At 65.9% G+C, this 54,231-nt stretch carries 55 protein-coding genes, 1 pseudogene and 1 riboswitch (1 of these 57 cut by a window edge); of the genes and pseudogenes, 29 read left to right on the top strand and 27 right to left on the bottom strand.

From position 1 onward, the window contains the following. The 6 genes from lipA to HNP71_RS07600 form a co-directional block, all read right to left on the bottom strand. Positions 1-658 carry the 5' portion of a lipoyl synthase gene (lipA, locus tag HNP71_RS07625; RefSeq protein WP_183266288.1) on the bottom strand. Its footprint begins 293 nt before the window's first position, so only the first 658 of its 951 coding nucleotides appear in the window; it begins with the start codon at positions 656-658; its stop codon lies off the left edge, out of view. 4 nt (positions 659-662) lie between these two features. Further along, complete coding sequence (lpdA, locus tag HNP71_RS07620) at positions 663-2,057, bottom strand: dihydrolipoyl dehydrogenase (RefSeq protein ID WP_183266287.1); 1,395 nt, start codon at positions 2,055-2,057, stop codon at positions 663-665. Between the two features lie 15 nt (positions 2,058-2,072). Continuing rightward, positions 2,073-3,350 (bottom strand): pyruvate dehydrogenase complex dihydrolipoamide acetyltransferase, encoded by a 1,278-nt coding sequence (locus HNP71_RS07615; protein ID WP_183266286.1) that lies wholly within the window; start codon positions 3,348-3,350, stop codon positions 2,073-2,075. A 15-nt stretch (positions 3,351-3,365) separates the two neighbouring features. Further along, on the bottom strand, positions 3,366-4,703 hold the full coding sequence (locus tag HNP71_RS07610; RefSeq protein WP_183266285.1) for a pyruvate dehydrogenase complex E1 component subunit beta: 1,338 nt from the start codon (positions 4,701-4,703) through the stop codon (positions 3,366-3,368). Between the two features lie 6 nt (positions 4,704-4,709). After that, entirely contained in the window at positions 4,710-5,669 is a 960-nt protein-coding gene (gene pdhA, locus HNP71_RS07605) for a pyruvate dehydrogenase (acetyl-transferring) E1 component subunit alpha (protein ID WP_183266329.1), read from the bottom strand. Between the two features lie 285 nt (positions 5,670-5,954). Next, positions 5,955-6,278: an FtsB family cell division protein gene (locus tag HNP71_RS07600; protein WP_183266284.1), complete on the bottom strand. Its 324-nt coding sequence runs from the start codon at positions 6,276-6,278 to the stop codon at positions 5,955-5,957. A 206-nt stretch (positions 6,279-6,484) separates the two neighbouring features. Here HNP71_RS07600 and HNP71_RS07595 point away from each other — a divergent pair, with 206 nt between their 5' ends. Continuing rightward, the gene (locus tag HNP71_RS07595) at positions 6,485-6,889 is read left to right on the top strand and encodes a hypothetical protein (RefSeq protein ID WP_183266283.1); all 405 of its coding nucleotides are present in this window, start codon (positions 6,485-6,487) and stop codon (positions 6,887-6,889) included. 54 nt (positions 6,890-6,943) lie between these two features. Here the strand turns inward: HNP71_RS07595 and hemF are convergent, their stop codons facing one another. Beyond that, complete coding sequence (hemF, locus tag HNP71_RS07590) at positions 6,944-7,798, bottom strand: oxygen-dependent coproporphyrinogen oxidase (protein WP_183266282.1); 855 nt, start codon at positions 7,796-7,798, stop codon at positions 6,944-6,946. A gap of 111 nt (positions 7,799-7,909) precedes the next feature. Here hemF and petA point away from each other — a divergent pair, with 111 nt between their 5' ends. The 4 genes from petA to HNP71_RS07570 are packed head-to-tail and all read left to right on the top strand — an operon-like array spanning position 7,910 to position 10,865. Next, positions 7,910-8,467, top strand: coding sequence for a ubiquinol-cytochrome c reductase iron-sulfur subunit (gene petA / locus HNP71_RS07585; protein WP_183266281.1), 558 nt, complete (start codon positions 7,910-7,912; stop codon positions 8,465-8,467). Positions 8,468-8,479: 12 nt separating this feature from the next. Then, a complete protein-coding gene (locus tag HNP71_RS07580; protein WP_183266280.1) occupies positions 8,480-9,586 on the top strand; it encodes a cytochrome b N-terminal domain-containing protein in 1,107 nt (368 codons plus the stop codon). After that, positions 9,583-10,296 carry a cytochrome c1 gene (locus tag HNP71_RS07575; protein ID WP_183266279.1) on the top strand — a complete coding sequence of 238 codons (714 nt, stop codon included), beginning with the start codon at positions 9,583-9,585 and terminating at the stop codon, positions 10,294-10,296. The genes HNP71_RS07580 and HNP71_RS07575 overlap by 4 nt, the downstream gene beginning before the upstream one ends. Further along, positions 10,293-10,865 (top strand): uracil-DNA glycosylase family protein, encoded by a 573-nt coding sequence (locus HNP71_RS07570; protein ID WP_343062354.1) that lies wholly within the window; start codon positions 10,293-10,295, stop codon positions 10,863-10,865. The genes HNP71_RS07575 and HNP71_RS07570 overlap by 4 nt, the downstream gene beginning before the upstream one ends. Here the strand turns inward: HNP71_RS07570 and HNP71_RS07565 are convergent. Both HNP71_RS07565 and rfaE1 read right to left on the bottom strand, forming a co-directional pair. Next, complete coding sequence (locus HNP71_RS07565; RefSeq protein WP_183266278.1) at positions 10,851-11,510, bottom strand: GNAT family N-acetyltransferase; 660 nt, start codon at positions 11,508-11,510, stop codon at positions 10,851-10,853. The genes HNP71_RS07570 and HNP71_RS07565 overlap by 15 nt on opposite strands. A gap of 3 nt (positions 11,511-11,513) precedes the next feature. Then, positions 11,514-12,974 carry a D-glycero-beta-D-manno-heptose-7-phosphate kinase gene (gene rfaE1, locus HNP71_RS07560; protein ID WP_183266277.1) on the bottom strand — a complete coding sequence of 487 codons (1,461 nt, stop codon included), beginning with the start codon at positions 12,972-12,974 and terminating at the stop codon, positions 11,514-11,516. A gap of 65 nt (positions 12,975-13,039) precedes the next feature. Between rfaE1 and hslO the strand changes: the two genes are divergently transcribed. The 5 genes from hslO (at position 13,040) to dnaA (ending at position 17,256) form a co-directional block, all read left to right on the top strand. After that, a complete protein-coding gene (hslO, locus tag HNP71_RS07555) occupies positions 13,040-13,981 on the top strand; it encodes an Hsp33 family molecular chaperone HslO (RefSeq protein WP_183266276.1) in 942 nt (313 codons plus the stop codon). A 7-nt stretch (positions 13,982-13,988) separates the two neighbouring features. Then, the gene (locus HNP71_RS07550; RefSeq protein ID WP_183266275.1) at positions 13,989-14,729 is read left to right on the top strand and encodes a hypothetical protein; all 741 of its coding nucleotides are present in this window, start codon (positions 13,989-13,991) and stop codon (positions 14,727-14,729) included. Then, positions 14,726-15,070 carry a cupin domain-containing protein gene (locus HNP71_RS07545; protein WP_183266274.1) on the top strand — a complete coding sequence of 115 codons (345 nt, stop codon included), beginning with the start codon at positions 14,726-14,728 and terminating at the stop codon, positions 15,068-15,070. Before HNP71_RS07550 ends, HNP71_RS07545 begins: the two co-directional genes overlap by 4 nt. Before the next feature lie 86 nt (positions 15,071-15,156). Then, positions 15,157-15,423 (top strand): 30S ribosomal protein S20, encoded by a 267-nt coding sequence (gene rpsT, locus HNP71_RS07540; RefSeq protein WP_183266273.1) that lies wholly within the window; start codon positions 15,157-15,159, stop codon positions 15,421-15,423. Positions 15,424-15,810: 387 nt separating this feature from the next. Next, entirely contained in the window at positions 15,811-17,256 is a 1,446-nt protein-coding gene (gene dnaA, locus HNP71_RS07535) for a chromosomal replication initiator protein DnaA (RefSeq protein WP_408840743.1), read from the top strand. Between the two features lie 196 nt (positions 17,257-17,452). On the opposite strand, the gene HNP71_RS07530 is transcribed toward dnaA, so the two are convergent. From HNP71_RS07530 to dnaN, 3 genes and pseudogenes are all read right to left on the bottom strand, one after another. Then, positions 17,453-18,268 (bottom strand): TIGR00282 family metallophosphoesterase, encoded by an 816-nt coding sequence (locus HNP71_RS07530; protein WP_183266272.1) that lies wholly within the window; start codon positions 18,266-18,268, stop codon positions 17,453-17,455. Then, positions 18,265-19,350, bottom strand: a pseudogene (recF, locus tag HNP71_RS07525) (DNA replication/repair protein RecF); the annotation flags it as partial. The pseudogene recF and the gene HNP71_RS07530, both read right to left, overlap by 4 nt. 21 nt (positions 19,351-19,371) lie before the next feature. After that, positions 19,372-20,496 (bottom strand): DNA polymerase III subunit beta, encoded by a 1,125-nt coding sequence (dnaN, locus tag HNP71_RS07520; RefSeq protein WP_183266271.1) that lies wholly within the window; start codon positions 20,494-20,496, stop codon positions 19,372-19,374. A 178-nt stretch (positions 20,497-20,674) separates the two neighbouring features. On the opposite strand from dnaN, the gene HNP71_RS07515 reads away from it, so the two are divergent. After that, a complete protein-coding gene (locus tag HNP71_RS07515; protein WP_183266270.1) occupies positions 20,675-21,061 on the top strand; it encodes a flagellar biosynthesis repressor FlbT in 387 nt (128 codons plus the stop codon). On the opposite strand, the gene HNP71_RS07510 is transcribed toward HNP71_RS07515, so the two are convergent. Beyond that, on the bottom strand, positions 21,058-21,612 hold the full coding sequence (locus HNP71_RS07510) for an LOG family protein (RefSeq protein WP_183266269.1): 555 nt from the start codon (positions 21,610-21,612) through the stop codon (positions 21,058-21,060). The genes HNP71_RS07515 and HNP71_RS07510 overlap by 4 nt on opposite strands. A 53-nt stretch (positions 21,613-21,665) precedes the next feature. Between HNP71_RS07510 and HNP71_RS07505 the strand changes: the two genes are divergently transcribed. The 3 genes from HNP71_RS07505 to HNP71_RS07495 are packed head-to-tail and all read left to right on the top strand — an operon-like array spanning position 21,666 to position 24,136. Next, on the top strand, positions 21,666-22,625 hold the full coding sequence (locus HNP71_RS07505) for an Ig-like domain-containing protein (RefSeq protein WP_183266268.1): 960 nt from the start codon (positions 21,666-21,668) through the stop codon (positions 22,623-22,625). Between the two features lie 3 nt (positions 22,626-22,628). Continuing rightward, entirely contained in the window at positions 22,629-23,303 is a 675-nt protein-coding gene (locus HNP71_RS07500) for a phosphatidylserine decarboxylase (RefSeq protein ID WP_183266267.1), read from the top strand. After that, positions 23,300-24,136 (top strand): CDP-alcohol phosphatidyltransferase family protein, encoded by an 837-nt coding sequence (locus HNP71_RS07495; protein WP_408840738.1) that lies wholly within the window; start codon positions 23,300-23,302, stop codon positions 24,134-24,136. Before HNP71_RS07500 ends, HNP71_RS07495 begins: the two co-directional genes overlap by 4 nt. 106 nt (positions 24,137-24,242) lie before the next feature. On the opposite strand, the gene HNP71_RS07490 is transcribed toward HNP71_RS07495, so the two are convergent. Continuing rightward, positions 24,243-24,485, bottom strand: coding sequence for a DUF2188 domain-containing protein (locus HNP71_RS07490; RefSeq protein WP_183266266.1), 243 nt, complete (start codon positions 24,483-24,485; stop codon positions 24,243-24,245). Between the two features lie 23 nt (positions 24,486-24,508). Beyond that, complete coding sequence (locus HNP71_RS07485; protein WP_183266265.1) at positions 24,509-24,832, bottom strand: hypothetical protein; 324 nt, start codon at positions 24,830-24,832, stop codon at positions 24,509-24,511. A 112-nt stretch (positions 24,833-24,944) separates the two neighbouring features. On the opposite strand from HNP71_RS07485, the gene ispD reads away from it, so the two are divergent. Then, complete coding sequence (gene ispD / locus HNP71_RS07480) at positions 24,945-25,622, top strand: 2-C-methyl-D-erythritol 4-phosphate cytidylyltransferase (RefSeq protein WP_183266264.1); 678 nt, start codon at positions 24,945-24,947, stop codon at positions 25,620-25,622. 37 nt (positions 25,623-25,659) lie between these two features. Continuing rightward, a complete protein-coding gene (locus tag HNP71_RS07475) occupies positions 25,660-26,355 on the top strand; it encodes an SIMPL domain-containing protein (RefSeq protein ID WP_183266263.1) in 696 nt (231 codons plus the stop codon). Here the strand turns inward: HNP71_RS07475 and HNP71_RS07470 are convergent. Beyond that, a complete protein-coding gene (locus HNP71_RS07470; RefSeq protein WP_183266262.1) occupies positions 26,352-27,251 on the bottom strand; it encodes a LysR substrate-binding domain-containing protein in 900 nt (299 codons plus the stop codon). The two genes, HNP71_RS07475 and HNP71_RS07470, sit on opposite strands and share 4 nt — an antisense overlap. 105 nt (positions 27,252-27,356) lie before the next feature. On the opposite strand from HNP71_RS07470, the gene HNP71_RS07465 reads away from it, so the two are divergent. Further along, positions 27,357-27,575, top strand: coding sequence for a DUF1127 domain-containing protein (locus tag HNP71_RS07465; protein WP_183266261.1), 219 nt, complete (start codon positions 27,357-27,359; stop codon positions 27,573-27,575). Here HNP71_RS07465 and HNP71_RS07460 read toward each other — a convergent pair. Together HNP71_RS07460 and ribA are read right to left on the bottom strand one after the other, a co-directional pair. Then, positions 27,572-28,081 (bottom strand): L,D-transpeptidase family protein, encoded by a 510-nt coding sequence (locus tag HNP71_RS07460; protein WP_408840735.1) that lies wholly within the window; start codon positions 28,079-28,081, stop codon positions 27,572-27,574. The genes HNP71_RS07465 and HNP71_RS07460 overlap by 4 nt on opposite strands. After that, positions 28,062-29,183 (bottom strand): GTP cyclohydrolase II, encoded by a 1,122-nt coding sequence (gene ribA, locus HNP71_RS07455; protein WP_183266259.1) that lies wholly within the window; start codon positions 29,181-29,183, stop codon positions 28,062-28,064. Before ribA ends, HNP71_RS07460 begins: the two co-directional genes overlap by 20 nt. Positions 29,184-29,284: 101 nt before the next feature. Here ribA and HNP71_RS07450 point away from each other — a divergent pair, with 101 nt between their 5' ends. Continuing rightward, entirely contained in the window at positions 29,285-29,977 is a 693-nt protein-coding gene (locus HNP71_RS07450; RefSeq protein ID WP_183266258.1) for a response regulator transcription factor, read from the top strand. Here HNP71_RS07450 and HNP71_RS07445 read toward each other — a convergent pair. From HNP71_RS07445 to HNP71_RS07435, 3 genes are all read right to left on the bottom strand, one after another. Next, on the bottom strand, positions 29,967-30,521 hold the full coding sequence (locus HNP71_RS07445) for a nucleoside 2-deoxyribosyltransferase (protein ID WP_183266257.1): 555 nt from the start codon (positions 30,519-30,521) through the stop codon (positions 29,967-29,969). The two genes, HNP71_RS07450 and HNP71_RS07445, sit on opposite strands and share 11 nt — an antisense overlap. 63 nt (positions 30,522-30,584) lie before the next feature. Beyond that, positions 30,585-31,457 (bottom strand): hypothetical protein, encoded by an 873-nt coding sequence (locus HNP71_RS07440; RefSeq protein WP_183266256.1) that lies wholly within the window; start codon positions 31,455-31,457, stop codon positions 30,585-30,587. Then, positions 31,429-32,346, bottom strand: coding sequence for a helix-turn-helix transcriptional regulator (locus tag HNP71_RS07435; protein WP_183266255.1), 918 nt, complete (start codon positions 32,344-32,346; stop codon positions 31,429-31,431). The genes HNP71_RS07440 and HNP71_RS07435 overlap by 29 nt, the downstream gene beginning before the upstream one ends. Before the next feature lie 171 nt (positions 32,347-32,517). On the opposite strand from HNP71_RS07435, the gene hslV reads away from it, so the two are divergent. The 5 genes from hslV to HNP71_RS07410 are packed head-to-tail and all read left to right on the top strand — an operon-like array spanning position 32,518 to position 36,745. Beyond that, entirely contained in the window at positions 32,518-33,069 is a 552-nt protein-coding gene (hslV, locus tag HNP71_RS07430; RefSeq protein ID WP_183266254.1) for an ATP-dependent protease subunit HslV, read from the top strand. Then, a complete protein-coding gene (gene hslU / locus HNP71_RS07425) occupies positions 33,069-34,385 on the top strand; it encodes an ATP-dependent protease ATPase subunit HslU (protein WP_183266253.1) in 1,317 nt (438 codons plus the stop codon). The genes hslV and hslU overlap by 1 nt, the downstream gene beginning before the upstream one ends. Positions 34,386-34,400: 15 nt before the next feature. Beyond that, on the top strand, positions 34,401-34,868 hold the full coding sequence (locus tag HNP71_RS07420) for a disulfide bond formation protein B (RefSeq protein WP_183266252.1): 468 nt from the start codon (positions 34,401-34,403) through the stop codon (positions 34,866-34,868). After that, positions 34,865-35,374: a demethoxyubiquinone hydroxylase family protein gene (locus HNP71_RS07415; RefSeq protein WP_183266251.1), complete on the top strand. Its 510-nt coding sequence runs from the start codon at positions 34,865-34,867 to the stop codon at positions 35,372-35,374. Before HNP71_RS07420 ends, HNP71_RS07415 begins: the two co-directional genes overlap by 4 nt. A gap of 60 nt (positions 35,375-35,434) precedes the next feature. Then, entirely contained in the window at positions 35,435-36,745 is a 1,311-nt protein-coding gene (locus HNP71_RS07410) for an MFS transporter (protein WP_183266325.1), read from the top strand. Here the strand turns inward: HNP71_RS07410 and HNP71_RS07405 are convergent. Next, complete coding sequence (locus tag HNP71_RS07405; RefSeq protein WP_183266250.1) at positions 36,711-37,670, bottom strand: cation diffusion facilitator family transporter; 960 nt, start codon at positions 37,668-37,670, stop codon at positions 36,711-36,713. The two genes, HNP71_RS07410 and HNP71_RS07405, sit on opposite strands and share 35 nt — an antisense overlap. 13 nt (positions 37,671-37,683) lie before the next feature. Then, positions 37,684-37,864: riboswitch (yybP-ykoY riboswitch) on the bottom strand. Between the two features lie 93 nt (positions 37,865-37,957). Here HNP71_RS07405 and HNP71_RS07400 point away from each other — a divergent pair. Beyond that, positions 37,958-40,327 carry a transketolase gene (locus tag HNP71_RS07400; protein WP_183266249.1) on the top strand — a complete coding sequence of 790 codons (2,370 nt, stop codon included), beginning with the start codon at positions 37,958-37,960 and terminating at the stop codon, positions 40,325-40,327. Here HNP71_RS07400 and HNP71_RS07395 read toward each other — a convergent pair. After that, complete coding sequence (locus HNP71_RS07395; protein WP_183266248.1) at positions 40,324-41,640, bottom strand: NAD(P)H-hydrate dehydratase; 1,317 nt, start codon at positions 41,638-41,640, stop codon at positions 40,324-40,326. The genes HNP71_RS07400 and HNP71_RS07395 overlap by 4 nt on opposite strands. 61 nt (positions 41,641-41,701) lie before the next feature. On the opposite strand from HNP71_RS07395, the gene parA reads away from it, so the two are divergent. Further along, positions 41,702-42,331, top strand: a complete 630-nt coding sequence (parA, locus tag HNP71_RS07390; protein WP_183266247.1) for a ParA family partition ATPase — start codon at positions 41,702-41,704, stop codon at positions 42,329-42,331. A gap of 334 nt (positions 42,332-42,665) precedes the next feature. On the opposite strand, the gene HNP71_RS07385 is transcribed toward parA, so the two are convergent. Next, on the bottom strand, positions 42,666-42,848 hold the full coding sequence (locus HNP71_RS07385) for a YciI family protein (RefSeq protein WP_183266246.1): 183 nt from the start codon (positions 42,846-42,848) through the stop codon (positions 42,666-42,668). 160 nt (positions 42,849-43,008) lie between these two features. On the opposite strand from HNP71_RS07385, the gene HNP71_RS07380 reads away from it, so the two are divergent. The 3 genes from HNP71_RS07380 to HNP71_RS07365 all read left to right on the top strand — a co-directional run bounded on the left by HNP71_RS07380 (position 43,009) and on the right by HNP71_RS07365 (position 45,926). Beyond that, a complete protein-coding gene (locus tag HNP71_RS07380) occupies positions 43,009-43,854 on the top strand; it encodes a fumarylacetoacetate hydrolase family protein (RefSeq protein WP_183266245.1) in 846 nt (281 codons plus the stop codon). Between the two features lie 185 nt (positions 43,855-44,039). Continuing rightward, a complete protein-coding gene (locus HNP71_RS07370; protein ID WP_183266244.1) occupies positions 44,040-44,330 on the top strand; it encodes an antibiotic biosynthesis monooxygenase in 291 nt (96 codons plus the stop codon). Positions 44,331-44,357: 27 nt separating this feature from the next. Then, positions 44,358-45,926, top strand: a complete 1,569-nt coding sequence (locus HNP71_RS07365; RefSeq protein WP_183266243.1) for a peptide chain release factor 3 — start codon at positions 44,358-44,360, stop codon at positions 45,924-45,926. Here HNP71_RS07365 and HNP71_RS07360 read toward each other — a convergent pair. The 3 genes from HNP71_RS07360 to HNP71_RS07350 all read right to left on the bottom strand — a co-directional run bounded on the left by HNP71_RS07360 (position 45,923) and on the right by HNP71_RS07350 (position 52,621). Further along, complete coding sequence (locus tag HNP71_RS07360; protein WP_183266242.1) at positions 45,923-47,209, bottom strand: putative bifunctional diguanylate cyclase/phosphodiesterase; 1,287 nt, start codon at positions 47,207-47,209, stop codon at positions 45,923-45,925. The genes HNP71_RS07365 and HNP71_RS07360 overlap by 4 nt on opposite strands. Before the next feature lie 133 nt (positions 47,210-47,342). Continuing rightward, on the bottom strand, positions 47,343-50,840 hold the full coding sequence (locus HNP71_RS07355) for a translocation/assembly module TamB domain-containing protein (RefSeq protein WP_183266241.1): 3,498 nt from the start codon (positions 50,838-50,840) through the stop codon (positions 47,343-47,345). Beyond that, on the bottom strand, positions 50,840-52,621 hold the full coding sequence (locus HNP71_RS07350; protein WP_246344118.1) for an autotransporter assembly complex protein TamA: 1,782 nt from the start codon (positions 52,619-52,621) through the stop codon (positions 50,840-50,842). Before HNP71_RS07350 ends, HNP71_RS07355 begins: the two co-directional genes overlap by 1 nt. Positions 52,622-52,954: 333 nt before the next feature. On the opposite strand from HNP71_RS07350, the gene HNP71_RS07345 reads away from it, so the two are divergent. Beyond that, complete coding sequence (locus tag HNP71_RS07345; protein ID WP_183266239.1) at positions 52,955-54,175, top strand: Hint domain-containing protein; 1,221 nt, start codon at positions 52,955-52,957, stop codon at positions 54,173-54,175. Positions 54,176-54,231 lie beyond the last annotated feature (56 nt).

Raw genomic sequence — 54,231 nt, 5'->3', positions numbered from 1 at the left:
ATTTGGTGAAGATCGACGGGTCGATCCGCTTCACCTCATCCAGCAGCCGCAGGCTCTGGTAGTAGCGCGCACCGGGCCGGATGGTCGGGTACAGCCGGGGCACGGTCTCCAGATTATGGTTGAATACATCCGGCTTGGCCGCCACCACCACGCCCACCGAACCCGGCTTGCGCAGGAAGTCCGGGGTGAGGATCTCCACCGTCACGCCGGGGGCGGCCTCGCGCACGGCGGCGATCACGGCGGCGAAATGCGCGGCGCCGCCATCGGGCACGTCGTCGCGGTCCACCGAGGTGATGACCACATGGCGCAGCTTCAGCTTGGCCACGGCCTCGGCCACGCGGCGTGGCTCATCGGCATCCAGCGGGGCGGGCAGGCCGGTGGACACGTTGCAGAAGGAGCAGGCGCGGGTGCAGATCTCGCCCATGATCATCATGGTGGCGTGGCGCTGGGACCAGCACTCTCCGATATTCGGGCAGGCGGCCTCCTCGCACACCGTGGCGAGTTTCTTCTCCCGCATCAGCTCGCGGGTCTCCTGATACACGGCGCTGGTGGGCGCCTTCACCCGGATCCAGGCCGGTTTCCGGCTGATCGGATTGTCCGGCCGCCCTTGTTTCTCAGGGTGCCGGACCCGGTGGTCGATTTCGATGCGTGTGGCCATGAGGCTAGAAGTGTATGGCCCGGCCGTAGGCGTCAAGCACAGATTCGTGCATGGCTTCCGAGATCGTGGGGTGGGGGAAGATGGTATGCATCAGCTCCTCCTCCGTGGTCTCCAACTGCCGGGCGATCACATAGCCTTGGATCATTTCCGTCACCTCGGCGCCCACCATATGCGCGCCGAGCAGCGCGCCGGTCTTGGCGTCGAAGATTGTCTTGATCAAACCTTCGGGTTCGCCAAGCGCAATCGCTTTACCATTGCCGATGAACGGGAACCGGCCGACGCGGATTTCATGCCCCGCCTCCTTAGCCTTGGCCTCGGTCAGCCCCACGCTGGCCACTTGCGGCCGGGCATAGGTGCAGCCGGGGATGTTCCAGGTCTCGAATGGATGCGGGTTGAGCCCTGCAATCGCCTCAACGCAGACCACACCTTCATGGCTGGCCTTATGCGCCAGCCAGGGCGGCCCGGCGAGGTCGCCAATGGCATACACGCCCGGCTCCCCGGTGCGGCCGAAGCCGTCCACCACCACATGGGTGCGCTCCACCTTCACCTTAGTGTCCTCAAGGCCGATATTCTCGACATTGCCGACGATGCCGACCGCCGAGATCACCTTCTCGACCTCGAACACCTGCTCCTTGCCGCCAACCTCGACTGTCACCTTCACCGAAGCCGGCCCCTTCTCGGCCTTCTTCACCACGGCGGAGGTAAGGATCTTCATCCCCTGCTTCTCGAAGGATTTCCGTGCGATGCCCGAGATCTCCGCATCCTCAACCGGCAGGATGCGGTCCAGCATCTCCACGATGGTCACCTCCGTGCCCAAAGCGCGGTAGAAGCTCGCGAATTCCACGCCGATCGCCCCCGAGCCCATGATGAGCAGGGATTTCGGCAGGGTCTCCGGCACCATCGCCTCGAAATACGAGATGATTTGCTTGCCATCGACTTCCAGCCCCGGAATCTGCCGGGGCCGCGCCCCGGTGGCCAGGATGATATGCGGCGCATGCAGCATGGCCACGGGCTTGCCGTCGCGGTTGACGGCGAGATTCCCACCGCCCATCAGCCTGCCGTAACCGTCATACACGGTCACCTTGTTCTTCTTCAGCAGGTGGGCGATGCCGCCCGAAAGCTGCTTGGAGACCCCGCGCGACCGCGCGACGATCTTGCCCAAATCCACCTTCACATTCTCGGCCGAGAAACCGAATTCCGGCAGATGGTCGAGCATATGCTTCACTTCGGCCGAGCGCAGCAGGGCCTTGGTGGGGATGCATCCCCAGTTGAGGCAGATGCCGCCCAGATGCTTGGCCTCGACCACGGCCACCTTCATCTTCAGCTGCGCGGCGCGGATGGCCGCGACATAGCCGCCCGGCCCGCCGCCAACGACGATCAGGTCAAAATTGTCAGCCATTTCCGGTTCCTCCGGTTAAAGAAGCAGGCTCAGGGGTTCTTCGATCAGCCCCTTCAGCGTGGCGAGGAATTGCGCGCCCAGCGCACCGTCGATGACGCGGTGATCGACCGAGAGTGTGGCGCTCATCACCGTGGCGGGCACGATGGCATCGCCCTTCACCACCGGGCGGCGCTCACCAGCACCCACGGCCAGAATGGCGGCCTGCGGCGGGTTGATGATGGCCGAGAACTCGGAGATGCCGAACATGCCCAGGTTGGAGATGGAGAACCCGCCGCCCTGGAACTCCTCGGGCTTCAGCTTGCCCGCCTTGGCCCGCGCGCCGAGATCCTTCATCGTGTTGGAAATGGCGGCGAGACCCAGCCGGTCGGCACCCTTCACGATCGGGGTGATGAGCCCATCCGGGATGGCGACGGCGATGGAAATATCCACCTCGTCGTATTGAATGATCGCCTCGTCGGTCCAGGAAGCATTCACCCCCGGGTGCCGCTTCAGCGCCACGCCGCAGGCCTTGATGATGAGGTCGTTAACCGAGAGCTTGAACGCGCCCGGGCCGTCCTTCGGCGACTTGGCGTTCAGCTCGGCGCGCAGCTCCAGCAGCTTGTCCAGCTCGATGTTCACCGTGAGGTAGAAATGCGGGACGGTCTGCTTGGATTCCGAGAGGCGCTTGGCGATGACCTTGCGCATCGTCGAGTTCGGAAGCTTGGTGTGCGGCGCGGTGATGACCGGCGCGGGGGCGGCGGGCTTGGGCGCTGCGGGAGCAGGCGCCGCCGCAACCGGGGCAGGGGCCGCTACGGCCACGGGAGCCGGAGCGTGCGCCGGTGCGCCCGCCAGATCCGCCTTCACAATCCGCCCGCCAGGGCCGGTGCCCTTCACGCTGGCCAGATCAATGCCCGCCTGCTTGGCGATGCGCTTGGCCAGCGGCGAGGCGAACACGCGCTCGCCATGCGCCACCGCCACGGGAGCGGCGGCCGGAGCCGGAGCGGCAGCCACGGGAACCGGAGCCGCCACGGGGGCCGGGGCAGGGGCGGCGGGCGCGTCCAGCGCCTCGCCCTTGGTGGCGGTGAGGATGGCGATCACCGCGTTCACGGCCACCCCCTCGGTCCCCTCGGGCACCAAGATCTTGCCGATGAACCCCTCATCAACAGCTTCCACTTCCATGGTCGCCTTGTCGGTTTCGATCTCGGCCAGCACGTCGCCGGATTTCACCTCGTCGCCCTCATGCTTCAGCCACTTGGCGAGCTTGCCCTCCGTCATGGTCGGCGACAGAGCGGGCATCAGAATGTTAATGGCCATTTGCGCCTCCCTTGCTCAGAACAGTTTCTTTACCGCTTCCACAACCCAGTTGGGCTGCGGCAGGGCGAGTTTTTCGAGGTTGGCGGCATAGGGCATCGGCACATCGACACCCGCCACGCGCACCGGCGGGGCGTCCAGCCAGTCGAAGCAGTTTTCCACCACGGTGGCGATGATCTCGGAGCCAATGCCCGCGAACGGCCAGCCCTCTTCCACGCTCACCACGCGGCTGGTCTTCTTCACGCTGGCGGCGATGGTCTCGATATCCAGCGGCCGGATGGTGCGCAGGTTGATCACCTCGGCGGAAATGCCCTGCTCGGCCAGCGCCTCGGCGGCCTTCAGCGCCGTGTCCACCATGATCGAGAAGGCGATGATCGTCACATCCGTGCCTGCGCGCTCGATTTTGGCCTTGCCGATGGGCAGGATGAAATCATCCGAGGTCGGGCACTCGAAGGTGTGGCCGTAGAGGATCTCGTTTTCCAGGAAGATCACCGGGTTCGGATCGCGGATGGCCGCGCGCATCAGCCCCTTGGCATCGGCGGCGGACCAGGGGGCCACGACCTTCAGCCCAGGGCAATGCGCGTACCAGCTGGCATAGCACTGGCTATGCTGGGCGCCCACGCGGGCCGCAGCGCCGTTCGGGCCGCGGAATACGATCTGCGCGCCCATCTGCCCGCCGGACATATACAGCGTCTTGGCGGCGGAGTTGATGATATGGTCGATCGCCTGCATGGCGAAGTTGAAGGTCATGAACTCGACGATCGGCTTCAGCCCGTTCATCGCCGCGCCCACGGCAAGGCCGGTAAAGCCATGCTCGGTGATCGGGGTGTCGATCACGCGCTTCGGCCCGAACTCGTCCAGCATGCCCTGGGAGATTTTATACGCGCCCTGATACTGCGCGACTTCCTCGCCCATCAGGAACACATCCTTGTCGGCGCGCATTTCCAGGCTCATGCCCTCGCGCAGCGCCTCACGCACAGTCATCGGCTTGGTCGGGCCCCAATCCTTCTCCACCGGCTCCTGCGGTGTGGCCGGAACATGGGCCTTGGGGGCGGCAACCGGCGCGGGGGCGGCGGCAACCGGGGCAGGGGCGGGCGCCGGGGCGGCGGCAGCGCCGTCACCGGCCAAGCGGGCGATCACGGTATTCACCGCAACCCCCTCGGTGCCTTCCGGCACCAGGATTTCGCTCAGCTTGCCTTCGTCCACGGCTTCCACTTCCATGGTCGCCTTGTCAGTCTCGATCTCGGCGATCACGTCGCCGGATTTGACTTCATCGCCCGGCTGCTTGAGCCATTTGGCCAGCTTGCCCTCGGTCATGGTGGGCGAGAGGGCGGGCATCAGGATATCGATCGGCATTTTGGCTCAGCCCTCCACCAGCACATCGGTATATAGTTCGGACGGATTCGGCTCCGGCGAGGTCTGCGAGAAATCCGCCGCCTCCTGCACCCGGACCTTCACGTCATCGTCGAGTTTCTTCAGCTCCGCCTCGGTAATGCCCAGCGTCAGCAGCTTGGCCTTGGCGGCGTCCAGGCAGTCGTGTTCGGCGCGCATGCGCTGCACTTCCTCGCGGGTGCGGTACTTCGCCGGGTCGGACATCGAGTGCCCGCGATAGCGGTAGGTCTTCATCTCCAGCAGGAACGGCCCCTTGCCCGCGCGGCAATGCGCCACGGCCTCGGCGCCGGCTTCCTTCACGGCCAGCACGTCCATGCCGTCCACCGAGAGGCTGGGCATGCCCCAGGGCACGCCGTTGAGCGAAAGATCGCGCGAGGCGGAGGCGCGCTCGACCGAGGTGCCCATGGCGTAGTGGTTGTTCTCGATAACGAACACCACCGGCAGCTTGAGCAGGTTGGCCAGGTTGAAGCTCTCGTAAACCTGGCCCTGGTTGGCCGCGCCCTCGCCGAAATAGGTGAGGGAGACGCGGTCATTCTCGCGATACCAGTTGGAGAAGCCGAGGCCGGTGCCCAGCGAGACCTGCGCGCCAACGATGCCATGTCCGCCGAAGAAGCCCTTCTCCTTGCTGAACATGTGCATGGAGCCGCCCTTGCCCTTGGAGTACCCGCCGATGCGGCCCGTGAGCTCGGCCATCACGCCTTTCGGGTCCATGCCGCAGGCCAGCATGTGGCCGTGGTCGCGGTAGGAGGTGATGACCTCATCCCCCTCGCCGATACAATGCTGCATGCCCACCACCACGGCCTCCTGGCCGATATACAGGTGGCAGAACCCGGCGATCAGGCCCATGCCGTAAAGCTGTCCGGCTTTTTCCTCAAAGCGGCGGATCAGCAGCATGTTTCCATAAGCGGCGAGCAGCTCGTCGCGGTCCATCGACTCAGCGTTCTTGCGGGGTTTGCGGCTTCTCTCGGGACTTGCGGCCATGTCCTGGGGGCTCCCTTTGGCACAGTTTATCTAAAGCCGCCTATGCCAAGATTTTTGCGCCGCGCAAAGAGCGAATTGCCAAACCCGCCTTGTTGCGCTGCAAAAAATCAAATTAACCATAATTTGGTTAATTTAGCCATTCTGCGTAGGGGGTAAAAACAGGCGCGAAACAAAATTGCGTGCAAAGCGCCAGCCTCGCACGCATCATTCCGCTCTTTTGCGAAAATAAACTGATTATTCGGCGGCGCGGCCGGTGGAGAGGTCGATCACGATATCGCCAGGATCAGCGAGGTTCAGCACCGCGCGCGCCTGCTCATCCAGCATGTCCGGGTGGATAGACTGGCCGGAGAGATCCGCGATCTTCGTCTGCCAGGCCTGACGCTCGGCATGCACGGTCTGGTATTGCGCCGTGGCCTGGGCCAGCTCGGTCTTCTGCACCTGCTGTGCCTCCAGCCCACTTTTGCCGTGAATCGCGTTCCAGCCGAAGTAATAGGTAATGCCCAGGAACACGGCTGGGGCGATGATGGCGCGGAGACGATACTTTATGAGGCGCTGCACGATAAACCCTTGACCGCGATAGGAAGTTGGACGCCGCTGATTGTTGGCCGAACGCGAACCGTTGCGCAACAGGTTTTTTACTTAGCCTTATGATTTTAATAAATATAATTAAATTTTGGCATGCCATGTTTTAGCCCTGCTTCCGCCCCGGTCTCGCCTCGGGCAATGACGATGTCTGGATTATCGAATTGGAGGGGTTTCCACCCATGAAGCTTAAATCTCTGCTCGGCGCCGCGGCGTTTGCCGCTGTGCTGGGTTTTAGCGCCGCCCCGGCTTTTGCCCAGGAATGGCATGACCACGACGGCGGTGGCTGGCATGGCGGCGATGGTGGTGGCTGGCATGGTGGAGACGGTGGTGGCTGGCACGGCGGTGACGGTGGCCATGGACATTGGGATGGCCGCGAGGGTTACCGCGACTGGCATGGCCATGGCTATTGGGATGGCAACCGTGGCTGGCATTGGTATCCCGGCTGGGGCCCCGGTTACGGCTATTACGGCCCGCAGCCGGTCTGGGTCGCGCCGCCGCCGGTGTATTACGCGCCACCGCCCGTTGTGGTCGCGCCCGTGCCGTCCATCGTCATCACCCCTGGCGGGATTGGTATTACGCCGTAAGGCTGCCGCAAAAATCCACCCTGGCGGCCGCCAGGGTGGATCAAAGAAGAGTCTCTAGGGCCATTTCACTTCCGGCGGCATGGACATGAGGATCGCCTCGGTATTACCGCCGGTTTTCAAGCCGAACATCGTGCCGCGGTCGTAGAGCAGGTTGAACTCCACATAGCGCCCGCGGCGGATAAGCTGCGCCTCGCGCTCCGCTGGCGTGTAGGGCTCGGCAAAGCGCCGCCTTGCGATAGGCGGGTAGGCGGCCAGGAACGCCTCGCCGACATCGCGGGTGAAGGCGAAATCGGCCTCCGCATCGCCGGAGTGCAGATAATCGTAGAAAATGCCACCGGCGCCGCGCGGTTCCTTGCGGTGAGGCAGGTAGAAATACTCGTCGCACCAGGCTTTGAACTTCGGGTAGTAATCCGGGTTGTGGCGCTCGCAGGCGGCGCGGTAGGCGCTGTGGAAAAGTGCCGCGTCCTCCGCCGCTTCCGCCGTGCCGGGTTGCAGCGGCGTAAGGTCGCCCCCACCGCCAAACCAGCCCTTGGCCGTCACAATCATGCGCGTGTTCATATGCACCGCCGGCACTCTGGGGCTGCGCGGGTGGGCCACAAGCGAGATCCCCGCCGCCCAGAATTTCGCCCCAGCCTCGGTGCCGGGGATGCGCTTGGCGAAATCCTCGGAGAACTCGCCCTCCACCACCGAGACATTCACCCCGGCCTTCTCGAACACCTGGCCTCGGATCACGCTCATCACGCCGCCGCCGCCGCCTGGGCGGTCCCATGCGGTGCGGACGAAGCGTCCGGGCTCCGGCCCGGCCAGATCCTCTATGGCCTCGAATTCGGCGCAGATACGGTCGCGCAGTTGCGCGAACCAGGCGGCGGCGCGGGGTTTCAGTGTCTCATGCGGTGGGGGGATGCTCATGTCCATCTCTTAAGATGTTCCCCGCCCGGCTTCCACTCTTGAATACTCTTGAAATTTTTCGGCTTTGCCCTCATGCCTTGCATACAGGAGTTTCACTCCGGGGAGAAAACAATGGCTGAAACAGCAGCTACCGAGGCTTTCGGGCAGGGGACTGAGTCCCGGCGCGGCTTTCTCACAATTCTCACGGGGGCGGCGAGCGCCGTGGCGGCGGGGGCCGTTCTCTGGCCGCTGGTGGACGCGCTGAACCCGGACGCGCAGAGCGAGTCCCGCGCCCGTATGGTCGTCAATGTCGCCGATATCGCCGAGAACACCGCCAAGACGGTGCAGTGGAACGGCCTGCCGATTTATATCCGCAAACTCACCGCCCAGCAGATCGCCGCCGCTCAGGCCGTGGTGACGGACACGCTGCCCGACCCGGCGGATTTCACCGCGCGCGTGAATGCCGCGTACCAGAATTACGTGGTGGTGGTGGGGCTGAACACCGGCATAACCTGCGCGTTGGAGGGTAATGACCCATCCGACCCGCGCGGCGATTACGATGGCTGGCTCTGCCCCTGCGACGGCAGCCAGTACGACGCGCTGGGGCGCGTGCGGTCCGGCCCGGCGACGAAGAATCTCGCCATTCCCCGCTTCACATTCATCAACGCCGCGCAAATTCGGCTGGGCTGAGGGGAGGGCATCATGACCACGGAAACCAAACAAATTCCCTGCCTCGGCGCCCTGTGCGCCTGCCTGTGCGCGCCGGTGCATAAGCCCGAGGGCAAATATCTCGACACATTGCCCGGCCTGACCGCCATTCTCCTAGCCTTCCTCACGCTCTCGGGGCTGGTGCTGGCGGTGTATTACGACCCCTGGCACGCTTTCGCTTCGGTGGGGTTCATCGGGCACGAGGTGAATAATGGCTGGCTGGTGCAGGCCTACCACGCCACCGGCGCCACCGCGCTGTTCGGGCTGGTGTATCTGTATCTGTTCCGCGCCATGCTCACGCGCGGCTATCGGGCGCCGGGCGAATTGGTGTGGGGGCTGGGGGTGAAGCTGATGGCCGTGCTGCTGCTGGTCGGCTGGCTGGGGTTTGTGCTCACCGGAGGGGCGGCGGCTTATTGGTCGCTGTTCAAGGCGTCCAACGGGGCGCTGGCGCTGTCCGGCGCGGCGGGGGCGATCGGCGGCTGGTTCTTCGGCGGTCCGGCGGGGAGCGGCACGCTGGCGCGGCTGGAGCTGTTCCATGCCGTGCTGGCGGTAGGGGCGATGGCGGTGCTGTGGCTGCTGTTCGCGGCACGCCGGGCGGTGGTGCCCAGGGCCGAACCGGGCCAGGGCGTGGCCTTCTTCCCCTATTATCTGGCGCAATATCTGGTGGCGTTGGCGGTGTTCGCGCTCATCTTCTCGGTGCTGGCGTTTTTCACACCGCATCTCGGCCAGCCGGCGGTGAACGCCTTGCCAGCCGACCCGCTCACCTTGCCGCTGGGGACGGTTCTGCCCTGGTATCTGCTGCCGTTGGCCGGAATCGCCCAGGCGCTGCCGGGCATCTGGGGTGGCATTCTCGGCGTGGTTGGCGCGCTGGCCGTGCTGGCGGCGCTGCCCTGGCTCGACCGCTCCGGCCCCGCTGGCGCCAAGGGCGGGCTGTACTGCGTCTTCACCTGGGTGCTGGCGGCGGATGTCATCGGGCTTGGCATCACCGCGGCGGCGCGGAATTACCCGCAGGCCAGCCTGCTGCTGGTGCTGTTCACCTTCTGGTATTTCTTCCATTTTCTGGTGCTCACCCCGTTCGTCACCGCCATAGAGGCCAAATGATGCGCCGGTTTTTCGCCCCGCTTTTGGCCCTTGGCCTCGCCGTTGCCGGTAACGCCAGGGCCGAGGACACGCTCTCCCCGCTGCATTTCCAGAGTGACGGGCCGCTTGGCAGTATCGACAAAGCCGCCGCCCAGCGCGGGTTTCTGGTGTACCAGACCGTCTGTGCCGCCTGCCATTCCGCCAACGCCCTGCATTACCGCGACCTTGAGGCCTTGGGCCTGACGCCGGACCAGATGGCCGGTGTGGCCGCCGGGGTGAAACTGGCCGATGGCTCAGCGGCCACGCTGGACTCGCCCTTCAAGGATCCGGCCATGCCGGCGTCGGCCTTTGGCGGGGCGCTGCCGCCGGATCTCTCCTCCATCGCGGCCCAGCGTCCGGGTGGGGCGCAATATATTTACGCATTGCTCACCGGCTATGCCACGGCGCCCGATGGCGTGACGATGTTGCCAGGGCATTTCTACAACAAGGCGTTTCCGGGCGAGCAGGTCGCCATGCCGCCCGTGCTGCGCGACAATGCCGTAACCTATGCCGACGGCACCGCCGCCACCCAGAGCCAGGAGGCGGCGGACGTGGCTGAGTTCCTCACCTGGGCGGCGGACCCGAACCTCTCCACCCGGCACCAGATCGGCCTGCGCGCGGTGATCTTCTTTGCCTTCCTCGGCATCGTCGCGGTGATTTCCAAACGCCGCATCTGGCGCGAGGGCCGGTGAGCAAGTTCGACGAGGTTACGGCGGCGGCGCGGGCCTGCACCGTCTGCGCGCCGTATCTGCCGCTGGGGCCGAGGCCGGTGTTCCAGATCTCGAAAACCACGCGGCTGATCATCATCGGCCAGGCGCCGGGCACCAAGGTGCATGAGACGGGCATCCCGTTCAACGACGCCTCGGGCGAGCGGTTACGGGACTGGATGGGGATCGGGCGGGACGTGTTCTACGATGCCAAGCGTGTGGCCATCATGCCCATGGGGTTCTGCTACCCCGGGCGGCTGCCCAAAGGGGGCGATGCCCCGCCACGCCCGGAATGCGCCCCGCTCTGGCACGATAAGTTCCTGGCGCTGATGCCGAAGTTGGAGCTCTTCCTGCTCGTCGGCAGCTACGCGCAGAAGCGGTATCTGGGCAAGGGCACCATGACCGAGCATGTGCGTGCCGGAACCAAGGGCAAGTACATGGCGCTGCCGCACCCGTCCTGGCGGACCAATTTCTGGGAGAAGAAGAACCCCTGGTTTGGCGAGGAGGTTCTGCCTAGGCTGAAGAAAGAGGTCGCCCGCCTAACCGCGGAATGAGGCGAGGGAGCGGATGGCGGTGCCGCCCGCGTCGAAATTCTCAGGCGAGAGCCAAGCGAGGATAGCGTCGCGCCTTGCGGGCCATTCATCGGCCAGGATGGAGAACATCGCGGTGTCCCGCCGCTGGCTTTTCACCACCATATGGGCGCGGAGCAGGCCTTCATAGGTGAAGCCCAGGCGCAGGGCGGCGGCCTTCGAGGCCTCGTTGCGATTATCACATTTCCATACCAGGCGGCGGTAGCCGAGATCCTCGGCGGCGTGGCGCAGGAGGAGGAACATCGCCTCGGTGGCGGCGCGGGTGCGTTGGAGGCGGGGCGAGAACCAGATGGAGCCCAGCTCGATGGCGGCGTTCTGTGGCTCGATATTCATCAGGCTCAGCCAGCCCGAGGCCATGCCGGTGGAGACGGGGCGGATGGTCCAGAACAGGGCATCGAACCGCGAGGACGAAGCGGCAACGAAGCCTTCCAGCGCCTTGCGGTCGGCAAAGGGGCCGTAGGGAATGTAGGTGAAACTGGCCTCGGCGTTGCGCGCGGCCTCGGCCAGTTCCGCCACATGGCGGCGGTGCAGCGGCTCCAGCGCCACATGCGCGCCGGAATGGCCGGTGCGCGAGGGGACCGGGCGGGGCCAGGGATCGACCTCGCTCATGGCTTACCCCCGCAGCCGGGCCAGCGTGGCGGTGGTGGAGTGGCCGGGCAGGAGCTGCGCCAGCGCGACACTGCCGCCCCAGCTTTCCACGAGATCCGCGCCCACGACCGTATCGCGGGTATAGTCGGCGCCCTTGATCAGCACGTCCGGCTTGATCAGCTTGATCAGCTCGATCGGCGTGTCCTCCTCGAACAGGCAGACGAGATCGACCGAGGCGAGCGAGGCCAGCACGGCGGCGCGGGCGGCCTCGCCCTGGGCCGGGCGGGTGGGGCCTTTCAGGCGCTGTACCGAGGCGTCGGAATTGATGCCGACGATGAGGCGGTCGCACATGGCGCGGCATTGTTCCAGCAAATGCACATGGCCGGGGTGCAGCAGGTCGAAACACCCATTGGTGAAGCCCACCTTGTAGCCGCGCAGGCGCCAGCGCTCGGCGGCCTCGGCGGCGGCGGAGGGGGTGACGACCTTGCGCAGCGCGCCCGTGGCCGGGGCGATGGCGGTGAGGATGTCCGCCGGGCGGGCCACGGCGGTGCCGACCTTGCCCACCACGATGCCACCCGCGATGTTGGCGAGGCGGGCGGCGTCCTCCAGCGGGGTTTCGGCGGCCAGGGCGGTGGCGAGGGTGGCCACCACGGTGTCGCCAGCGCCGGAGACGTCGTACACCTCGCTGGCCTCGCCGGGGTAATGGCGGACGGCGTCGGCGGTGACGAGGGTCATGCCGTCCTCGGCGCGGGTAACGAGCACGGCGCCGAAATTGAAGTCATGCAGCAGGCTCTGCGCCGCGTGGACGATCTGCGCCTCGGTCTCCACCGGCAGGCCTGTGGCTTCGTGCAGTTCCTTGCGGTTGGGGGTGACGACATCGGCGCCGCGATAGCGCGTGTAGTCCCGCCCCTTGGGGTCCACGATGATCTTGCGGCCCAGCTTCTTCGCGCCCTCGATAAGCTGCTGGGTCACGCTCTCGCTCAGCACGCCCTTGTGGTAGTCGGAGAGGACGGTGACGGAGGTGGCGGCCATGGCGTCCAGCGCGATGCGCACGAGGCGCTCGCCCAGCTTCTCGGGCAGGGCGATGGTCTCCTCGCGGTCGGCGCGGATGAGGTGCTGGCCCTGGGCGATGTAACGGGTTTTGAGCGTGGTGGTGCGCCCGCCCTGCACCAGCAGCCAGGGTTCCACGCGCTCCTGCCCGCCGACCAGCGTGGTCAGCTCGGAGCCTGCCTGGTCGTCCCCCACCACGGAGACGAAGGCGGCCGCCGCGTCCAGCGCCACGAGGTTGCGCACCACGTTGCCCGCGCCGCCGGGCATCGCCACCTCGCGCGTGACGGTGAGGATGGGAACGGGAGCCTCGGGGCTGACGCGGGTGACATTGCCGTACACATAGCGGTCGAGCATCGCATCCCCCACCACGAGCACGCTCGCGCGGTGGAACTTCCTCACATAGGCGCCAAGGTCGGACGTATGATCTGCGGTCATGCGGAACCGCTAACCCGGCATTGGCATTATGGCAACGCGGGAAAACATGATTAAGTGGCAGGGCGATGACAGATCTTCCAGCTTTCCTTGATTCCTCCCGCCCCGGCGTGCCGGATTTGGCCGTCCCCCGTGGGGTGCTTCCCTTTTATTTGCCCAACCAGCCGGTGCGCGGCCGGGTGGTGCGGCTGGGGCCGCTGGCCGCCACGCTGCTCTCCCGCCACGAGCACAAGGCGCCGATAAAGGCCCTGCTCGGGCAGGCGCTGGCCCTGGCGGCGGCCCTTTCCAGCGCGTTGAAATTCAAGGGCTCCTTCTCCGTGCAGGCGCGCGGGGACGGTCCTGTCTCCCTGCTGGTGGCCGATTGCACCGAGGCCGGGGCGCTGCGCGGCTATGTGCGCGTGGACCATGAGGCCGAGATCGCCGAGGATGCCGATGCCGGCAGGCTGCTGGGGCAGGGCTATCTGGCCTTCACCGTGGACCAGGGCATGGACCGCGACCCGCAGCAGGGCATCGTGGCGCTGGAGGGGCCGGGCCTCGCCAACATGGCCGAATACTATTTCAAGCATTCCGAGCAGCTCCCGGCGCGGGTGTTCCTGGCCGCGGGGGAGACGCCTTCCGGCTGGCGGGCTTCGGCCCTGGTGCTGGAGCGGATCGCGGGTGCCGGGGGCATAGGCGAGGACGTGACCGAGGAGGAGCAGGAGGAGGCGTGGCGCACCGCCTGCATCCTGGCCGACACCATCACCCCCGCGGAGTTGCTGGACGACACGCTGCCGCCCGAGCGGCTGCTTTACCGGCTGTTCCATGGCGAGGGCGTGGCCGTGGGCAAGCCGCGCGCGCTTAGCTTCGGCTGCCGCTGCTCGCGCCAGCGCCTGGGCGGTATTCTCGAAGGCTTTCCCCAGGATGATCTCGACCACATGGCGGTTGACGGAGAGATCGTGATGACCTGTGAATTCTGCAACTTCGACTTCCGCTTCGCGCGGGATTCGGTAACCGGACGCCCTGGAGCCTGATCAACATATGAAGAGACTTCTTGCCGCTCTGCCCCTCTGCGCCCTGGCCGCGTGCAGCTCCTCCGAGCCGCCGCCCAGCTTCGCGCCGCTGGACTACTCTTATCTGCGCCCGATCACGCTGAAGGTGGCCAACCTGAGCGTGGTGAACAACTACGTGCCGGGCCCCGACGAGGCGGCGCTGGAGGCCAAGGATCCCGCCCCGCCCGGGCCGGTGCTGCTGGGCATGCTACAGCACCGGCTGCAGGCCTCGGGCCAGCCCGGCAGCGGCACGGTGACGATCCAGAACGCCTCGATCACCCAGGCGAATGGCAATCTCAACGGCGCGATGACGGTGGACCTGAACCTGACCAGCGCCGATGGGCGCTCGACCGGCTTTGCCGAGGCCAGCGTGACCGCCAGCCAGACCGCGCCGGACTCGGGTGACCCGGCCGATATGCAGGCGGCTTTGTACCAGATGACCAAGCGGCTGATGGACCAGATGAACGTGCAGCTGCCGTATCAGATCCTGCATAATGTCCGCAGCTGGGTGGTTTACACCGGTGCTGGCACCGGCGGTGGGGCGGCGGCTTCAGGCGGGGCTGGGGGTGGGGTGATCCAGGCGTCGCCGCTGAGCGCGCCTGCCGGCACCGCGGTTCCCTCCGCGCCCGCCTTGGCTGTCCCGGCCACCGGCGCGGTGAACACCAACACAGCGGTGCCCAATTATCTGCCCGGCGCGGGGCCGGCCGCCCTGGGGATGCCGGCGCAATGAGCGGGCTGAAGCGTTTGCCCCCGGCCGGTGGGGCGCCCTGGGAAGATGTGGCGGCGGAGAAGGTGGTTTACGGCACGCCCCAAACCCGGACCTGGGTGCTGTATGAGAACGTGCCCGACCGCCTCTATGCCGGGGAGTGGGAGGCCACTCCGGGCAAATGGCGCATCTCCTATGCTGAATGGGAGTATGTAGAGGTGATTTCGGGCGCCTGCGTCGTCGAGAGTGATGACGGCGAGCGCATCGAGGCCGGGCCGGGGGATAGATTCGTCATCGAACCCGGCTTTACCGGCACCTGGGAAGTGCTCTCGCCGATGCGGAAAACCTGGGTTATCCGCGAATAATGGGGGTTTTTCCGTTCCCTGCTTGACGGGCGGCTCTGGCGGGTCTAGACCGCGCGCTCTGTTGAACACTCTTTGTTTTGGACACCATGGCCAATATCGCATCTGCTGAGAAACGCATCCGTCAGACCCTGAAGCGCACGGCGCGCAACAAGGCACGCAAGTCGCGCGTCCACACCGCCATTCGCAAGGTCGAGGAAGCTGTGGAGGCCGGGAACAAGGAACTGGCCCTCGCCGCCTTCCGCGCCGCGCAGCCCGAGCTGCAGCGCGCCGCTGGGAAGGGCGTGCTGAAGGCGAACGCGGTCTCCCGCAAGATCTCCCGCCTCTCCGCCCAGGTGAAGGCCGTCGCCGCCTAATTGAAGGCTGCGTCCGGGCGCTGAAAACGTCCGTTTAAAAATAGAGACGAAATGGCAGCGCTGTCATCTTCATGAAAAATGAGATGACAGCGCTGTTCTTGTTGCACCTTTCCGCCATGTTGCTGTTTGGAAATGCAGTTGGTACGCCAAGAAAGTTTTTCAGCTATAAGTCTTTGATTTTGTTGCTTTAAAACATTAACTCAGAGGCTTGTTCGCAAACGCGGAAGCATTGAGCGCTTGCGCCATTTTGTAATTTTGACCTACAGTTAGGTCCTTAATACGACCATCCATAACTGTCTCAATTTTGGGAGGATTGGCTTACCGGCTGATATCTTTCCGGAACAGGGAGGGTGTGAGCTGGAGTCGAGGCCGGAGCAGAATATGGGTATGAGCCTGGAGATCAGTTCGATGCGTGACGGTGACGCTTTGTCGAGAATATCTCCGGCGCGGCAGGACGAGGTAGGTTTGAACGAGCAATGGGCCCGTGTGCGCGCCCGGCTCCAGGCGGAAGTCGGTGAGGTTGAGTACCGCACTTGGCTGAAGCAGGTTGCCCTTGCCGGCGTTGCCGGCGACGAGGTGACCGTGATCCTGCCGACACGCTTCCTGCGCGACTGGGTGAACAAGGAATATGGCGAGCTGATCACCGCGTTTTGGCAGGCGGAGAACCCCGCCATCCGCAACGTGGAAATCCGCACCGGCACGCAAACCCGCGGCACCGCCCCGAGCCTGGCTGAAGCGTCCGCCCCGGTTCAGGCGCTTGCCCCCGCCGCCGCCCCGGCCCAGCCCGCGCGCCCGGATTCCGCCGCGCCGCTGGACCAGCGCTTCACCTTCGATACCTTCGTCGTCGGCAAGCCGAACGAATTCGCCTATGCCTGCGCCCGGCGCGTGGCCGAGGCCCCGGCCACGCCGGGCTTCAACCCGCTGTTCCTGTATGGCGGCGTCGGCCTGGGCAAGACGCATCTGATGCACGCCATTGCCTGGGAGCTTTCCAACCGGGGCAATGGCCGGGCCCCTGCGTCCGTCGCTTATATGTCGGCGGAAAAGTTCATGTACCGCTTCATCAACGCGCTGCGCTCGCAGTCCACGCTTGAGTTCAAGAACGAGCTGCGCTCGGTCGACGTGCTGATGATCGACGACCTGCAATTCCTCATCGGCAAAGACAATACGCAGGAAGAGTTCTTCCACACGTTCAACGCGCTTGTGGATGCGGGCAAACAGATCGTCATCTCCGCTGACAAGTCGCCCTCCGATCTTTCGGGGCTTGAGGATCGTCTGCGCACCCGCCTAGGCTGCGGCATGGTTGCCGATCTTCATGCAACCACTTTTGAACTTCGCTACTCCATTCTGGAGGCGAAGGCGCAGAGGGCGGGAGTTGAGGTGCCGGCCAAGGTGCTGGAGTTCCTGGCGCGCAAGATCACGACCAATAACCGTGAGCTGGAAGGTGCTTTGAACCGCTTGGTGGCGCATGCGAATTTGTTTAATCGTCCACTGACGATGGAAACGGCGCATGAGGTGCTGCACGACGTGCTGAGAGCGCATGATCGCAAGATCTCCATCCAGGAGATCCAGAAGAAGGTATCGGAGCATTACAATATCCGCGTCTCCGAGATGTCCTCTGCCCGGCGCGCGCGCAACATTGCCCGCCCCCGGCAGATCGCCATGTATTTGGCCAAGCAGCTCACCTCGAAGAGCCTGCCGGATATCGGCCGCCACTTTGGCGACCGCGACCATACCACTGTGATGCATGCCGTGAACCGCGTTACAGAGCTCATTGCCCAGGACGTCGCCTTCGCGGAGGACGTGGACCTGCTGCGCCGTACGCTGGAGAGCTGAGGGCGGTACCCTCAGGGGGCGTTGCCCCCTGAAACCCCCACCAAGGGCCGAGAGGCCCTTGGAACCCACCCGGCAAAGAAAAAGGGCTCCACAAGGGAGCCCTTTTTCTTTGCCGAATTATTGAGGTCCAGGAACTCGGTTCCTGGCTGGGGGGCTTGGGGGGACAGCGTCCCCCCGAAGGCACTGTCCCTCGGCCCTACAGCTTCGGCATGGCCGGCGCCAAGCGGCCGCCGAGGCGCACGGGTTCGATGCGGGTGGCGAGGCCGGTGGCGTCGTTGGTTTCGATGAACGCGCCGCAGAGTGTGGCCGGGCCTTCCGCTGGGGTGAGGCGGTCGCCGGGCAGTTTGCGGATGAGGCGGCCGATGGCGCCCTCCTTCTGCATCCCGATCACGGAGTCGTAATCGCCGCACATGCCGAGATCGGTGGCATAGGCGGTGCCGCCGGGCAGCACCTGATGGTCCGCCGTGGGAATATGTGTATGCGTGCCGGTGACGGAGGAAACCCGGCCGTCGAAGGCATGGGCGAAAGCCATTTTCTCGGAGCTGGCCTCGGCGTGGATGTCCAGCAATATGGCGTGCGTGGTGACACCGAGCTTATGGCGGGAGAGCAGCTCCTCGGTGGTGCGGAAGGGGCAGTCCAGCGGGTCCATGAACAGCCGCCCCATGGCCTGGACGACGAGCACCTTGCGGCCATCGGGCAGGGGGATGAGCGCCGAGCCTTGCCCCGGCGTGCCGGGGGGATAGTTGATGGGGCGCAGCAGGCGTTTTTCCTGCGCGATATAGGGGATGATCTCGCGCCGGTCCCAGGCATGGTTGCCCAGGGTGATGGCGTCGGCCCCAACGGCGAACAGGGCTTGCGCCATGTCCGGCCCCAGCCCGAAGCCATGGCTGGCGTTTTCGGCGTTGACGGCAACAAAATCGAGTTTCAGCGCGGCGCGCAACTCGGGGATATGCTTCAGCGCTGCTTCGCGGCCGGCGCGGCCGAGCAGATCGCCCAGGAACAGTAATCTCATAGCGCGTCTATAGAGCCTTCGCGGATGGTGTAACAGGCGGCGCCCAGCCCAGCGAAGGTTTCGTGGTCGGTGCCGGTGAGCCAGGCGGAGAGCGCGCCGGTGTTCAGCGCTGCGAACAGGGCGGCGCGGCGGATGGAGTCCAGATGCACCAGTGGTTCGTCGAGCAGCAGCAGCGGCGGGGTGCCGCGCGCGGTGGCGATGAGCGAGGCATGGCCGAGCACGATGCCGATGAGCATGGCCTTCTGCTGCCCGGTGGAGGAGAGGGCAGCGGGACGGTTGGAGTCCGCGTCGGCAATAAGGAAGTCCGTGCGCTGCGGGCCAAGGCTGGCGCTCCGCGCGGCAGCGTCCTGCGCGCGGGCATGGGCATAGGCGGCGCGCAGGGCGTCTTCCACTTCCAGCGCCGGGGTGGCGGCGAGGCGCGTGGCGATGGCGCAGTCGAGTGCCAGGGCGACGCGGGGGAAGGGATCGGCAGCACCTGTGGCGATGGCGGTGTTGAGCCGGGTAAGCAGGGCCATGCGCGCGGCGGTGGCGGCAACGGCATGGCGGGCCATGGAATCTTCCAGCCCCGCGAGCCAGGCGGCCTCCGCGCGGTCTTCCGCCAGCAGGCGGTTACGCTGGGCGGAGGCGGATTCGAAGGCCGCGATCTCGCGGGCATGGCTGGGCTCCAGGGCCACTACCAGACGGTCGAGGAATTTGCGGCGGCCGGAGGCGGTGTCGGTGAAGAGCCGGTCCATCTGCGGGGTGAGCCACACGGCGGCGAGCTGCTCCGCCACCTCGGACTGGGTGCGGGGCTTGGCGCCATTCAGGCGGAATTCCCGGCGGTCGGGCGCGCCCTCGGTTTGGGCGGTGCCGATTTCCAGGCCGTTGCTGAATTGCGCGGCCACGGCCCAGCTTCCTGAGGCGCCGGGGCCACGGCGGGCGAGTTCGGAGAATTTGGTTCCACGCAGGCCGCGTCCGGGGACAAGCAGGGACAGGGCTTCGAGCAGATTGGTTTTGCCCGTGCCATTGGGACCCGCAAACACAACAAGCCGCGCTGCGGGTTCAAACCGTAGCGCGGCGTAGGAGCGGAAATCCGTGAGGGTGAGGCGGGAGACCTGCGTGGGTTACACCCGCATCGGCATCAGCACGTAGATGGCCGATGCGTCGTCCTGATCGCGCACCAGGGTCGGGGCCGCGCCATCGGCGAAGAGGAACTCCACCTTGCCCTTGATCTGGTCGGTCACGTCCGAGAGGTAACGCGCCTGGAAGCCGATCTCGAGCGGGCCGGACTGGTAGTCCACCAGATCGCCGCCCAACTCCTCGGATGCCGAACCCTGCTCGGCGGAGGCGGCGGAGATGACCAGCAGATCTTTGGCCAGGGAGAGCTTCACCGGGCGGTGCTTCTCGGCGCTAATCGCCGAGACGCGGCCAACGGCGTCGTTGAAGTCCTTTTTGTCCACGCGCAGGATCTTGTCGTTCCCACGGGGGATGACGCGGTCGTAATCGGGGAAGGTGCCGTCGATCAGCTTGCTGGTCAGGCGCATGTTGCCGATGGTGAACTGGATGCGCGTCTCGGAGAGCGAGACTTCCACCTCGCCGGAGGCTTCATCGAGTAGCTTGCGCAGCTCGGTCACCGTCTTGCGCGGGATGATGATACCCGGCATGCCGGCGGCACCGGTGGGCAGGGGCTCCTCGACACGGGCGAGGCGGTGGCCATCCGTCGCCACGGCGCGCAGGCAAGGACCGCCTTCGCCTTCGGCGGCGTGCAGGTAGATGCCGTTCAGGTAATAGCGCGTTTCCTCGGTGGAGATGGCGAAGCGCGTGCGGTCGATGAGCCCGCGTAGCTCCTGCGCCGAGACCACGAAGTTATGCGAGAGCTTGCCTGCGTCCAGCTTGGGAAATTCATCGACTGACAGCGCCACGAGGCTGGTGGCGTAACGCCCGGCGCGCAGGGCCAGCTGCGCGTCCCCGCCAGGATGGTCCAGCTCGATAACGGCATTGTCCGGTTGGCGGCGCACGATCTCGTACAGCGTGGCGGCGGGCACGGTGATGGCGCCGTCGCGCGAAGCCTCGGCGGCCACTTCCTCGACAAGGGCGATCTCAAGATCGGTCGCGGCGATGGTCAGCTTGCCGTCGCGCACGGCCAGCAGCACGTTGGCGAGGATGGGGATCGTGTTGCGCTTCTCCACCACGTTCTGCACATGGGCCAGAGATTTCATCAACGTGGCTCGATCGGCCTTGAACTTCATGATACCCTTCCAGACACAAAACTAATTTTTGGCATTGTTGACCGATTCGTGACCTACCGTAGCAAGGGGCGCAGCTCTAGGGAAGGTGCAGGTCTGGCAGGGGTTTAACCCGTATTCACCGCTTATTAAGCCGCGCCGTGGCAAATTCGGGGCCTTAGGCACCCTGGCGGATGAACCCATGACGGCACTGGTACTCGAACTCAAGCAGGGCGAATCGATGATCCTCAACGGGGCGGTGATTCGCTTCAAGACACGCACGCGCCTCGAGCTGAACACCCAGGCGCGTTTCCTGTTCGGTAGGCAGATCATGCGCGAGGACGAGGCGACCACCCCGGCGCGGCGGGTCTATTACGCGTTGCAGCAGGCTTATATCGGCCCGGAGGATGAGCGCCCGGCGGCATTCGCGGCCGCGCGGCAGGTTATCGAGATCCTGCGTGATGCGGCCCAGGGCGCTGCCCGCGCCGGGTGGGAGACGCTGCTCGCCCGGTTGGCCGACGATGCCGGGTTCGAAGCGCTGAAGCAGGCGAGGATGATGGTCCGCGCCGAGGCGTTCAGCCGGGCTTAATCCCCGCGCAGTTCCTCCAGCCGCGCCAGCACGGCGGGCACGTCCGCCACGACCTCGAACAGATCGCGCACGCTCTCGCGGGCGAAGCCGCGGGCGATCGTCTGCTCGATCATGGCCACGAAAGGTTGCGCCCAGCCGAGAATGTCCACCAGGATGATCGGCTTGGCGTGCTGGCCGAGCTGCTTCCAGGTCAGGATCTCGAACGTCTCGTCGTAAGTGCCGAGGCCGCCGGGCATCACCACGAAGGCGTTGGCCAGGGCGAAGAGGCGGCGCTTGCGGGTGTGCATCGAGTCGGTGACGATGAGTTCCGAGAGGCCGTGGAACTCCACCTCACGCTTGCGCAGAAAGTCCGGGATGATGCCGGTGACATGCGAGCCCGCCTCCAGCGCCGCTCCCGCCGTCACGCCCATCAGCCCCACATTGCCGCCGCCGAACACCAGATTCATGCCGCGTTGGCCAAGCCCGGCGCCCAGCGCCTGCGCGGCCTGGCCGTAGGTGGCCTCGGCACCCGGGGAGGAGCCGCAAAACACGGTGACGGAAAAACTACCCATAAAGCTCTGCCTCGCTTCCAGTATGGCCCCGTTCGTGGCAGGCTAGGGGCGATATGGCAAGCAAGGATCAAGCCCCGCAGGGGGGCAACAAGACACGGGTCATCGCGGTTGCCGTGCTCGGCGTGCTGGCGCTGCTGGATGTAAGCGTGCTGCTGCTGCTGCGCCACGGCGAGCATCCCTCGGTGCCGCCACCGCCCGCGCCGAGTGCCGCGCCCGCCCCGGCGGTGAGCACCATCGCCCCGCCGCAATTCGACGTGGTGCGGGTCGATACGCAGGGCAATACCGTGATTGCGGGCCGCGCCGCCCCCGGCGCGAAAGTGTTCGTGAAGGACAATAGCAACGTGCTCGGCACGGTGATGGCGGATAGCCATGGCGCCTTCGTGCTCGTGCCCGCCACACCGCTCACCCCCGGCACGCACGAGATCACCCTCTCCGAAGTGCCGCCCGGCGGCACCGAGATCGCGGGCAACCAGACCGCCGTGGTGAGCGTGCCGGGCAATGGCGGGCAGGTGCTGACCGTGCTCTCCGGCCCCAATGGCAGCACCGTGCTCACGGGGCAGGGGCCGCAGGCTGGGCAGCTTGGCATCGGCGCGGTGGATTACGATACCAGCGGCCATGCCATCTTCTCCGGCACCGCCCCGGCCGGGGCGAGCCTGGATCTGCGCCTGGACAATGCCGAGGTTGGCCAGACCAAGGCCGATGCGCAGGGGCGCTGGCATATCGCCGCCGCCGTGCCGGACCATGCCGGTATGTTGAGCCTTGGCGGCACCAGCGCCACTGGGCAGGTACTGCCGCCCGTCACCGCGCCCTTCGCGCCCGAGACCCTTGCCGCCGCCTTGGCCGAGGGGCATGTGCTCATCGCCCCCGGCGACTGCCTGTGGCTGATCGCGCGGCACGCATACGGGCATGGCACGATGTATACGTTGATCTACTCGGCCAATGCGGGCAAAATCCGCGACCCGAACCTCATCTTCCCGGGCCAGAGCTTCGTGCTGCCCAAAACCAAGAGTTGATCCATGAATCTTGCTGAAACCGTGCAGTCGGTAATGAGCCCGCCGCACAAGGCTGGTTATCCGTTCATTCTAGGCGGCATCGCCGCGGCGCTGTTGGGGCTGCTGTTCTGGCACCCGCTGGCCTGGGCGGGCGTGATCTTCGCCCTGTTCTGCCTGTATTTCTTCCGCGACCCCGAGCGCGTGTTGCCGCCCCGCGCGGATGTGTTCGTCGCCCCGGCCGATGGCCGCGTGGTGAGCATCGAGGAAGCCATCCCCCCCGCCGAGCTGGGGCTGGGCGAGACCAAGCTGCTGCGCGTCGCCACCTTCCTCTCGGTGCTGGACGTGCATGTGAACCGCTCGCCCATCGCCGCCACGGTGGAGAAGATCGCCTATCACCCCGGCCTGTTCCTCAACGCCGCCGCCGATAAGGCGAGCGACGACAATGAGCGCAACTCCCTGCTGCTGCGCCTGGCCAATGGTAAGCAGGCGGTGGTGGTGCAGATCGCCGGGCTGATCGCGCGGCGCATTCTGTGCGAGGTGCATGAGGGCCAGAACCTGACCGCCGGGCAACGCTTCGGCATTATCCGCTTCGGCAGCCGCACCGATTTGTACCTGCCCGAGGGCAGCAAGGTGCTGGTGGCGGTCGGCCAGCGCATGCTTGGCGGCGAGACGGTGATCGCCGAGCTGCCCGCCGCATGATGGCACATCGCCGTCGACGCCGCCTGCCGCGCCGCCAGCGCCTCTCGGGCGAAAGCTTCAACCGCATGCTGCCCAACCTGATGACGCTGCTGGGCCTGTGCATCGGGCTCTCGGCCATCAGGCTCGGCATGCAGGAGCGCTATGGCGCGGCGGTGATCGCCATCGCCGTTTCCATGGTGATCGACGGGCTGGACGGTCGGCTGGCGCGCATGCTCAAGGCCACCTCGCGCTTCGGCGCGGAGTTGGACAGTCTTTCCGACTTCCTGTGCTTCGGCGTGGCTCCGGCGCTACTGTTGTATATGTGGTCGCTGAGCGAGCTTGGGGCGATCGGCTTTTTGCCGCCGCTGATGTTCTCCGCCGCCATGGCGCTGCGCCTGGCGCGGTTCAACGCGGCGCTGGATTCGGCGCCGAAGGCGGCGTTTGCCTATAACTTCTTCACGGGCGTCCCGGCACCTGCGGGGGCGGCGCTGGCCATGTTCCCACTTTATATCGGGCTGGAGGCGGATCAGCTCAGCATGGGCTGGCTGCACGAGCTGGCATCGTTTCCGCTGTTCACCGGGGCGGTGCTGGTGGTGGTGGCGGGCTTGTGCATCTCCACTCTGCCGGTGTGGAGCTTCAAGAACTTCAAGATCCCCACCGCCGGGCTGCTGCCAATGCTCATCGGGGTGGTGGTGCTGGCCTCGCTGATCTTTGCCGACCCGTATCTGGCCGGTGCGCTGTTGGCCGGGGCCTACATGGCGATGCTGCCCTTCAGCTTGCGCAGCTACCGCAAGCTGGCCAAGCAGGCCGAGGAACGCCGCGCCGCCGCCGAGGATGTGCTGGAAACCTCGTAAAAGCTTTTGGGCGGTGAAGCTTCAGGCCCTTTGTGAAGGTTGCTGCTCAGTGCGCTTGAACCGGTGGCACGCTGAGCAGCCCCAAAAACATTAGGTCCTTTAGGCGTTAGCCTTCCTCGACGTCCGTATCCGGGCGGTCGCTGCCCAGCGCCAGCTCGGTATGCCAGACGCCATCCTCGGTTTGGTACTCGATATAGGTGCTCTCGTCCGGCACGCGCTGTTCCTCGGCCACGCGGCGCGCGGCTTTCAGCGCCGCCTCATGCGTGCGGAAAGTTTCAGAGAACGCGCCGTTCAGCGTGTAGGCCCAACCGCCATCATGCGGCACGACTTTGTAATGGAAATTGCTCATTTCGGCGCTCCTTTTTTCGGGCATTATAGCCCGGCGGAGCGGTATGGCCAATCGTTACGCCGGGTCAGCACTTTCACGGTAATATGTGCAAGCGTGGCAAAGCCGCGGTAATAGCGGGCGTCGCGCCCGGTGGCGGACAGCACCGAGAGAATCGCGCCCAGATGCCCAGGCCCCAGAGATGCAGGTCGGCCAATTGGTCGCCTTCTTCTGCCGCCAGGGCGAGGGAGCCGCACCATAGGCCGCCGACGATCTTCAGCGCCGTCATCGCGGCGCTCGTTATGCTCGTGCGCCTCCCCCAGGAACACATGCGAATGTCCCGGCGACACTCTCGCTTCCACGCTGGACACTGCACTCTCCATGATCGTTGCCCGTATTTTTGGGGCGCTGCTTGCCGCGACAAGCGCGGGGCGCGTATTCTCTCGCACCGAACCAACCCAGCGCCAGGAACAGGCTGTTACCATGAATATCGCAATGATTGTCGCGGCGGGCCGTGGCTACCGGCTTGGCGGGCCGCTGCCCAAGCAATATCTCACCCTGGGCGGACAGCCGATCCTGCGCCGCACGATCATGGCGCTCGCCAGCCACAAGGAAATCGACGCGGTGCAGGTGCTGATCCACCCGGATGACACGGCGCTGTACGAGGCGGCGGTGGAGGGGCTGGACAAGCTGCGCCCGGTGCTGTTCGGCGGTGCGACGCGCCAGGATTCGGCGCGGCTGGGGCTGGAGGGCATCGCCGGGCTGAAGCCGGAGAAGGTGCTGATCCACGATGCGGTGCGCCCGTTCATCGCGCCCGAGACCATCACCGCCGTGTTGGCCGCGCTGGACCGTGTGCCGGCGGTGATCGTGGGTGTGCCGTTGGCCGATACGCTCAAGCGCGTGGAGAATGGCGTGATCACCGGCACGGTGGACCGGGCCGGGCTGTGGCGCGCGCAGACACCTCAGGCCTTCCGCTATGCCGATATCCTGGCCGCGCATCGCCACGCCGTGGTGAGCGCGCCGGGGACGGAATTCACCGACGATTCGATGATCGCCGAGCATGTGGGCATGCGGGTTGAGATGGTCGCGGGTACCGAGGACAACTTTAAGATCACCACGGCTGGCGATCTGGCGCGGGCAGAGTTTATGCTGCGCGGCTGAACCCGGCGTGCTAGGCTGAGGCCAGGAGGACGGAGCCATGAAACGCATCGCAACTCTGGCCGTGCTGCTAGGCATGGCGGCAGCGCCAGCCGGGGCGCAGACCGTGCTGACCATCGGCGCCAACGGGCAGGTGAACGCCGCCCCGGACGAGGCTACTGCCTCGCTCACGGCGCAGATGACATCGCCCGATGCCGCTAAGGCCCAGGCCCAGGTGAACGCCATGATGAGCAAGGCGCTGGAAGAGGCGCGCGGGGTCTCCGGCGTGGTGGCCACTACCGGCAGCTACGACACCAGCCAGCAGAGCACCGATACCCAGCCGCCCCAGACGGTGTATCAGGCCAGTCAGACGCTGAGCTTGGTGCTGCCAGCGGCGGATGGCATCCCGCCCGCGCGCTTTACCGATCTGGTCGGCAAGCTCCAGGGGCAGGGGTTGTTGCTGAACGATCTGGGCGGCGATCTCTCCGCCAAGGCGCAGCAGGATGCGCAGCAGGCGGCGGTGCTGGCGGCAATCTCGCAGATCCAGGCGCAGGCGGCGGCCGTGGCGGCGCAGTTGCATGAAAGCGTGGGCGCGGTGAAGACGCTGAACGTGAATGCCCAGGCCGCGCCGGGGCCGAGGCCGTTCATGGGGATGGCGATGAAGGCGATGGCTGTGCCGCCGCCGGTTTCAGCGCCGGGGAATATCACCGTGACCGCCGATGTGACGGCCGAGGTGGAACTGGACGCGGCGCATTAGCTCCGCCAGCCGCTCTTCTGCGCCTCGCGGGCGGCGGCTTCCACGATATGCTCGGCCAGCCGGTCGGTGACCGGCTGCGGCGGATTTTTGCCCTTCATCATCAGCACCGAGAAATCCGGTAGTTCGGGCAGCCCTTCCTCTTGCGCCGAGAGCACGCGCACACCCTCGGGCAGCGGGCTGGCGATGGCGCAGGTGACAGCCAGCCCCGCCATCACAGGCACCAGGCTGCCGGTGGCGCTGCCCGAGACATAGGCGATGCGGTAGCGGCGGCCGGATTTGTCCAGCGCGCGGGTGGTGGCACGGCGCCAGGCGCAGTCATGTTCGGCCAGCGCCAAGGGCAGCGGGTCCTGCTTGTGCGGGGCGAAGCGTTGGGAGGTGACCCAGACCAGCGGCCCGCTGATGAGCGGCTCGGCGGGCCAGTTCTTGGTCTCGTGGCCTTCGGAGACGAGGGTGAGATCCAGCCGCCCGGCCTTCAGCCGCTCCATTAGCTCGTTGGAGGGCAGGCAAACCACTTCCACCTCCACCGCCGGATAGCTCTCGGCAAAGCGGCGCAGCGCTTCGGGCAGGAATTGCAGGGCGTAGTCGTCCGGCGTGCCGAGGCACACCTTGCCGCTTATCGCCGGGGCCTGGAAGTTGCGCCAGATATCGTCGTTGAGGGCCAGTAGCTCGCGCGCGCGGCCCAGTAGATATACGCCGTGCGGCGTCAGCTCGATGCCCTCGCCCCGGCCGCGATGCAGCAGGGTTTTGCCGAGCATGGTTTCCAGCTTCTGCATCTGCATGGAGATGGCCGCCTGGGTGCGGCCCACGCGCTGCCCGGCGCGGGTGAAGCTCTGCTCCTCCGCTACATAGACGAAGGCGCGCAGAAGATCGGGGTCGAGGCCATGGGGGAGGGACATGGAATAAGGGTATCTAATTTAAAATATAAGAACAATTCGTTTTGCTTATGGGTTGGCGAAGCTTAATTCACCGGTTGAGGAACAAACGGCACGGGAGTTGGGAACATGCTGGCCACACGGCGTGGGTGGGGTATTTTCGTTGTCTTGCCGCTGGATTGGGCGCGCCGCGCCTGGGCGCGGCTGGAGGAGGTGCGCCATGCCGCCAGGACCCGGCGCATCCTGGCTACGCTGGATGACCACACCTTGTCCGATATCGGGGTTTCACGCGCCGAGGTGCTGGAGGAAATCCGGCGGATGCCGTGGGATACCCGTCCGCGCCGCTAACCAGGGACGCGGATCGCGCTTAGGCCCGCCTTGAGCGCCGCCAGCACGTTGGGCAGGGAGAGCGCCACACAGCCCGCCGTGGGGGCGTAATCCGCCGTGGCGACGTGGAAGAAGATGGCCGAGCCGCGCCCGGGTTCGGTGGGGGCGAGGTTCCAGTCCAGCACGCCGATGACATCGTACACATGGTCGTCGCGCCACAGCGCCTCGTGGCTGGCGGCGTAGGGCAGGCGGACATGCTTGTTATAGGCGGGGTCGGCGGGGTCGTCGCACCAGCCGTCCTCGGTGCCGATGGGCTCCAGCGGCACGGCGCAAACCGGAGGGCCAATGCGGTCGGCCCGGTAAAGTACGCGGGTGAGCTTGAGCAGGCCGGAGGGGGTGGCGCCATCGCCCTCGCGCTTTTGCGTGGCGCAGACAATGCCCGAACGCCCGAACGCGGCGCGGTAATGGTGGCCGCCGCCGGCCAGCACATCGCCCTGGAGCAGGAACTCAACCAATGAGGTGCCCAAAGCGTTTCGCCTTGGTCTCCAGGTAGGAATCATTCACGCCGTTGGGGGCGAATTCGTGCGGCACGCGCTCCACGATCTCGATGCCGCAGGCGGCGAGGCCCTTCACCTTCTCGGGGTTGTTGGTGAGCAGGCGGATTTTGTGGATGCCCAGAGCCTCCAACATGGCGGCGGCGATGTGGAAATTGCGCTCATCGGCTTCCCAGCCCAGGGCGCGGTTGGCGTCCAGCGTGTCGAGGCCTTCGTCCTGCAGCGTGTAGGCGCGGAGCTTGTTGATGAGCCCGATGCCGCGCCCCTCCTGCGCCAGGTACAGCACCGCGCCGTTGCCCTCGCGCCCCATGCGGGCGATGGCCCCTTGCAGCTGCGGGCCGCAATCGCAGCGCAACGAGCCCAGCAAATCGCCCGTGAAGCATTCGGAATGGATGCGCACCAGTGGGGCCTCCTGGGCCTCCGGGTGGCCTACGATGATGGCCATATGCTCGATGCCCTGATCCAGCGCGCGGAAGGCGATGAGTCGCGCATCGCGCGCGGCGTCCAGCGGCACGGCGACTTCGGCGACCCTGGTTAGCGAGGAGGCGAGATTGAGCGGGTAGGCGAGCAGGTCGGCGGCGGGGACGGCAAGCAGATCGGCCCCCGCCTTCTGGCTGGCCCAGCCGGGCTTGACCGGGGCCACGACCATGGCGGGCAGCAGCCGGGCGAGCTTGCCCAGCGCCAGGGCGGCCTCGGATTCGGGCGGGGGGGCGGTAGTTTCGAAGCGTGGGAGGATCTGCTCCAGCGTCGGGTCGGCGGCGCGTTTCAGTGTCTCGGTGTCGATGAGCGGCCGGGCGAGTTTCAGCGCGATGGCGGGGGCTTTGGCCTCCACCTCGTGCTGCAGCACCGCCGCGGCGCGTGAGGGGCTGAGCAGCAGCACCGCAGGACCGTTGGAAAGTGTGTCGATAAGGCGCAGCCCCTCGGCGCCCACGGTCTCGGCCGGAACGATGATGAGCGGATGTTTGGCCGCCAGCACCACGGGCACGCCACGCCTAGCTTCGGCGATGGCCCGGTGTACGGCGCGGGTGCGGGGAGTGCCGAGCGTAGAACCCGGATTTTGCGCGAGCTTTGTCATTCCGTGTCAACAAATAGGGCGGGGCGGGGCGTCTGGCCAGAGAGGCTTTCAGGGGCGGTAAAATTCTGTATGGTCGGGCTCAAGTAGCAAGGAGGCTTTTCATGTCCGCCCAACGTCCGATTCTCGTGGTTGACGATGACGAGGCTCTGCGTTCGGCGCTGATCGAGCAGCTTGAGCTGGATGGCGAGTTCGCGCCCGATCAGGCCAACTGCCTCTCCGCCGCCGAGACGAAGCTTGACGCGCCGGGAGCGCGCTACGATGCGGTGTTGCTCGACGTGGGGCTGCCCGATGGCGATGGCCGCGATTTCTGCCGCCGCCTGCGCGACAAGGGGTTCAAGTCGCCGATCATCATGCTCACCGGCTCGGCCGAGGAGGCCGACATCGTGCGCGGGCTGGATTCCGGGGCGAATGACTACATCGCCAAGCCGTTCCGCCTGAACGAGCTGCTGGCCCGGCTGCGGGCGCAGCTGCGCAGCTTCGAAACCTCGGAGGACGCGACCTTCACCATCGGGCCGTACACGTTCCGCCCCTCGGCGCGCCAGCTTACCGATGCCAGCGGCAAGCGCATCCGCCTGACCGACAAGGAAACCGCGATCCTGAAATTCCTGTACCGGGCGGAGGGCAAGCCGGTCTCGCGCCAGGTGCTGCTGAACGAGGTGTGGGGCTATAACGCGGCGGTGACGACGCATACGCTCGAGACGCATGTGTACCGGCTGCGCCAGAAAATCGAGCCCGACCCGACGGTCTCGCGCCTGCTGTTGACCGAGAGCGGCGGTTACAAGCTTAACCCGTAAGCTTCCGCGCGGCCTCGGCCACGCAGAGTTCGAACACGTCCAGAGCGTCGAAGGGCCGGGAGAGGCCGTCCGGCGGCAGGGTCAGGCCGATCCCGCCACCATATTCCACCGCGCCCTGGATCATCAGGTTATCCGCCAGCCCGAAATTCTCCACCGCCATGCCGGGGTTGGAGTCGGGGCTTGTTGTGATCTGCGCCAGGGAGCGGGCGGCGAAATCCTCCGTGTTGTTGGAGTAGCCGAATACCGGCAGCCCCCGTCCGAGAAACCAGCCAAGCTCGACCAGCGTGCCGGCATCGGCCGAGGCGCCGCGGAATGGCGTGAGATTGGCGATGATGAGGCCGCAACCCTGCATCATGGCGATGTCGTCGAGATAGATCCGCCGCCAGAGCGTTTCCGGGGGCGGGGAGGTATCGAGCGCCGGGTTGAAGGGCGAGATGCCGGTAAGCCCGTGGCGGGCGCAGATGGCGATCTTCGCCTCGGCCTGCGCCGCGGCATTGGGCAGAAAGACGTCCGGTCCGGCGAGATAGGCTTTGGGCGCGGGCATGTGGTTCCACCTTGGGGTTTCCCGCCCAGTCTGCCCAGATTCGGGGTGGGATGAAAACCGGGTTCAGCTAGCGCCAAGGCGCGGTGCGGGCGCCGGGCTGGCGGCGGCGAGGTACAGGGCCTCGGGCAACGTGCTGTACAGCACGGCGGACCAGTCCGGGTCGATGAAAGCGGCGCCGTTCCAGACCATGTCCACACGCGCGAATTCCTCGCGCAGGCCGCGCTCGGGCAGCAGGTGCCGGTAGAAGCGGAAGCGCCCCGCCAGGGCGTTGGCTGTGCGGATCAGCTCGCGGTTGCGCGCCAGGCGATGGCCGTCGGGCTGGAAGACTGGCGCGGCCTCCGGGGCGAGCAGCAGGATGCCCTCGCGCGCGAGCTGGGTGGCGATGCGGCGGAATGTTTCGTTGGACTGGCGGTGCAGCCTGCCCCAGTGATGCGCAAGGCAAACATGGTAGAGCCCCGCCGCCTCATGGAAGCTGGCCATGCATTCCACGCCCTCCCGTTCGGTGCCGAACAGCCGCCAGGTGGAGATTACCTCGTGGGCATTGGCGAAGGCGGCAAGCCCCGGCGGCTGCCCCGTTTGCAGCCGGGTTTCGCGCGCCATCAGCCCCTCGCGCTGGCGTTGCTGGGCGCGGGCATAGGCGGCGTCGGCCTGCTCGATGGTTGTGAACTCGCCGAAATCGGGGAGGACGAAGAAGCCATCCTCCCCGGCTTCAAGTCCGGCGAAGAGAAAGGCCGCGTAATCGGCGATGCGGGGGAAGCGCCCCAGGCGGGCCAGCCTCAGCGCCTCGCGCGCGGCGGCAAGCTGCTCCTGCGCCGCGCGGTAGGCGGTGCTGCCCAGTAAAGCGGCGGCGCATTGCGTCTGGGCGCGGGCGTAATCCGCCTCGGCGGCGGCGGTACGGCCCGCCCAGTCAGGGGTGTAGTGGGGATTTGCTGTCATGGCCGGGGGCTGGCAGATCGCCTCCGGTGCGCTGCCGCAGCAGGGCCATCAGCCCTGTGAAGGCTTCCTCCAATGTTTTGCCCGAGGTGTAGAAGGAGCAATCGGCCTTGGCGTAGAAGCTGGCGCGGCTTTCCAGGGTCAGGCGGATGTCGTCAATGCCGTTGCGGTTGCCCGGCATCAGCCGCTGGTCGCCCTGGGCGAGCACGCGGTTGAAGTGGTCCTCGGGTTCGGCTTGCAGCCACACGGTGAAGCAGCTGTTCAGCAGCAGCTCGAAATTGGCTGTGTCGCCCACCAGCCCGCCCGCCGTGGCGATGACGCAGGAATCGTGCTGGCGCAGCGTTTCCTCGAGGGCCTGGCGCTCGTAGCGGCGATAGGCGTTGGAGCCGTACAGCGCCTGGATCTCAATTGGGGCGCAGCCGGCGAGTCGGGTGATCTCGTCACGCAACTCGATGAAGGGCACGCCAAGCTCCGCCGCGGCCATTTGGCCCAGGGTGGACTTGCCGGCCCCGCGCAGGCCCACCAGCGCGATGCGGTGGCGGCGATTCTGCGCGGCCCCCGAGGCGCCGAACAGGTCGGAGAGGACGCGGTGCGCCTCGGTCAATTCGCGTGGCTCGCGCCCGTGCAGCAGGCGGCGGATCATCAGCCATTCCGGCGTGGCGGTGGTTTCGTCGCCCAGCAGCTCGGCCAGCGAACAATCCAGCGCCGAGGCGACATGCGCCAGCACCAGCACGGAAATGTTGCCGGTGCCGGATTCGAGATTGGCGAGATGGCGCTCGGAAACGCCAGCCTCCTCGGCCAGGATGCGGCGGGTCATGCCGCGGCGGGCGCGCAGCAGTTTAACGCGCTGGCCGAGCCCGGGGAGAAGATCAGAATCGGTAGGGGGGGTCATGAATGGTTCAGTCTGAAAAACGATGGTCGGCGTTAGCAGTTTTTTGCGCGCGCCGGAAGCGCCAAACAAGCGTTACTTGAACTATATTGCATAACGATACATTCGCGCGCCAGTTTGTCCGAATTGAGGCAGGTCTTGGCAAGGCTTGGGGCAGGTGCCATGTCTCACACCATGACAGAACATCATGATCCGATCGGTTGGCACGGGACGACAATCCTCTCCGTGCGGCGCAATGGGCAGGTGGTGGTGGCCGGAGACGGCCAGGTAAGCCTGGGCAATACCGTGGTGAAGGGCAACGCCCGCAAGGTGCGGCGCATCGGCAATGGCAATGTCATCGCGGGTTTCGCGGGCGCCACGGCTGATGCCTTTACCCTGCTGGAGCGCCTGGAGGCGAAGCTGGAGCGCTTCCCCAACCAGCTCGAGCGCGCCTGCGTGGAACTGGCCAAGGATTGGCGGATGGACCGCTATCTGCGCCGGTTGGAGGCAATGCTGATCGTGGCCGACAAGGAGCATGGCTATACCCTGACCGGCAACGGCGACGTGCTGGAGCCTAGTGACGGCATCATCGCCATTGGTTCGGGCGGCAATTACGCCCTTTCCGCCGCCCGCGCGCTGATGACCGTGCCGGACCTGACGGCCGAGGAGATCGCGCGCCGGGCGATGAAGATCGCCGCGGATATCTGCATCTACACGAACGAAAACCTTGTGGTTGAGACCATCTGATGGAAGCTCCCGTTTACTCGCCCCGCGAGACCGTCTCCGAGTTGGACCGTTTTATCATCGGCCAGAACGATGCCAAGCGCGCCGTGGCCATCGCGCTGCGCAACCGCTGGCGCCGCCTGCAACTGGCCGATGACATGCGCGACGAGGTGGTGCCCAAGAACATTCTGATGATCGGGCCGACGGGCTGCGGCAAGACCGAGATCGCCCGGCGCCTCGCCAAGCTGGCGCAGGCGCCGTTCATCAAGGTTGAGGCCACGAAGTTCACCGAGGTGGGCTATGTGGGGCGCGATGTGGAGAGTATCGTGCGCGATCTGGTGGAGGCCAGCATCACCATGCTGCGCGAGCAGAGCCGCAAGGGCGTGGAGGCCAAGGCCGAACTGAACGCCGAGGAACGGCTGATCACAGCGCTGGTGGGGGAGGGGGCTTCCGCCGATACGCGCGTGAAGTTCCGCCGCATGCTGCGCGCCGGTGAGCTGGAGGACAAGGAGATCGAGATCGCGGTGGGCGAGACGTCCGGCACGCCGATCGGGATGATCGACCTGCCCAACATGCCGCAGGGCGGGGCCATCAACCTTGGCGATATGATGAAGGGCATGTTCGGCCGCCCGGCGCAGAAGAAAAAGATGCGCGTGGACGAAGCCCGGCGCGCCTTGCAGCGCGAGGAGGCCGATAAACTGCTGGACACCGAGGCCCTGACCAAGGACGCGGTGCGCCATGCCGAGCAGAACGGCATCGTGTTCCTCGACGAGATCGACAAGATCTGCGCGAAGACCGAGGGCGGGTTCAAGGGCGGCGATGTCTCTCGCGAGGGCGTGCAGCGCGATCTCCTGCCGCTGATCGAGGGCACCACCATCTCGACCAAATACGGGCCGATCAAGACGGATTATATCCTGTTCATCGCCTCCGGCGCGTTCCATGTGGCCAAGCCGTCTGACCTGTTGCCCGAGTTGCAGGGGCGTCTGCCCATCCGCGTGGAGCTGAGCTCGCTCTCGCGCGAGGATTTCAAGCGCATTCTCACCGATACCGAGCACTCGCTGCTGAAGCAGTACATTGCCCTGCTGGGGACCGAGAACGTGACGCTCAGCTTCAGCGATGATGCTGTGGATGCCATCGCGGGGCTGGCCTACGACATCAACGACCGGGTGGAGAATATCGGCGCCCGGCGTCTGGCGACCGTGATCGAGCGGCTGCTGGAGGAGATCAGCTTCACCGCCAGCGACCGCTCGGGCGAGACGGTGCTGGTGGACGCCGCCTATGTGAACGAGCGCGTGGCGCCGCTGGCGGCCAAGGGCGATCTCTCCCGCTTCATTCTGTAAACGGCGGCTGGCGGCATGCACAAACTCGCGGGGGCCATGACGGCATTGGTGGCGCTGGCGGCGCTGGGCGTCGCCTATTTCGCGCAATATGTGCTGCATCTCACCCCCTGCGAGCTGTGTTTGTGGGAGCGCTGGCCGTATCGCATTGTGGCCGTGCTGGGGCTGCTGGCCACCATGACCAAGCCGAAATCCACCCGTGCCATGCTGGCCTTGGCCGGGCTGGTGATGCTGGGCGATGCCGGTATCGCCTTCCTGCATGTGGGAGTGGAGTTCGGCTGGTGGAACTCGCCGCTGCCGGAATGCAACGGCGCGCTGGTGCCGGGCGCGCCGCTGCCGCTGGTCCCCGCCACGCCATGCGACAGGCCAATCTATCTGGTTCATGCCCTGCCGGTGTCCATGGCGATGATGGATTTGGCCGCGGCGTTTATGTTTGCCGTGGCGCTGCTGACCTATGCGGCGCGCAAGAGGAAGGTGTTCCGATGAGCGATGAGATCAAGAAGTTCATCCGCGTGGACCATGCGGGGGAATACGGCGCGGCGCGAATCTATGCCGGGCAGCTCGCCGTGCTGGGGCGCGGCAAGCACGGGCCCCAGCTGGAGCATATGAAGGCGCAGGAGCAAGTGCATCTCGACACCTTCGCCGAGATGATCGCCAAGCGCCGCGTGCGCCCCACCGCGATGCTGCCGTTCTGGCATGTGGCCGGGTTTGCTTTGGGCGCGGTGACCGCCGCAATCGGCCCCGAGGCCGCCATGGCCTGCACAGTGGCGGTGGAGGAGACCATCGACGCGCATTACGCCGCACAGCGGGATTCGCTGGGCGAGAATGAGGCTGATCTGCGCGACACCATCGAGATATTCCGGCTCGAAGAGGTGGAGCACCGCGATATCGGGCTGGAGAACGGGGCCGAGCTGGCGCCGGGCTACAAGCTGCTCTCGGGGCTGATCCGGTTGGGCTGCAAGGCGGCGATCCGGTTGAGCGAGGTCGTCTAGGCGGGTGTGGTGTCCGCCACCATTATAGAGGGCCTGCCCAAGGGAGCCCGCCAGCGCGCCATGTTTGGCCTGGCGCTGGCCGTGCTGCTCTCGGTGCTCGACTATACCGTGGTCAATGTGGCGCTGCCGCGCATCGCGGTGAGCCTGAACTGCCCGGACTCGGCCGCCATCTGGGTGGTCAACGCCTATCAGCTCATCACCGTTATAGCGCTTCTGCCTGTGGCGGCACTTGGCGACAGGCTGGGCCATGCGCGGCTGTGCCGGGTGGGGCTGGTGCTGTTCGTCGTGGCCTCGGTGTTCTGCGCCGTGGCACCTTCGCTGCCCGTGCTGGCGGCGGCCAGGGCGCTCCAGGGGCTGGGTGCGGCATGTATCCTGGGCGTGAACGCGGCGCTGCTGCGCTATATCTATCCGCCGCATATTTTGGGGCGGGGCATTGCATTGAATGGGCTTGTCATTGGGCTGGGGGTGGCCATCGGGCCGACTATTGCCGCCGCCGTGCTGGCCGTCGCCACTTGGCCGTGGCTGTTTCTCATCAACCTGCCTTTGGGCGGGGCGGCGTTCTACTTCGCGCTCACCGCGCTGCCCAATACCCCACGCATTCCGGGCGGGTTCGACTATGCCAGCGCCGCTCTGCTGGCCTTGGCCTTTGGCGGGCTGATCATCGGCGGCGACCGCTTCGCGCATGAGAGCAGCCTGGGGATCACGCTGGGGCTGATCGCCCTGGGGGCGGTGAGTCTAGTGGTGCTGGTGTTGCGGCAGTTGGGCAAGTCCGACCCGCTGCTGCCGGTGGATTTGCTGGCGCGCGGCGGGTTCCGTGCCGCCTTCCTCACCGGGTTCTTCGCGTTTATCGCCTCCAATTTCTTCATCATTCCGATGCCCTTCGCGCTGATGAACGAGCTGCATCGCGGCCCGGTGGCGACGGGCCTGCTCATCACCCCCTGGCCGCTGGCCATTGTGGCGGTGGCGCCGGTGGTGGGGCGGCTCACCGACCGCTACCCGGCGGTCATCCTTTCCACCATCGGGCTGGCGATCACTGGCACGGGGTTTTTGCTCCTGCGGCTGATGCCGACCGATCCGTCAAATTTCGACATCGCTTGGCGCATCTTCATGGCCGGGGCGGGGTTCGGGCTGTTTCAGCCGCCTAACAACAAGGCGATGATCGGCACCGCGCCCAAGCACCGCATCGGCGGGGCGAGCGGCATGGTCTCGGTGGCGCGGCTGCTGGGGCAGACGGTGGGGGGTATGCTGGTGGCGCTGACCCTCGGGTTGGTACGGGACGCGCCTTATGCCGCCTGCCTGGGGTTTGCCGCGGGCACGGCCTATCTCGCCGCCTCGATCAGCCTCGGCCGGGTGTTGGTCCGGGGCGGGTGAGGGGGCTTGAAGCTGGTCTGATGCGCCGGTCCAGGCGCTCGTCGTCGATGCCCGCCGGTTCGGCATGCACGAGCACCTCGGCATTGCCGCCATATAATGCCAGCACCGCCTCTGTCGCGGCCTCGCAGATATCGTGCCCCGCCCGGACTGTGATGTCGCCATCCATTTCGAGATGAAACTCGATGAAGCGCCGGTCGCTGGCGTTGCGCGTGCGCAGGTCGTGCAGGTTCACCACGCCCGCGCAGCCGCGCACCGCTGCCTTGATTCTCGCCCGTTCGGCCTTGGGCAGTTCCTCGTCGAGCAGCACATGCAGCGCCCCGCGGATGATCCCCACGGCACACCAGATCAGGTAGAGGGACAAGCTGAGGCCAATGAGCGGATCGACACGGTCCCACCCGGTGAGCCAGGTGATGCCGAGCGAGACCAGGACGCCGATATTGACGATGATGTCGGCGACATAATGCTGGCGGTCGGCGATGATCGCCGTGGAATGGGTGCGCCGGATGACCCAGCTTTGCAGCCCCACTAGGCAGGCCACGGCAGTCAGGCTGCCGCCGGTCATGGCCACACCGGCCTCCAGTGCGGCCAGGGGAGTGGGATGGATGAGCTTGTCCCCCGCCTGGTAGATGAGGGCGCAGCCAGCGCCAACAAGCAGAAGGGCTTGCAGGAAGGCGGCGAGGGTTTCGCCCTTGCCGTGGCCGTAGCGGTGGTTGTGGTCTTCCGGCCGCCCGGCATAGCGCACGCCGATGAAGGTGACGGCGGAGGTGCAGACATCGAGGACACCGTCCACGGCGGCGGCCAGCAGGGCCATCGACCCCGTGAGCGCCCAGGCGGCGACCTTGATGCCGACCAAACTCAGGGCCATCACGAAGCTCGTATTCGCGGCCAGGCGGCGCAATCGCTGGTTTGTTTTGGTGCCCGTCATGCTCGGCGGCTCCAGGGTGCAAAGGTGAGACAGCAAAAGCCCCGCAACCCGCAGACCCTGGGCGGATTGAAAAGCTTGCTGGTCTCGCCGAGCATCCTGCTTTTGGACACCGCGCACACCACAGGCAAAAGCCCGAGTATGTTGACGTGCGCTCCCTCGCGTAAGAGGGCGGGCTACTCCCCAATGAGGGCAGACCTAGTGAGTTTTGCCGGGTTGTGCAAGGCATGGGGCGCGGGTGGGCCTAAGCCGCAATTTCCTTAACCCGCGCTTTGCGCTAGAGTTTGCCCATGAACGAGATACGGCCGGTTGAACAAGGCGTGGGGAAACTTGAAGCGCTGGCGCAGATCGAGCGCAAGCTGGTCTGGCTCGCCTCGTGGATGATCCACCATGCCAACCATATCCGCCCGAACCCCGAGGGGCTGAAGGTTGGCGGGCATCAGGCGTCCTGCGCCTCGGTGGCGACGATCATGACCGCTTTGTATTTCGACGCGTTGCGCCCGCGGGACCGCGTGGCGGTGAAGCCCCATGCCGGGCCGGTGCTGCACGCGATCAACTACCTCTTCGGCCGCCAGAGCCTGGAGAAGCTGAAGGCGCTGCGCCAGTTCGGCGGCGCGCAGGCATATCCTTCCCGCGCCAAGGATGGGCCCGAGATCGACTTCTCCACCGGTTCCGTGGGGCTGGGCGTGGCGCTGACGAGCTTCTCCGCGCTGATCCAGGATTACGTGCAGTCGCACGGGTTGACCGCGCCGGATGCGCCGCGGGCGCGCAACATCGCCATCGCGGGCGATGCCGAACTGGATGAGGGCAATATCTACGAGGCGCTGCTCGAAGGCTGGAAACACGATGTGCGCGATGTCTGGTGGGTGGTGGACTATAACCGCCAGAGCCTGGACTCGGTGATGCCCGACCGGCTGTTCGGCCGGTTCGAGGGGCTGTTCCGCGACATGGGCTGGAAAGTCGCCACGCTGAAATATGGCCGCAAGCTGGAGGCCGCCTTCGCCCGTCCCGGCGGCTACAGCCTGCGCGGCTGGCTGGATGAATGTCCCAACTCCACCTATTCGGCGCTCACCTTTCAGGGCGGGGTGGCGTGGCGCGATGCGCTGCTGACGGATTTGCGCAAGAGCCGGGGCGTGCGCGCGATCATCGACCCGCTGACCGATGACGAGCTGGCGGCGCTGATGACCAATCTCGGCGGGCACGACCTTGAGGCGCTGACGAGCGCCTTCGCCACCGCCGCGCAGAGCGACCAGCCGACCCTGTTCCTGGCCTATACCATTAAGGGCAAGGGGCTCCCCTTTGCCGGGCATAAGGACAACCACGCAGGGATGATGACGCGCGAGCAGATGGATGGCTTCCGCGCCGCGCACCATGTCCGTTCGGGGCATGAGTGGGAGACGTTCGAGGGGCTGGAAAACCCGCGTGCGGTGGAGCGCTTTGTGCAGTCCGTGCCCTATGCCGTGCCGCTCACCCCGCATGGCCGCCGTTTGCCCGCCGAAGAGGTGCCGGTGCCGCAGAAGCTGCCGCAGCCGCGCGTGACGGGGCGCAAGATGAGCACGCAGGCGGGGTTTGGCGAGATCCTCTCGGAGATTGGCCGGGCGCAAGGGGAGTCGGCGGCGCTGTCGCGCCGGATTGTTACCACCAGCCCGGATGTGGCGGTCTCCACCAATCTGGGGCCGTGGATCAACCGGCGCGGGGTGTTCGACAGGCACACGCGCGAGGATGTGTTCCGCAATGGCAAGCTGGTGAGCGCGCAGCGCTGGGGCGCGGACCCGCATGGCCAGCATATGGAGCTGGGGATCGCGGAGCAGAATTTGTTCCTGCTGCTGGCCGCCGCCGGGCTGAGCCATGATTTCTACGGTGCGAGGCTGCTGCCGGTGGGCACGGTGTACGACCCGTTCGTGAATCGTGGGCATGATGCGTTGTTCTATGCCTGCTACCAGGATGCACGGTTCCTGCTGGTCTCCACGCCGTCCGGCATTACACTTGCCCCCGAGGGCGGGCAGCATCAGGCCACCAACACGCCGCTGTTGGCCGTGGTGCAGGATAAATTGGCAAGCTTCGAGCCCGCTTATTGCGATGAGTTGGCGATCCTTCTGCGCCATGCCTTTGAGTACATGCAGAAGCCAGAGGGCAGCGCGGTCTGGCTGCGGCTTTCCAACTTGGCGTTGCCGCAGCCCGAGCGGGTGCTGAATCCGGAGCATGTGATCGCGGGCGGGCATTGGGTGGTGCCGCCGCAGCCGGGAGCGACGATCGCCATCGCCTATCAGGGCGCGGTGGCGGGGGAGGCGGAGAAGGCCTTCGCCGTGCTGCGCGAGGATGTGCCCGAGGCGGGGCTGCTCGCCATCACCAGCCCGGACCGGCTTTATGCCGGATGGCGCGCCGCCCAGCGCAGCCGCCGCCAGGGGGTGAAGGCGGGCTCGCATGTCGAGGATCTGCTCAAGCCGCTGGCGGCTGATGCGGCGCTGATCACGGTGCTGGACGGGCACCCGGCGGCGCATGCCTGGCTGGGCGCGGTGCGCGGCCAACGGGTGATGGCGTTGGGGCCGGACCGGTTCGGGCAGTCGGGCGATGTGGGCAGCCTGTACCGGGAATATGAGATCGACAGCGCCGCGATTCTGGACGCCTGCGCCGAGGCGCTGATCCCCGAAAACGACTAGCCGAGCGCGGCCATAACCTGGGGTAGGGCTGCGGGGAGGCCCTCGGCCAGTAGCCCAGGGCCTAGGCTGCGAGCGGCCTCGCCATGTAGCCATACGGCGGCGCAGGCGGCCTCGAACGATGGCATGCCCTGGGCCAGCAGCGCGGCGGACAATCCCGCAAGCACATCGCCCGTCCCGCCGGTGGCAAGGTAAGCCGGGGCGTTGGTGTTGATCGCGGCGCGGCCATCGGGGGCGGCGATCACCGTGTCGGCACCTTTTAATATAGTCACGGTCCCGGTCGTAGCTGCGGCGCGGCGGGCGGCTTCCAGCTTGCTGGGGCCGATCTCGCCGAAGACCCGGACGAACTCCCCGGTATGCGGGGTGATGATGGCGGTGCCCCGCAGTTTTTCGGGCGCGCCGGTGCAGGCGGTCAGGGCGTCGGCGTCGGCGACGATGGTTTTGCCCGCCGCGATGAGTTGGGCCAGAGCGTCCCCGGCGCGGGCCACGCCCAGGCCGGGGCCGACAATCCAAGTGTGGCGGCGGGCATCTTGCAGCAGCGTGGCCAGTGGGTCGGTCCGCAGGATCAGTCCGGCTTCGGGCAGGACCATCGGTGTGGTGGCGGCTAGCGTGACCATGCCCGCCCCGGCTCGGCGCGCGGCGGCGCAGGCGAGGCGCGCGGCTCCGGCCAGCTCGCCGCACAGTACCGTCACGTCCCCGGCGCTGTATTTGTGGCTGGTGGCCTCGTATCTGGGCAGGGTGAACAGGGCGGGGGTATTTTCCCAGGCTTGCGGGGCGATGTCCTCCAGCACGCGCTCGGGCATGCCGATGTCGCGGAGCAAAAGTTTACCGCATAAGCCGCGCCCGGGGTAGAGCAGATGGCCGGGCTTCTTGCGGAAGAAGGTGATGGTGAGTTCCGCTTGCGGGGCGTAGCCGCGCACCTGGCCAGTGGCGCCGTCCACGCCCGAGGGCACATCCACCGCCACGATGCGTTTGGCCGCGCGCAGGAGATCGGCGATCTGGGGTGAGACATCGCGCGAGAGGCCTGCGCCGAAGATGGCGTCGATGACCAGCTCGGCGCGTTGGACCTGTTCGATGGTGGCGGTGAAGGCATCGGCCACCCGCACCGGCCAGCCGGCCTGGGCCAGATAACGCGCTGCCACTTTGCCGTCCCCGCCATTATTGCCCGGCCCGGCCAGCACCAGCACGCTGCAGGGCTTGTAGCGTTGCAGGATCGCACGGGCCACGGCGCGGCCTGCGGCGTCCATCAGCGCCGCGACATTCCCGGCCGCGGCATCGGCGCGGGCCATCTCGGCCGGGGTTAGCAATTCGTTCATAAAAACATTCGCCTTTCTAACGAATCTGCCATTAATGACGCAGAGCAGGAGGGTTCAACGAATGGGCAAGGTAATTGCGGTTGCACAGCAAAAAGGCGGCGCGGGCAAGACCATGCTGGCGGCGCAGTTCGCTGTGGCGCTGGCCGGGGATGGGCGGGTGGCGCTGCTGGATATCGACCCGCAAGGCAGCCTGACCGTGTGGGGCAAGCTGCGCGAAGGCGCGGCCAAGGCGGCGCATGAGGTGAAGGTGGAGAGCGTCTCCGGCTGGCGGCTGGCCAGTGAGCTGGAAAAGCTGAAGGCGGCTTATGATTATGTGCTGATCGATACGCCGCCAGTGATCGACAGTGATGCGCGCCGGGCGATTCGCGCGGCGGACCTCGTGCTGATCCCGATGAACCCGGCCCCGCCCGACCTTTGGGCCGCCGAGGGTACGCTGAAGCTGGCCGCCGAGGAGAAGCGCAAGACCGCCCTGGTGTTCAACCGCGCGCCCGCGGCCTCGCGCCTGCGCAAGCGGCTGGAAGCCGAGATCGCCGCGCGCGGGTTGAACCTGCTGCCGGTGGCGTTGGCGAATCGGGCTGGCTACGCCAATGCCTTCGCCGATGGGCTGGGCGTGACCGAAGCAGGCTCCGCAACCCAGGCGGCGGGTGAACTGCGCGCGGCAACGGAGGCGTTGAAAGACCTCCTGACCTGAAATTTATGAAAAAAACTTCCCCTTGCCCGATTCGAATGCAGAAAAGAGCATGTCGAGGCTTGCAAGCCGGTCTCTTTTCCGCCACAATCTGAGTGTGGCATAATTGAACAGGTCGCGGGGAGCCGAGGCCAATATAAAGTGTCAGCCGCCAAGTTTAGGGAGCGAACAAAAAAGAAAAACCAAAAGGTTTTGGCCGACCCACAAGGGTCGGCCTTTTTTGTTGGGGTCAGCCTTTGCGCCGGTGGAAGCGGCTGATCTTCACTTCGCCCCACACGCCGTGGCGGTTGAACGGGTCGTTGGCGACATAGCGCTCCACGGCGGCGCGGTCGGCCGCTTACACGATCAGCAGGGAGCCGTTCATCACTTCGCCGTCATCGGTTTGCAGCGGGCCGGAGAAGATGGTCCGCACACCGGCACTTTCCTGCTCCTCGTTATAAGCGCGGTGCTCGGCGTAATGCTCCAGCCGGATGGCCAGGGTGTCGGGCTTATCTACGGCGTAAATAGCGAATAGCGGCATGTTCCCTTGGCTCTTTCTATCGACTCAACTCTACGGGTAATATGAAATTGCCAGTTTGACACGCGACACGCACGCGACCCAGCCTTGTGCTGCGCGCCGTGTGCAGGATTTTTCAGGCACGCGCAGTATGGCGCAATAATAATTGTAAGGAGCCGGGACAATGAAGCTGCTGCGATACGGAGACTCGGGCGCGGAGAAATGGGGCGTGCTCGATGCGGAAGGCCAGATCCGCATTCTGGACGACGCGCTGGTGCATGTGACCGGCGACGAGCTGAGCCCGGAATGGCTGGCCCATCTCGTCAAGCTGGACCCGCAGACCTTGCCGCTGCTGAAAACGAAGCCGCGCATCGGCCCCGCCGTGCCGCGCCCGCTGAACTTCGTGGGCGTGGGACTGAACTATGCCGACCACGCGGCCGAGACGGGCGGCAAGATCCCCAAGGAGCCGATTCTGTTTCTTAAATCCCTCTCATCCTTTTCTGGGCCGTATGACGACATCGTGATCCCGCCCGGTAGCACCAAGACCGATTGGGAGGTGGAGCTGGGCGTGGTGATCGGCACCAAGGCCAGCCATGTGAGCGAGGAGGCCGCGCTGGATTACGTGGCGGGGTATTGCGTGGTGAACGATGTGAGCGAACGTTCGTACCAGAAGGAACGCGGTGGCCAGTGGGACAAGGGCAAGGGCTGCGACACCTTCGGGCCGGTCGGGCCGTATCTGGTGACCAAGGATGAGGTGCCGGACCCGCAGGCGCTCGCGCTGTGGACCGAGATCGACGGCCTGCGCCGCCAGGATGGCACCACCGCCAACATGATCTTCGGCGTGAAGACGCTGGTGGCTTATGTCAGCCAGTTCTTCACCCTGCATCCGGGCGACATCATCGCCACTGGCACTCCGGCGGGGGTGGGCATGGGCATCAAGCCGGAGCCGGTCTTCCTGCGCCCGGGCCAGGAGGTGCGCATGGGCGTGCAGGGCCTGGGCGAGCAGCGCGCCAAGACCGTGGGTGGCTGAAAAATCGTCCCCGCCAGATTTGGCGGGGACGTCAAGTTCAGGCTTGGTCGGTTGCCTGCGGCAGTTTCCAGATGATGGCGCCCCCCAGCGGTGCCACCCAGAACAGCCAGGGCTGGCCCAGGGCGTCGGTCTGCGCGAACAATGCCGCTGTTTAAATGAATGTTAATTGAGTGGAGATAAAGCGAGTGGTTACCGAATTTGCCGAAATCGAAGTGAAGCCGGGGATGGAGGCGGAGTTCATCGCCGGGGTGGAGAAGAGCAAGCCTGCCTTCCTGCGCTCCGAGGGATGCCATGGCGTCTCCCTGGTGCGCTCGGTGGAGAATCCGCTGAAATTCGTGCTGCATGTGCAGTGGGAGAGTGTGGACCACCATATGGTGAAGTTCCGTGCCGCCCCGGAATTTCAGGAATGGCGGAGCAATGTAGGGCATACTTTCGCCGCGCCGCCGAATGTGTGGCACGGGGAGAAGGTGGCGTAAGCCCAGGAAGTTTGGTAGGGGGCCGCGATGGACCAGGCCCTCCCGATTTCCGAAACCATTCCCGGCGTGCCGCCCCGGCGCACCTTCGCCATCATCTCGCACCCGGACGCTGGTAAGACCACGCTGACCGAGAAGCTGCTGCTGTTCGGCGGTGCCATCCGCGAGGCGGGCATGGTGAAGGCCCGCCAGGACCGCCGCCAGACGCGCTCGGACTGGATGAAGATCGAACGCCAGCGCGGCATTTCGGTGACGTCCTCGGTCATGACCTTCGAATTCGGCGGCGCGGTGTTCAACCTGCTGGACACGCCGGGCCACGAGGACTTCTCCGAAGACACGTATCGGACCCTCACGGCGGTTGATAGCGCCGTGATGGTGATCGACGCGGCCAAGGGCATCGAGCTGCAAACCAAGAAGCTGTTCGAGGTCTGCCGCCTGCGTAACATCCCCATCACCACCTTCATCAATAAGGTGGACCGCGAAGGCCAGAACCCGTTCGAGCTGCTGGACGAGATCGCCGACACGCTGGCGCTGGATATCTGCCCGATGGTCTGGCCCATCGGCATGGGCGGGCTGTTCAAGGGCTGTTACGATCTGCGCAACGACAAGCTGGTTTCCGCCCGCAAGCCGGGCGAGGACGCGGCACCTCACGATTTCGCCATTCCGGCGGACCAGAAGGCGCAGCTGGATGAGGATGTGGAGCTGATCCGCGCCGCCTTCCCGGCATTCGACCAGCAATCTTATGCCGAGGGGCATCTGACGCCGGTGTATTTTGGTTCGGCGCTGAAGGATTTCTCGGTGCGCGAATTGCTTGAAGGGCTGGTGGCCAACGCGCCCCCGCCGCAGCCGCGCGAGTCCGATACGCGCGTGGTGGAACCCGGCGAGACGCCGGTGACCGGCTTCGTGTTCAAGGTGCAGGCCAATATGGACCCGCAGCATCGTGACCGCATTGCCTTCACCCGCATCTGCTCGGGCAAGTTCACGCGCGGCATGAAGCTGACGCATTCGCGCACCGGCAAGCCGATGGCGATCCAGGCGCCGATCTTCTTCTTCGCGCAGGACCGCTCGCTGGCCGAGGAGGCTTACCCGGGCGACATCATCGGCATCCCCAACCACGGCACGCTGCGGGTGGGCGATACGCTGACCGAGGGCGAGAAGCTGCGCTTCACCGGCATCCCGGACTTCGCGCCGGAAATCCTGCGCCGCGTGCGTCTGGCCGACCCGATGAAGGCCAAGCAGATGAAGAAGGCGCTGGAGGATCTGGCCGAGGAGGGCGTGACCCAGGTGTTCCGGCCGATGAATGGCTCGGACTGGATCATCGGTGTGGTCGGCGCGTTGCAGTTGGACGTGCTGGCGAGCCGCATCGAGCAGGAATACAACGTGCCGATCGCCTTCGAGCCCGCGCCGTTCGATACCGCGCGCTGGATCTTCTCGGAGGACACGGCGCGTCTGAAATTCTTCATCGAGGTGAACAAGAGCGCGATGAGCGAGGACCGCGAAGGCTCGCCCGTGTACATGGTGCGCAATAGCTGGGAGCTGAACCGGATGAAGGAGAACTTCCCCGAGCTGACATTCTCCGCAACGCGCGAGCGGCGCTAAGCGAGGGCGGGGGCCTGGTTCAGCTTTAGGGCCAGGGCGGTGGGGTCGATTGGCGGGCTCATGTAGAAGCCCTGGCCCTCGTCGCAGTTCCAGGATTTCAGCATGGCGTAGGCTTTTTCGGACTCTATGCCCTCGGCCACCACGCTGTAATCCAGCTCATGCGCGAGGTCGATGAGCGAGCGCACGACCATGGCGGCGCGCGGGTCGGTGGTGATTTTCTGGATGAAACTCTTGTCGATCTTGATGATGTCCGCGGGCAAATGCGTGATGTAGCTGAAATTGGCGAAGCCGGTGCCGAAATCGTCGAGCGCGATGCGGATGCCGGTGGCGCGCAGGGCGCGCAGCTCCTCGAGCACCACGGGGTCGTTGCTGACCAGCACGCCCTCGGTGAATTCAAGTTCGATGCGTGAGGGCTCGACGCCATAGCAATTCAGCAGCTTGGCGACTTGTACCGCAAAGCCGCGGCGGGCGAGGTTGCGTGGCGAGACGTTGATGGCGGTGTTCAGCCGCAGCCCCTTGGCGGCCCATGCCCCAGCCTGAGAGATGGCGTGATGCAGCACCCATTCGGTGAGCGGGTGGATATGCGCGGTGGCTTCCGCCAGCGGCGCGAACTCGGCGGGCGGGACATTGCCGAATACCGGGTGGCGCCAGCGCAGCAGCGCCTCGGCGCTGGTGGGCTCGCCGCTGGCCATGTCGTATTTCGGCTGGAAGTGCAGATAGAGCTGGTCGTCCGCCTTGATGGCGCTGGTGAGATGCGTGAGCAGCAGAAAGCCGCGCTGATGGGCCGTATCGGTCTTGCGGTTATAGCGGGCCCAGTCCCGTCCGGTGTCCCGGCAGTCCCGCGCAGCGGCGAGCCCGGCGCGGAGCACGAAGGCGGCGTCGGCATCCTGGCAATCGGCCACGCCGAGGGCGATGTCCGCCGTGACGGGAATGCGCCCGCAGGTGAGCGGCTTGTTGAACTGGTCGTTGATCCTGTGCAGCAGATCCGGCATGGCGCCGAAGGGCATGATGAAGGCGAAGCTGAGAATGCTGATGTGGTAGATGTCGATGGCTGGGGCCATCACCTCGGTCAGTCGCACGGCCCCGGCGCGCATGAAGTCCTCCGCGTGTTCATGCCCGATGGCACGCAACAGCTCATCGAACTGCTTGGGGTCGGATAAGGTGAGCATGACCAGCTGCGCTCCGGGCTTGGGCCGGTAGCTTGCCATGAATTCCATGCGGTTCGGCAGCCCGGTAATCGGGTCGAGCCGTCCCATTGGCCGATGCGTGCATTGATGATTCATGCCGTCTTTTCCGCTTATCCACTTGAAGCTTGATGCCGGGTGGGCAGCCTAGCCGGTTAATGCTTGCGGCGGAGTTAATGAACGGTATTTAATGCGGCACGGCACTGAAACGAACTGCTTATATATCAGTCGGTTAATAGTTGAACTGATAGGTTATGCCAACGCTGCTGCTCTGCCCACCGGTGGTGGTGGAGGTGCCCGTGGACGTTTGTAACTTTAACCCTTTGTAAAGATTTATTTGCACATCGGCCTGGGTGCCCTGGCCGGTGGTGGATTGGGTGGCCCCCACATATACCCCTGGCGCGACATACCGCCCCGCCTGCACGGAGGGTGCGCCGGAGCCGTTGCCACCGCCGAGGGAGAGTTCGTCCAGCCCCAGCACGTTGCGCATCTTGTCCAGCGGGTTGAGCCCAGCGCCCAGCCCGGAGAGCTGCGCCAGCGCCGCCGCCAGAGAGGCCGCCTGGAACGGGGAGAGGTTTGCCGTGCCCTCGCCGAAGAGCAACCGGGCCAGGATTTCGTCGGAGGGCAGAGATGGGCTGCTGGTGAGGGTGATGGTGGGTTTCTCGGCCGTGCCGCCGATGATGAGCGTGGCGGTGGTGCCGTCAGAGGTGGTGGTGGTGGCTTCGAGGTCCAGCGTGGGCATGAACCCGGCGCCGGTGAAAGTGATGCGGCCCTGGGTGAATTGCAGCGTCTTGCCCGCAAGGGAGAAATCGCCGCGGACTAGCTCGAACCCGCCTTGCGGCGTGGGGTTGTCGGCCGTGCCGGTGATGCGCACACGTCCGCCGAGCACGGCGAACAGCCCCTGGCCGTAGATGAAGATCTGGTCCTTGGCCCGGATGTCCAGCGCCAGGGCGATGGGCGGTGGCGGTGCAGGCGGGGGTGGCGGTGTCTCACCCGCGCGCAGGATGGTGAGCTTGGCCACGCTGGGCGGCAAGGCGTGGGGGATGTTGATCACCGCCTTGTCGAGGATAAGCTTGCCGGAGAGGGCCAGATTGCCCCGCAGCTGGCCTTGCAGGGCGAGGTCGCCGTTCAGGGTTTCCGTCACGAGGTCGGACGAGGTGGGGGTGGCGTTGTCGGCATGCAGGGCGATGTCCACCGGCATGCCTGGGGCGGCGAGGTCCAGCGTGCCGTGGCTGGTGATCTGCCCCTTACCCGCCTGGGCGGTGAGGGATTGCAAGGTGACGGTTTGTCCACTGGCCAGGAACTGCGCCTGTATATTGGTGAGGTTGAGGCCGGAGCCGATATTCTGGACGCTGCCATCGGCCAAGGTGAGCGTGCCGGTGGCGTGCGGGGAGCTAAGCGTGCCGGTAAGGTACAGATGCGTCTCGGCCTTACCGCGCGCGATGCTGCCTTGGGCGGCGATGATGGCGTCCAGCAGGCGCAGATCGACCGTGCCATCGAGATGCAGAGCGAGCCCGTTTTTGGCTTTGACCGGCACCGCGCCCTTGGCCGTGAAGGCGAGGCTGGGACCGGCATTGAAGGCGAGGTCGAGATTGGCGAGCCCGGCATTGAGGGCGGCGATGCCGGTGAGGCTGGCTGGCGGCAGGGAGGCGGCGGCTCCGGTGTTCAGGTGCAGCGCCTGCGCGTTCAGGCTGAGCTTGCCGCCTGGGTTGGCCAGCGTGCCGGTGAGGTTGGCGCTGGCGGTGATGGTGCCGGCGGCGTCCAGGCTAGGGTCGAAGATTTTGACCGCTGAAAGCGGCAGGTTCTGCAACTGCGTGGTGGCGGCGAGGGTGGGGGTGAGCGTGCCGTCCAACCCCAGGCGCCCGCCCGCCACGGCGAGGGAGAGGTGCCGGATGACGAGGCCGTTCTGGGTGGTGATGTCCGCCGGGCCAAGCAGGCTGGGGGTAAGCCCATGCCAGGATGCGGTGAGCCGGGTGAGATGTGCGCTGCGGGCGGGCAGGTTGAGCGTGGCGGCGAGGCTGGCGCTGGCGGGGAGGTTTTCCACGCTGGCGCATTGCAGCTGGGTTTGCAGGGTTAGCGCGGTCTCCGGCCCCTGGGCGTGGAGCGTGGCGTCGAGCGCGCCTAGGCTGGGCAGCCCCTGCACGCCGCTGGCGGTGGCGTCGAGCTTGAAATCCTGGCCGTCAGGGTGGGCGAGAGCGAGATGCACCGCGCCGCGTAGCTTGAGCGGCAGGAAGGGGGCGAAATCTTGCAAGGCGGTGATGGCGAGATTGGCTGTGCCGGTGGGCAGGGCCGCCCCCTTGGCGAGATGCAGGTCCGCCGTGGCGTCCAGCGAGCGCCAGCGGGCGGTGGTGATTTTTAGCGCGGCGTTATCCGCGTCGTCGTGGGTGAGGGCGGCGTCCAGCGTAAGGGGGGCGTTTTCCACCGCGCCGCTGCCGGTGATGGTGCCGGTGGGCGCGCCGGAGAGATGGGATAGGTTGAGCTTTATGTCGAACGGCGCGGAGGGAATGCCCTGGGCCGCGATGTTCCCGCCAAGTTCGGCGGCGAGGGCGTAATCGCCGGTTTTGCCGGTGATGTGCCCCGTCTCGTGGAAGGCGCCGGAGATGCCGGGAGAGAGGGCGGAGATGTCGCTGAACGTAATGCCGGTGGCAAGGTCCATGTCCTCGGCCGCGATGCGCCCGCTGGCCGTGGCGGCAAAGACTGGGCCGGTGAGCTGGAAATTCTCCAGCGTGACGGCGTTGCCGTGCAGTTTGGCGCGCAGGGTCAGCGTCTCCTGCGCGCCAAGGAGTTTGGCGAGGTTTTTCGGCGGGTTGGCGATGGCGGCCTTGCCGTCCAGCGCCAGGGTGGCGTTGTTGGCGCTCTGTCCAGCCACGGTGAGGTGCAACTGTGCGGTGCCGCCGAAGCTCTTGCCCGCCAGCGCCGCGAAGGGGGTGATGTCCGGCAGCATGAAGGTGACATCGGCGCCGGGGTGGCGCGGGGTGAGGTTGAGTGTGCCGGTGCCGGTGAGCTTGGCGCTGCCGAGCGAGGCGGCGAATGTCAGGGCAGAGGCGTCACGTGGGCCGGAAAGTGCGGCATCGATAAGTAGTGGCGCGCTGACTGAAGGCCCAGCGTAATGCCCGAGCAGCCCGTGCGGCGGTTCGGAAACATGCAGGCTGAGCATGGCGGTTTTGGGGCCGAGCGCGGCGGTGAGGTGGTATTGCGCCGTGCTGTTGGGCGTTGTGGCGTCGAGCGTTGCCGCGGCGCGGGCAAGGCCGCGCAGTGCGGCCGAGCCGTTGACGTGCAGCGCCACATTCTCGCCCGCCAGCGAGGCGGGCAGGTTGAGCGTGCCGATGGCAAGCTGGCCGAGTTGGACATGCAGGGACGGCAGGCTGACGCCGCCGCCGCCGCTCTTGCCGCTGGGGGCGGGAGCGCGGGTGATGGTGAGCGTGTTGGCGCTCAGCCGCTCCACGGCGATGGTGCCAAGCAAAAGTTGAAGCGGGCGCCAGCGGAGTTCCAGAGAGATGCCGGTGAGCCAGGGGCCAGTTTTGTCGGCGAGTGTGAGGCTGGAAAGCTTGAGGTCGGCGGGGAAATGCCCCGCGAGGCCCGTGACATGTACGGTTGGTCCGGCGAGGCTGTTGATCTCGGCTTCGGCGAAATGCCGCCCGCCGCCGGTATTGAGGGCCACGCAAAGTCCTGTCACCGCCAGCACGGGCAAGAGCAGAAGGGCAAGCAGGAGGTACAGGGCACGGCGCATTAGAAAGCCTCTCCCAGCCCGATATACAGCGCGAAGCCATTGCTGCCCGCCGTGCGGGTGAGCGGCACGGCGACATCGAGGCGGATCGGTCCGATGCCGGTGTAGTAGCGCGCGCCGATGCCCGCACCCACCCGCAGCGTGCCGGTGAAGGGAGCGTTTCCCGCGCTGACCTGCCCGGCATCGATGAACGGGACGATGCCGATGGTCTTGGTGATGTGCTGGCGGAATTCGATACTGAAGGCGTCCATGGCCGCGCCGCCTTCGGGGGTGTTGTCCGGGAAGAGCGGGCCGATGATCTGGTAGGTATAGCCGCGCACCGTGCCGGAACCGCCCGCGTAGAAGCGCTGGTCGGGCGGAACTTGGAAGTGCTGCGCGCCCTGGATGCTGCCCACCTGCCCGCGCATGGCGATGATGCCGCGCCCATCGGGTTCGACCGGCAGATACCCCGCCAGCGAGCCCAGCGCGATGATGAACATGTGGGATTTGCCGATGATCGGCATGGTGGGGGTGAGGGTGAGGGAGGCGTTGAAGCCGTGGGTGGGCTCCAGAAGGCTGTCCGATGTGTTCCAGCTGAAGTTGATGGGGAATTGCAGCAGCACATAGCTGCGGCTTACGCCCTGCTGGTCCACGCGCTCGGAAACGAAGTTGGGGCCGAAGGTGATGGTTTTTTGCGGGTCGATGGGCCGGTTGAGCGAAGCCCCGATGAGCAGCGCGCGGCGGCTATAGGCGGTGAGGGATTCCTTCAGCCACTCGACGCTGAGATTGAGAGTTTGCCCGCGCGCGTAGAAATCCGGCTTGGCGAAGGCGGTTTTCAGATCATAGCCCGCCGAGGTGGTGCCGGTGCCACCGAGATCGTTGGCCGCCGCCGAGAGGGTGAGGGTTTCGGCGTGGCCGAAGAGATCGCGGTCCAGCCAGGATGTGCCAATGCTGATGCCGGTATCGGTGGCGTAGAGGCCGCTTAAGGTTACGGCGTGGCGCTTCTGCTCCAGCGTGCGGAAGGTGATGGGCGCCTGTCCCTGGGCGTTGACCGGGGAGGGAGGTTCGGGCGTGACCGAGGAGAACACGCCGAGCCCGATCAGGGAGTCGCGCGCGGCCTGGATGGCGGTGTCGGAATAAAGCTGGCCGGTGGCGAGGGCGATGTGGCGGCGGAGGAAATCGGCGTCCATGCGCTTGAGGCCGGTGAAGGTGATCGGGCCGATATCCACGCGCGGACCGGGGTTGATGCTGTAGCTGACGTCGAGCAGATGCGTGGCCGGGTCGGCCACGGCCACGGGCGCGCCCACGCTGGCATAGGCGTAACCCGCATTGTGCAGGGCGGTGAGCAGGGCAGGCTGGGCGGCGAGGATGGGCGCGGCGAAGGCGGGCTCGCCGGGTTTGACCATGGCGGGGCGGGGGAAGCCAGGCGGCAGGCCGGGGAGGTCCACACGGCCGAGCGTGAAGCGCGCGCCCTTTGCGGGCGTGACCTGGACTTTCTCCGTTTCGCTCGACGGGGCTTGGGTGAGGGCGTCGGGCAGGGCGGGATCGTCCAGCTTCGCGCCGTTGATGGTGATGTCCACGCTGCCATCGTCGTAGCCCAGGCTGTGCAGCACGGTGAGGAATTGCTGTGCATCGGCTCGGGCGCGGCCGATGAGGGCGAAGGGCGCGGGCGGGAGTTTTTGTTGCAAATCCACCAGGGTGGAGGTCTGGCGCAGCAGGGAGTCCAGTGTAGCGTCGCCCGAGGGAGCAAAACTGACGGTATAATGCACGGGATCGGCGGCGCGGGCCGGAGCGCCGAGGAGCAAACAGGCACTTAATGTGGTTATTATCCGCCGCCGCATGGGGGGAGTTTGCCAGTTTTACGGGGTGGGAGCCAGCGTGGGCTTCAAGCAAATCCGGTTTCGGGCGGCACCACCCGGAAGCCGGCTGTGGGAGGCGGATCAAGGTCGCTGCACGGGGATGATGATGGGGTGGAAGCCATTGCCGTACGGTTTAGTATTCTATTTGGATCACGGTTATGTTACTCTATCGCCACATAAAGGACAGGTATTTTTGTCCCAAACAATGAAGTGTTGTTTAGTCGCTGTTTTTTCCGGCAACCCGGTTGGGCGCTGAAACGTAAGGGGCAGGGGGCGGTCGTGAGTTGGCGTGCTGACAAGAGTGATTTTTTGGATATTTGGCCGCTCGCCGTGGAGGTAAGCGGAATGGGTATCTGGGACCGAAATGTATTAACCGGGCAGATCCGCTACTCCGCGAACTGGTTCAGGATGTTTGGTTATGAGGGCGAGCCGCAATCGAACCCGATTGAGATCGCCTACACGCGTGTTCATCCGGAGGATCTTGAATACGTAAAGGCCACGATGCAGGCTCATTTTGAAGGCAAGACTGAAAGCTACGAGGTCGAACACCGGCTTCGTTGCAAGGATGGCAGCTACAAGTGGGTCTTGAGCCGGGGCAAGGTTGTCAGCCGGGATGATGATGGCAACGCGTTGCGGATGACCGGGACGACGACCGACATCACCAAGATCCGAGCCCCGGAAGCCATGAGCAGGGGCAAGCAGGCAAACGCCTCTTTGCCAGAACGCAGACGCACCGCCACGCGTCGGCGCAAGCTGTATGCTTACGAAGAGACGCCCGTTTTCCCGCAGCGGCGCACCCGGAGCATTCCATGCTTCACCCGCGGCACCGCGATCCTCACGCCGCGGGGGCCGGTTGCGGTCGAGGCTCTGGCAGAGGGGGATGCCGTACTCACCGTCCGCGAAAATGGCCCGTCCGAGCGGCGTGTTGTTTGGGTCGGGCAGCGTACCTTCGGGACCATGGCGTCGCTGCTGCCCGAGCGTCTGCGCCCGGTCCTGATCCGCGCCGGCGCCTTCGGCCCGGGGGTACCGGAGCGCGATCTCCGCTTGTCCCCAGACCATGCGATCTTCGCCGAGAACCATTTGATCGAAGTCAAAGACCTGATCAACGGCGTGACCGTGGTGCGCGACGCCGCGTGTCGCACGGTCACCTACCACCACGTTGCACTTGACGCTCACGACGTCCTGCTGGCCGAGAATCTGCCAGCTGAGAGCTATATAGATTGCGGCGGCCGGGCATCTTTCGCCGATTTCGTGTCGATGAACGGCGGCGCGATCCTGCTCCGCCCGGATGTCGCGGCGACGGTCGAGGCGTTCGGCTGCGCCCCTCTCGCCGAACCAGGCTCCAACGCACTGCTCAAGGTTCGCGCCCTTCTCGACAAGCATGCCAGCCGGGCAGACCATGCCCCCACGCCGATCCGGTCGGGTCGTGGCGGCCCTGGTCCTCGCCGGGAGGGACCCGCCTGGGGTGAAATGGATCCGGGAAATGGGACCGGGGGCTAAGGCGGAGTTGGGCTGTTCTGCCGTGATGGACAGAGCGGAATAGGAGCAAGACTGCC

The organism is Acidocella aromatica (assembly GCF_014201825.1).
Lineage (GTDB): Bacteria > Pseudomonadota > Alphaproteobacteria > Acetobacterales > Acetobacteraceae > Acidocella > Acidocella aromatica.
The sequence above is the reverse complement of the archived record's forward strand: the minus strand, read 5'-3'. Positions and strand labels throughout refer to the sequence as shown.

What these genes read in the sequence shown, in the direction of transcription:
- lpdA (WP_183266287.1), bottom strand. Translation starts at nt 2,057, where the DNA reads ATGGCTGACAATTTTGACCTGATCGTCGTTGGCGGCGGGCCGGGCGGC.
- HNP71_RS07615 (WP_183266286.1), bottom strand. Translation starts at nt 3,350, where the DNA reads ATGGCCATTAACATTCTGATGCCCGCTCTGTCGCCGACCATGACGGAG.
- HNP71_RS07610 (WP_183266285.1), bottom strand. Translation starts at nt 4,703, where the DNA reads ATGCCGATCGATATCCTGATGCCCGCCCTCTCGCCCACCATGACCGAG.
- pdhA (WP_183266329.1), bottom strand. Translation starts at nt 5,669, where the DNA reads ATGGACCGCGACGAGCTGCTCGCCGCTTATGGAAACATGCTGCTGATC.
- HNP71_RS07595 (WP_183266283.1), top strand. Translation starts at nt 6,485, where the DNA reads ATGAAGCTTAAATCTCTGCTCGGCGCCGCGGCGTTTGCCGCTGTGCTG.
- hemF (WP_183266282.1), bottom strand. Translation starts at nt 7,798, where the DNA reads ATGAGCATCCCCCCACCGCATGAGACACTGAAACCCCGCGCCGCCGCC.
- petA (WP_183266281.1), top strand. Translation starts at nt 7,910, where the DNA reads ATGGCTGAAACAGCAGCTACCGAGGCTTTCGGGCAGGGGACTGAGTCC.
- HNP71_RS07580 (WP_183266280.1), top strand. Translation starts at nt 8,480, where the DNA reads ATGACCACGGAAACCAAACAAATTCCCTGCCTCGGCGCCCTGTGCGCC.
- HNP71_RS07575 (WP_183266279.1), top strand. Translation starts at nt 9,583, where the DNA reads ATGATGCGCCGGTTTTTCGCCCCGCTTTTGGCCCTTGGCCTCGCCGTT.
- HNP71_RS07565 (WP_183266278.1), bottom strand. Translation starts at nt 11,510, where the DNA reads ATGAGCGAGGTCGATCCCTGGCCCCGCCCGGTCCCCTCGCGCACCGGC.
- rfaE1 (WP_183266277.1), bottom strand. Translation starts at nt 12,974, where the DNA reads ATGACCGCAGATCATACGTCCGACCTTGGCGCCTATGTGAGGAAGTTC.
- hslO (WP_183266276.1), top strand. Translation starts at nt 13,040, where the DNA reads ATGACAGATCTTCCAGCTTTCCTTGATTCCTCCCGCCCCGGCGTGCCG.
- HNP71_RS07550 (WP_183266275.1), top strand. Translation starts at nt 13,989, where the DNA reads ATGAAGAGACTTCTTGCCGCTCTGCCCCTCTGCGCCCTGGCCGCGTGC.
- HNP71_RS07545 (WP_183266274.1), top strand. Translation starts at nt 14,726, where the DNA reads ATGAGCGGGCTGAAGCGTTTGCCCCCGGCCGGTGGGGCGCCCTGGGAA.
- rpsT (WP_183266273.1), top strand. Translation starts at nt 15,157, where the DNA reads ATGGCCAATATCGCATCTGCTGAGAAACGCATCCGTCAGACCCTGAAG.
- dnaA (WP_408840743.1), top strand. Translation starts at nt 15,811, where the DNA reads ATGAGCCTGGAGATCAGTTCGATGCGTGACGGTGACGCTTTGTCGAGA.
- HNP71_RS07530 (WP_183266272.1), bottom strand. Translation starts at nt 18,268, where the DNA reads ATGAGATTACTGTTCCTGGGCGATCTGCTCGGCCGCGCCGGCCGCGAA.
- dnaN (WP_183266271.1), bottom strand. Translation starts at nt 20,496, where the DNA reads ATGAAGTTCAAGGCCGATCGAGCCACGTTGATGAAATCTCTGGCCCAT.
- HNP71_RS07515 (WP_183266270.1), top strand. Translation starts at nt 20,675, where the DNA reads ATGACGGCACTGGTACTCGAACTCAAGCAGGGCGAATCGATGATCCTC.
- HNP71_RS07510 (WP_183266269.1), bottom strand. Translation starts at nt 21,612, where the DNA reads ATGGGTAGTTTTTCCGTCACCGTGTTTTGCGGCTCCTCCCCGGGTGCC.
- HNP71_RS07505 (WP_183266268.1), top strand. Translation starts at nt 21,666, where the DNA reads ATGGCAAGCAAGGATCAAGCCCCGCAGGGGGGCAACAAGACACGGGTC.
- HNP71_RS07500 (WP_183266267.1), top strand. Translation starts at nt 22,629, where the DNA reads ATGAATCTTGCTGAAACCGTGCAGTCGGTAATGAGCCCGCCGCACAAG.
- HNP71_RS07495 (WP_408840738.1), top strand. Translation starts at nt 23,300, where the DNA reads ATGATGGCACATCGCCGTCGACGCCGCCTGCCGCGCCGCCAGCGCCTC.
- HNP71_RS07490 (WP_183266266.1), bottom strand. Translation starts at nt 24,485, where the DNA reads ATGAGCAATTTCCATTACAAAGTCGTGCCGCATGATGGCGGTTGGGCC.
- ispD (WP_183266264.1), top strand. Translation starts at nt 24,945, where the DNA reads ATGAATATCGCAATGATTGTCGCGGCGGGCCGTGGCTACCGGCTTGGC.
- HNP71_RS07475 (WP_183266263.1), top strand. Translation starts at nt 25,660, where the DNA reads ATGAAACGCATCGCAACTCTGGCCGTGCTGCTAGGCATGGCGGCAGCG.
- HNP71_RS07470 (WP_183266262.1), bottom strand. Translation starts at nt 27,251, where the DNA reads ATGTCCCTCCCCCATGGCCTCGACCCCGATCTTCTGCGCGCCTTCGTC.
- HNP71_RS07465 (WP_183266261.1), top strand. Translation starts at nt 27,357, where the DNA reads ATGCTGGCCACACGGCGTGGGTGGGGTATTTTCGTTGTCTTGCCGCTG.
- ribA (WP_183266259.1), bottom strand. Translation starts at nt 29,183, where the DNA reads ATGACAAAGCTCGCGCAAAATCCGGGTTCTACGCTCGGCACTCCCCGC.
- HNP71_RS07450 (WP_183266258.1), top strand. Translation starts at nt 29,285, where the DNA reads ATGTCCGCCCAACGTCCGATTCTCGTGGTTGACGATGACGAGGCTCTG.
- HNP71_RS07445 (WP_183266257.1), bottom strand. Translation starts at nt 30,521, where the DNA reads ATGCCCGCGCCCAAAGCCTATCTCGCCGGACCGGACGTCTTTCTGCCC.
- HNP71_RS07440 (WP_183266256.1), bottom strand. Translation starts at nt 31,457, where the DNA reads ATGACAGCAAATCCCCACTACACCCCTGACTGGGCGGGCCGTACCGCC.
- HNP71_RS07435 (WP_183266255.1), bottom strand. Translation starts at nt 32,346, where the DNA reads ATGACCCCCCCTACCGATTCTGATCTTCTCCCCGGGCTCGGCCAGCGC.
- hslV (WP_183266254.1), top strand. Translation starts at nt 32,518, where the DNA reads ATGACAGAACATCATGATCCGATCGGTTGGCACGGGACGACAATCCTC.
- hslU (WP_183266253.1), top strand. Translation starts at nt 33,069, where the DNA reads ATGGAAGCTCCCGTTTACTCGCCCCGCGAGACCGTCTCCGAGTTGGAC.
- HNP71_RS07420 (WP_183266252.1), top strand. Translation starts at nt 34,401, where the DNA reads ATGCACAAACTCGCGGGGGCCATGACGGCATTGGTGGCGCTGGCGGCG.
- HNP71_RS07415 (WP_183266251.1), top strand. Translation starts at nt 34,865, where the DNA reads ATGAGCGATGAGATCAAGAAGTTCATCCGCGTGGACCATGCGGGGGAA.
- HNP71_RS07410 (WP_183266325.1), top strand. Translation starts at nt 35,435, where the DNA reads ATGTTTGGCCTGGCGCTGGCCGTGCTGCTCTCGGTGCTCGACTATACC.
- HNP71_RS07405 (WP_183266250.1), bottom strand. Translation starts at nt 37,670, where the DNA reads ATGACGGGCACCAAAACAAACCAGCGATTGCGCCGCCTGGCCGCGAAT.
- HNP71_RS07400 (WP_183266249.1), top strand. Translation starts at nt 37,958, where the DNA reads ATGAACGAGATACGGCCGGTTGAACAAGGCGTGGGGAAACTTGAAGCG.
- HNP71_RS07395 (WP_183266248.1), bottom strand. Translation starts at nt 41,640, where the DNA reads ATGAACGAATTGCTAACCCCGGCCGAGATGGCCCGCGCCGATGCCGCG.
- parA (WP_183266247.1), top strand. Translation starts at nt 41,702, where the DNA reads ATGGGCAAGGTAATTGCGGTTGCACAGCAAAAAGGCGGCGCGGGCAAG.
- HNP71_RS07385 (WP_183266246.1), bottom strand. Translation starts at nt 42,848, where the DNA reads ATGCCGCTATTCGCTATTTACGCCGTAGATAAGCCCGACACCCTGGCC.
- HNP71_RS07380 (WP_183266245.1), top strand. Translation starts at nt 43,009, where the DNA reads ATGAAGCTGCTGCGATACGGAGACTCGGGCGCGGAGAAATGGGGCGTG.
- HNP71_RS07365 (WP_183266243.1), top strand. Translation starts at nt 44,358, where the DNA reads ATGGACCAGGCCCTCCCGATTTCCGAAACCATTCCCGGCGTGCCGCCC.
- HNP71_RS07360 (WP_183266242.1), bottom strand. Translation starts at nt 47,209, where the DNA reads ATGAATCATCAATGCACGCATCGGCCAATGGGACGGCTCGACCCGATT.
- HNP71_RS07355 (WP_183266241.1), bottom strand. Translation starts at nt 50,840, where the DNA reads ATGCGCCGTGCCCTGTACCTCCTGCTTGCCCTTCTGCTCTTGCCCGTG.